Below are 56,938 nucleotides of genomic sequence, written 5' to 3'. Positions count from 1 at the left end.
CGCAGCACCTCGCGCAGCCGCGTCTCGAAGACGGCACCGGGGAGGGTCAGGGCGGCCACGCCAGTCATGGCGGCAGTATAGAAAACCGCGGTGGGCGAAACGCCCCTGCCCCCCCCAAGAGGGCCAAGGTCGTATACGTGAAGGCAGAGCTCAACAGAAGGTGAAGGCCCCGGGGAACTCCGGTCCGATCCGAGGAGCGTCCGCGCTGGGGAGAGTTCGCCCCGCTCCCTGCGGGTGGACAGTCCTCCCCGGCCACCAGGTGAGAGCAGGCTGTCGGAAAAGCCAACGGGAGCAGAGAGGAGCGGTGAAAGGCGCCACGCTTTGTCCCTCGCCTCCCAGGGGCCGGGCGTGGTAGAACCGGGAACGATGGAAAGTGTCGTTGCCCTTTTTCGTGAGCCGCAGCAGGCCCAGGGTGCCCTGCGTGCCCTCCAGGAGCGCGGCTTTGACCGTGATCGCCTCGGATTTGCCCTGGCCGACGTGGTGGCCGAGGATGACATCGCGCAGGCGACCGGTGTCAGCCCCGAGGCCGGTGCGCCGGGCGGGTCCTCCAACGTGATTCGCGGCATTCTGCTGGGTGCCCTGGCGGGTCTGGCCCTCACCGTCCCCATCTGGATTCTGCTGCTGATCATCCCCGACACGCGCATCTACGCCGAGGGCGGGCTGCTGGCCGTCGTGTACGGCATCATCGGCGGCGCGGGCCTGGGGGGACTGTTCGGCGCCCTGACCGGCGGCGACCACGGCGACTACGTCAAGCTGCTGCGCCGCATGGGCGTGCCCCCCGCCCAGGCCGAGCGCTTTTACAACGGCATCAAGGCCGGGAACGTCCTGGTGATCGCCCGCGACCCCGACGGGGCCAAGACCGACGACGCCCTGAACTTGATGCGGCGTTACGGCGCCCTGAGGCTCGACGAGGCCGCCGGGGGAGGCCGCCTCCAGAGCGAGCGTGTCGGCCAGGACGGCCACTGAGCGGTGTTCCATTCGTGCGGGCGGCGGGGGAGACCTCGCCGCCCCACTTCTTTCAGCCGTCCGGCTCCTGCGGCCAGACCAGGGCGGCGTGGCTCACCTCAGGCCAGACTGTGGGGAGGACGACCTGCCAGCCCTCGCCCGCGATCTCGCGCACCGGCACGATGCCCACCCCGCTGCCGCAGAGCCAGGCGCGGGTGACCCGGGGCAGTTCGGGGACCGCGACGGGCCGTTCCTCGAATTCCCGGCCCGCCAGAAAGGCCGCGCGGGTGAGGCCCGGCAGGCCGCCCGACGGGACGACCAGCCGCCCCGCCACCTCCAGCAGCGGTGAGGTGCGCGCCCCGTCCACCACGTTCCCCGCCGCGTCCGTGAGCCAGCCCTCGAAGGCCCCCGCCCGCGTCGCCTCCCGCCCGGCGAGAAGGTACGGCAGGTAATTCCCGGTCTTGTGCCGGGCGAACTGAGGGTGAACCTGCTGCCGGGTGACCTGGACGCACACGCCCTCGGCGGGACGTGGGCCGGGACTCAGGGGGCGGTGGGACCAGAAAAGGCCGTCCACCGTGGCCGTCAGGCGCAGCAGGCCCCAGGGAAAGGGGTCGAGGGGCGGAAATTCCTCCTCCGGTGTGGGCAGGCCCAGAAAGGCGCGGGTTTCTGCCAGCCGTGCCAGGTGCGCCTCCCACAGCAGCGGCGTACCCCAGTGGGTGCGGACGGTGGTGAAGGCCGTCGCGCCGTGAAGCCAGGCGCTCGCGTCCACGCCGGGAGGCAGCGGCCTCAAGCGGTTGCCTCCCGGCAAAGCCTCAGCCAGTTGCCCAGCAGCACGCGCCCGGCTGGGCTCAGCACGCTCTCCGGGTGAAACTGCACGCCCCAGGCAGGCCGCCCCGGGACCCCCAGCGCCATCACCTCGCCGTCCGCGCTGCGGCCCGTGACGTATTCCTCGGGAAGCCCGCGCACGACGAGCGAGTGATACCGGCCAAAAGGCGTGCCGTCCGCAATCCCGTCAAACAGCCCCTTCCCGCCGTGGCTCACTGCCTCCGGCTGCCCGTGGACCGGCCCGGCCCGCTCCACCCGGCCGCCCAGCACCTCGCCGAGCGCCTGGTGACCCAGGCACACCCCCAGCAGCGGTACGCCCCGCTCCAGGCACAGCCGCGTGAGGGCCAGCGTGCAGCCGCTCGTGCCTGGGGTGCCCGGCCCCGGCCCGATCAGCACGGCGTCCGGCTGCGAGGCGAGCAGGGCCTGCGCCGCCTCGTCCTGGGTCCGCAGGTCCACCACCGCCCCCAGGGCCAGCAGGTCGTGGGCGAGATTCAGGGTGAACGAATCCCGGTTGTCCAGCAGCAGCACCCGCAACCCTGTCCGCGTGAGGGCGGGCGGTGGGCTCCACGGACGGCCGGGCATCGGCGGAGCGGGCGGCTGGGCCGGGCGCCCCGGGTGTCCCGACAGGACTGCGAGGAGCGCCTGCGCCTTGTGGACGGTCTCCTGCGCCTCGCGCCCAGGGTCGGAGTCAATGACGGTGCCGCCTCCGGCCCGGACCTGCACGGTCCAACGGGAGATGTTCGGGCCAGCGTCCTCCGCCAATGGGTCCCGCTGGCGCCTGAAGGCCGCCGTCCGAATCAGGATATTCACGTCCACCCGCGCGCCGCTCACGATGCCCACGCCGCCCGTGTACCAGCCGCGCGGCCCCGGTTCCAGGGCGCGGATTGCCTCCATCACCCGTTCCTTGGGGGCGCCCGTGATCGTGCCGCCGGGAAAGGTGGCGGCGAGCAGGTCGCGCGCGGTCAGGCCGGGGCGCGCCGTGGCCGTCACCTCCGAGACGAGGTGCATCACGTGGCTGTAGCGTTCGACCAGGCCCAGGTCGGGCACCGTCACCGTGCCGGGCGCCGCCACCCGCCCCAGGTCGTGCCGCACGAGGTCCACCAACATGGTGTGTTCGCTGACCTCCTTGGGGCTTGCTCGCAGCTCACGCTCCAGGGTGGCGTCCTCCGCGGCAGTGTCCCCGCGCCGCCGCGTGCCCGCGATGGGCCGGGCGCTGACCCTGTCTCCCGTATGCAGCACCAGCCGCTCCGGGCTGCACGACACGACGACCTCGTTCCCCAGATCGAGAAAGGCCATGAAGGGGCTGGGATTCACCTCCCGCAGCCGCAGGTAGGCCGCCAAGGGGTCGCCCGTCGCCGCCGCCCGTACCCCCCGCGAGAGGTTGACCTGATACACCTCGCCCGCCCGGATCAGCTCCTGTACGGTCCGCACGCCCGCCGGGTAGTCCACGTCGTCCGCGCCGAACTCGCCCACGTGAAGGGTCGGGGTGGGGACCGGGCCGCGCGACAGCACCGCCTCCCAGTCCACGTGCCCGGCCTCGCCCACGATCTCCAGCCTGCCCGAGACGCGGTCCCAGACGAGCCCGCTGGGGTAGCGACCCCACCAGCCCGCTCTCCCCTCCGGCTCGTGCGTTCCAAGCCCGAACTCGCGCGCCGCCTCGTACTTCAGGCCGCCGAGCCAGGCGGGGAAGAGGGCGTGCCCCTCCGGCCTTTCCGGCAACTCCTCCTGGACCGCCACTGGCCAGGCGCTCAGGAAGCTGTAGTGCCCGTACTCGACGACCGGCCCCAGCGACTCCAGCAAGGCCACGCCCGGAGCGTCCACCGCCCGCAGCCGCAACAGCACGTCGGCGGGGGTCAGGGCCGCCAGCCGGGCAGGCAGGGGAGACGCCATGGGCGTGGGTGAACCTGTCACACGCCGAATTCTAGGAGAGAGACAGGTGGAATAGGCGGTCGGGGCACCGTCACTCCTGAACTCCAGCCCCTCCCAGCCTCAATCCAGTCTAAATCCCTACTCCTCGCCCGGAATTACAGGGTAAACTGTCCCCATGTGGGTCTCGACCAAAGCACAGTACGGCCTTCGCGCCCTGATCGAGATCGGGCGGCGTGGGGGGGACGCGGTGCCGCTCAAGGATGTGTCCGAGCGTCAGGGCATCAGCCAGCACTACCTGGAGCAGATCGCCAGCAACCTGCGCCGGGCGGGCTTTATCAAGAGCGTGCGGGGGGCACACGGCGGCTACCGGCTGGCCCGGCCCGCCGCCGCCATCAACGCCTACGAGGTCGTCACGGCGATGGAGGGGAGCATCGCCCCCGTGTCGTGCGTGGAGGAAGACCACGTGTGTGACAAGGGCAACGTCTGCGGCACCCTCGACCTGTGGCACCGGGTGGACGCGGCGCTGCGGGACGTGCTGGGCGGCACCACCCTCGCCGACCTGATTCAGGACAGTGAGCGCCAGGAGCACGCGCGGCTGGTGCAACTGGAGCCCAGCTTCCTGATGCCACGCGCCTGAGCGGACCATTGCCGCCCCCTCCGCCCCGTATCCTGGGGAGCGATGTATCGCCGCCTCCTGAAATCCGCCCTCTTTCGCCTGGACCCTGAGGACGCGCACCACCTCACCATGCGGGCCCTGGGCGCGGCGTCGCGTGTGCCCGTCTGGCCGGAGGCCGCTCGCCGTCTGAGCGCCCCCGCCGACCCCCGCCTGGCCCAGACGCTCTGGGACCGCCCCTTCACCTCCCCGGTCGGCCTCGCGGCGGGGCTCGACAAGAACGGGGAGGCCGTGCCCGCCTTTTCCGCGTTGGGCTTCGGCTTTCTGGAAGTTGGGACCGTCACGCCCCTCGCCCAGCCCGGCAACGAGCGGCCTCGCCTCTTCCGCCTGCCAGACGACTCGGCGCTCATCAATCGCATGGGCTTCAACAACGGGGGAGTGGAAGCTCTGGGTGCCCGTCTCGCCGCGCTGCCCTTCAGGTCCGCTCCCGTCTGGGTCAACATAGGCAAGAACAAGGCCACCCCCAATGAGGCGGCGGTGGAGGATTACCGGGCCTGTGTCCGCCTGCTCTCTGAGGTGGCCGACGGCTTCGTGGTGAACGTGAGCAGCCCGAACACGCCGGGACTGCGGGCCTTGCAGGCGGCGGACGACCTCGGAGCCCTCGTGCGGGCCGTGCTGATGGAAGTGGAGGCCGCCCGGGTCCGCATCGCCCGCCGCGCGCCCCCCGTCCTCGTCAAGCTCGCCCCCGACCTGCACCCCGCCGACTTTGAGGCGAGCGTGGGAGCGGTGCTCGACGCCGGAGCGAACGGACTCATCGTCAGCAACACCACCCTGAGTCGTGAGGGCCTCAACCACCCGCACCGCGTTCAGACGGGCGGGCTGAGCGGGCGCCCCCTGACGGCGCGGAGTACGGCCCTGGTGCGCGAGGCCCACCGTCTCGTCCGCGGTCAGGTGCCCATCGTGGGGGTGGGCGGCATCTTCACCGCCGAGGAGGCCTACGCCAAGATTCGCGCCGGGGCCAGCCTGGTCGAGGTGTACACGGCGCTGATCTACGAGGGACCGGGGCTGCCCGCGCGGCTGAACCGGGGGCTGGGGGCGCTGCTGGAGCGTGACGGGTTGAGGAACGTGGCGGAGGCGGTCGGGGTGGACGCCCAGAGCCTTTGACACAGGAACGTTGTCATGCCGTGCCCTCCATTCCGTTCAGGACAACGACTCTTCTTTCGTCCAATGCTCTACACCCTCGTCGTGCGGAGGTGAAGGCCAGGACAAGGCGACCTTTAAGGGGCCGGGTGTTCCGCTCCCGCGCACCGTGGCAGCATGCGGGGGCCGGGAACCCGGCATCCCATCCCCACACAGGAGGCGCCCCATGACTGACCCCGGAGACCTCGCCAACACCGACGCCGACGCCCGCGAAGACTTCGACCGCACCAAACGGGTCAACCCCGGCACCGGGGAGGACCGCCTGGAAGAAGCCCTGACGCGCAACGACCAGGACGAGGGCCGGATGGCGTCCGAGGACCCCGATCCCCTCGACCAGTAGGGCCAGGTCTGCCCCACCGGCTTCCCGCGAGGAGGCTGGGTTTTCGTGGTGTGGGGCTTGCAGGGCCCCCTCCTGCTGAGCGCGACGAAGCTGCCCATTCAAGGGGCCAGTCGCCGCACTCGGGGTGGCCGCCCTACTTGACGCCCTCCCCCTCGTGTCGGAAGACCACTTTCCCACCCACCACCGTCAGCAGCGGCCAGCCGCGCAGCCACTCCCCGGCCCAGGGGGAGAACTTCGCCTTGCTGCGAAACTCGGCCGGGTTGACCTCCCGCTCCGTCTCCAGGTCCAGCACCACGAGGTCGGCGGGGGCGCCCTCTTCCAGCGTCGGCTCGGGCCAGCCCATCACCCGGGCGGGGGCGGCGGTCATCAGGTCGAGGAGTTTCTCCAGCCCCAGACGCTCCCCAAAGCGCGTCCACATCAGCGGAAAGGCGAGTTCGATGTATGCGATGCCAAAAGGGGCGTCCAGCAGGTCGCGTTCCTTCTCCGCGCGGGTGTGCGGCGCATGGTCGGTGGCGAGGCAGTCCACCGTGCCGTCCAGCAGCCCTTCGAGGAGGTGGTCGGCATCCGCCTGGGTCCGCAGCGGCGGCGCCACCTTGTAGATCGCGTCGAAGGACCGCAGCGTCTCGTCCGTCAGGGTCAGGTGGTGGGGGCAGACTTCACAGGTGACGGGTAGGCCACGCCGTTTCGCCTCCCGCACGAGGTCGAGCGCGCGGGCGGTCGAGAGATGCTGGACGTGCAGCCGCGCCCCGGTTTGAGCCACGATCTCCAAGTCACGGGCGACCCGCGCCGCCTCCGCCGCCGCCGGATTACCGGGGAGGCCCAGTTCCTCGGACACCGGCCCCTCGTTCATCACCCCGTCCGCGCGCAGGGAGGCGTCCTCGGCGTGGACGCTGACGACCATGCCGAGCGAGTGGGCGTACTCCAGTCCCAGCCGCAGCACCCGCGCATTCTCGTTCGTGCGCCCGTCGTCGGTGAGCATGGCCGCGCCCGCCTCCTTCAGGAAGGTGAGTTCGGCGAGCAGCTCGCCCTTCTGCCCTCTGGTGAGAGCGGCGGCGGGCTTGAGGCGCGCGAAGCCCAGCCCCTCCGCCTTCTCGATCAGCGCGCGCACGATGGCCGGATCGTCCACGACCGGCGACGTGTTCGGCATGGACACGACCGTGCCGTACCCGCCCGCCGCCGCCGCTGCCAGCCCCGAGGCCAAGTCTTCCTTCTCTGTCTGCCCCGGCTCGCGCAGATGAGCGTGGAGTTCGATGAGGGCGGGTGCGACCGTGCCCCCCCGGCCATTGATGACTTCTCCCAGGTCGCCGAGGTTCCAACCCCGGATGACACCGTTCTCGACGGTAACGGATTCGAGCGTGTCGGAGCCGAGGCGTTTGATGTTGGTGATGGTCAACTTCATAGTATGATTTCCTGGCCCCTAATTCAATCCGGGCAGTTGCGTGGCATCGACTTGCCGCACCCCGTTCTGATCTGCGACGAAGGCCAAACCCTGGCTGAACTTGACTGCCGCCGTATAGGCGCTCTCGGATTTAAGCTTGATTTTGCAGCTTTCTATCTTTAACCGGTTTAATGGCAAGGCCACTAGGATTCGGGGATCGTTGCAAGAGGCCAAAGTCACAGCCTGGCTCTTGCCCTCGGTGGCAGCCACGACAAGGGAAACGCGCAAAGACTGCATGTAGGCGTTCGCCTCGGCCCAAAGAGCTTTGTCTCGTGCCTGCGATACGGCCACGGCACGTTCCCCCACGTGCGCCACTGGTTTACATCCCGTAAAAAGCAGAAGTCCAATCAAAGCCAAAGTTCCCCTCATCTACTCCCTCCCCACCAGCAGGTGGTACAGCACGCTCATCCTGACCGCCTGCCCGTTCTCGACCTGCGCCACGATGCGGCTGCGGGGGCCGTCGGCTACGTCCGAGCTGATCTCCAGGTCGCGGTTCATCGGGCCGGGGTGCAAGACGATGGCGCCACTCTCGGCCTCCCGCATCAGGGGCTCGTTGACCTGGTAGTGGTCGGCGTACTCCTGAAGGCTGGCGAGGTATCCGGCGCTCATGCGCTCCTGCTGAAGGCGCAGGGCCATGACGGCGTGGGCGCCCCGGACGGCCTCGTGGGGATCGGTGGTCAGCGTCGCCCCGGGCAGGGCGGCGAGATCGGCGGGAAGCAACGTCGCCGGGCCGCACAGGACGACCTTCGCCCCGAGTTTCGGCAGCAGTTCCGCGTTGCTGCGCGCCACCCGCGAGTGTCGCACGTCGCCGATGATGGCGACCGTTTTGCCCTCCAGCGAGCCGAATTCCTGCCGGACGGTGTAGGCATCCAGCAGCGCTTGGGTGGGGTGCGCCCGCCGCCCATCGCCCGCGTTAATCACGGGCTTGCCGGAGTAGCGGGCGGCGAGGTGCGCCGCGCCCGCCGCGGGGTGCCGCACGACGTAGGCGTCCACCTTGTAAGCGGTCAGCACCTCCATCGTGTCGCGCAGGCTCTCGCCCTTGCTGAGGCTGCTCGCACCTGCCGCGAAGCTCACCACGTCCGCGCTCATGCGCCGGGCCGCGAGTTCAAAACTCACGCGGGTGCGGGTGCTGTTCTCGAAAAAGGCCGTACAGACCGTCAGTCCTTGCAGAGCCGGGACCTTTTTCACCGGTCGGTCGAGGACCTGCGCCATCGTGTCCGCGTTGTCCAGCAGGGCGGTCAACCGCTCAGGCGTCCAGCCGTGGAAGTCGAGCAGGTGCCGGGGGCGGGTCGAGGAGGCGACGGTCACCTTCGCGTCTCCAGGTCGTGCAGTTCCACCACGTCCACGCCGTCCGTCTCGGCAAGCTTGACCTTCACGACCTCGCTGCGGGCGGTCGGCAGATTCTTGCCCACGTAGTCGGCGCGGATGGGCAGCTCGCGGTGTCCCCGGTCCACCAGGACGGCGAGCTGAATGCTCTCGGGCCTTCCGAGATCGATCAGGGCGTCGAGCGCCGCGCGAACGGTGCGCCCGGTGTACAGCACGTCGTCCACGAGAACGACCCGGCGCCGGGCGAGGTCGAAGGGCACCTGCGTCTCGCGGATGATGGGCTGGTGCGCGACTTCCGAGAGGTCGTCGCGGTAAAGGGTGATGTCGAGCCTGCCGGTGGGGACCTGAACCCCCTCCAGTTCGCTCAGCTTCTGCGCCAGCCGTTCGGCGAGCGGGATGCCGCGGGTGTGGATGCCGATCAGCGCCAGGTTCTGTGCGCCCTTGTTGCGCTCCACGATCTCGTGCGCGATGCGCGTGAGCGCCCGGCGCACCTCGTCGGCGGTGAGGATGGTGGCCTTGGGGGTCACAGCGCCCCCCTCCCGGCAAAAAAAACGCCGCCCAGCGTACGCAGTCGGCTCCTCAAAACATGTTGCATCAATGCTCCTTCTCCTGCCTCACAGGGCGGGTGCGGCCTCACGGGACCGCTGAGAAAAGGCGGGGCGGGAAGCCCCATACCTCGGGGAGTGTACACCGGGGCCGCCAGGGAGGAAAGGGAAATTCCCCTCCGCCTTTCCCACCTTTCTTAACGCGCACTAAACTTGACACAAAGACGCTCAAGTTTTAAACTTTCGACAGTTGAGCGCAGGGCACTCAAGTTCGGTGCGTGGCGCTTCCATTTTCAGGAGGTAACGACCTTGATGCGTTTTGATCCTTTTCGTGAAATCGAGGAACTGACCCAGCGCATGGACCGCGCCTTCGGCAGTGCGGTGAGTGGCCAGGGTGCCCGCCTCGCCCCGCCCGTGGATGTCCACGAGGACGAGCAGGGCCTGGAACTCATGCTCGATCTACCCGGCGTGCGGCCGGACGACATCCAGATTGAGGCCGAGAACCAGACACTGACCGTGCAGGCCAAGCGCAACTACTCCCGTGGCGAGGGCCGCACCGCCCACCGCGTCGAGCGGGCGTACGGGACCTTTACCCGCACCTTCAGCGTGCCCGCGAAGTACGATCTCACCAAGGTCGAGGCCAACTTCGACCACGGCACCCTGACCCTGCGCGTGCCCCGCAGCGAGGCCGCCCAGAAGCGCACCGTGCAGGTTCGCACGGGTGGGCAACTGAACGCCCCGAAGACGGTGGACGCCGGGCAAAGCAGCTCGGCCGACATGCAGAACGCCGAGAGTACCCAGGGCGCGTAAGCCTCTCCCAGCCACACCAGACGAAACTCCCGCCGGGGTAATCTCGGCGGGAGTCCTTGCTTGACCGGCCAGAGGGAGCAGGGCTAATGCGTGATGCGGGCGGCCTGCCTCTGCGCGTCCGCGAAAATCAGCGTATTGTTCAGCGTCGCGGCGGCAAACGCGCCCCCGGCGACCGCCTGGGCCACCTGCCGGAGTGGGCCGACCATATCGCTCGCCGCGTACACGCCGGACACGCTGGTCTGTCCGCCCGGCTCCGTTTTCACGTATATCCCGTCCTCGGTGAAGACGCACCCCAACTGCGCGGGGAGAGTGGACTGCTGCTCCTGCCCGGGGCCGACGAACAGGGCCGAGCGCGCCAGGCTGTCGCCCCCCCGAAACACCACCCGTTCGAGCTGCTCCCCCGGACCGTCCAGTCGCTCGACCGCCGACTCGATCACCTCGATCCCGAGCGACGTGAGCTGATGGCTCTGATCCGCCGTGAGTCCGGCGCGGCCGTCCGTGAGCAGGACCAGATCGGGGGACCAGTGGTGCAGCAGCACGGTCAGGTGAAAGGCCCTCTCGCCCCGGGCGTACACGGCGATGGGCTCGCCCCGCACCTCCCAACCGTGGCAGTACGGGCAGTGGTGGACGCTGCAGCCCCACCGTTCGCGCAGACCCGGCACGTCGGGGAGCAGATCGCGCACGCCCGACGCCAGCAGCAGACGCCGCGACCGCACCACCTCCCCGCCCTCCAGTTCGACCCCGAAGCCCTCGAGCGCCTGTTCCGGGAGGGCCTGTGCCCCCGTCGCCGGGGCGGGCCGCACCTCGACGCCGTAGGGAACGAGTTGCTCGCGGGCGATCCACAGGAGTTCGGCGGGTGGCGTCCCGTCCCGGGTCAGGAAGCCATGTGCGGCCGCCGCGGGGGCGTTGCGGGGCTGTCCGCGGTCCAGCACGAGCACCGAGCGGCGGGACCGCCCGAGGACGAGGGCGGCGCTGAGAGACTGTCTAGAAAGTAGAGGGTCAGGCAGAAACCGCGTGTTGCTGGGCAAAAGCGGCGAGTCGGCGAAGCACACGACGAACGAACGACAGGAGGATGAAAGCTTCGGTCGTCTCGGGTAGCAGGTCATACTTGCGGTTCAAACGTCGGTCGAATGACAGCCAGGCGAAGCTGCGTTCCACGATCCAACGCTTCTTAACCACGATGAATTCTCGATGACCCCGAAAGGTCTTGACCTGCGCCTCAGTCAGCTCTTGCCCCTCTAGAAGCCAATATCCACGCGTATTGGCGTCGGGGCGTTGCACGATCTCGACACTGTATCCAAGCGTGGACTTGACCCAGGCTTCCCACTTGCCCTTGTACCCGCCGTCGGCGAAGAGATGCAATTTCATCTGAGGTTGCTTGTGGCACAACTCCTTCAGGAGTTGCTGACTGCCATCTCGATCCGTGATGTTGGCAGGTAACACCTTCACGCCGAGCAGGAGACCCTGGGTGTCAACAATTCGGTGGTGTTTTCGTCCGTTGACCTTCTTACCACCGTCGTAGCCGCGTGGCCCCCTTTTTGCGAGGTCTTCACGCTCCTCGAATCCACAATGCCAGCGGTCGGCACCGCGTTTCGCCCCAGAGCCTGACGGGTCTGGGCCCGGAGCGCATCGCCTAAACGCTCCCACAGTCCACTCCGCTTCCACTGCCGGAAATAGTCGTACACCGTTTTCCAATGGGGAAAATTAGCGGGCAACAGGCGCCAGGACACCCCGCCGCGTTTGACGTAGAAGATGGCGTCGACAACGTCCCGGCGGGCGATGCGGGCTGGTCGCCCACCGGGTCGGGGCGCCGGGATCAGTGGGCCAAGGATGGCCCACTCGGCATCGCTGGTATCCGTGGAGTAAGTGCGCGGTCGGGCCACTCGAAAATGGTACCCTTTGAGCAACAGGATCCGTCCTATACGCTTTCCAGACAGTCTCTGAGACCGGCGTTGCTGGCGCCGACCACGATCGCATCGTAGGACGTCTTCATGTCTTGTTCTCGCTTTGCATGGAATGAGCCCAGTCACCATGGCGCCGAAGACGCCGAGGTTGGACCGGCCAATGGGAGCCGATCACCTGTCCAGGCTGCTTATGGATTCCCGGAAGTCAGCTCCCGGGGGCAGCTTGACCATCACTCCCGGCCCTAACTGGCGTCCCAGAGCTTCCCCACGCAACGGCACCGGCAGCGGTGGGGCTGTGCGCGCCCCATCGGCCTGATCGGTGCCGCTATTGAAAACACAATATCAATAAAGAGGAAGTGCTGTCCCGTGTCAAGGGGGGGTGGCACGGATGGGGATGCGCTTTTGGGGCCGACCCGGGCGAGAGCCTCATGGCGTCTGGGGTCCCCACGGCTCTTCGGGGATGGGAGCGGGGTCCAGCAGCTTGTGAAGATCGTCGAGGCCCGTGAAGATCAGGTCAGGGAGCCGGATTGGGCGCTGGTCAAGGCGACCGTGGACGCCCTGCGCTAGCCTGCCCCCGATGGGCACCCTCCTCTCCGCCGAAGCCGTAACCGTGACCTTCGGGGAGCGGGCCGTGCTGGCGGACGTGTCGCTCCTGGTCGGCGGGGGAGAACGGGTCGCCCTGCTGGGGCGCAACGGGGCGGGGAAGACCACGCTGCTGCGCGTGCTGACCGGCGACCTCGTGCCCGAGGAAGGGACGGTGTGGCGGGCGCCGGGGCTGCGGATGGCCGTCCTCGAACAGCATCACGCGCACCCGCCCGGCCTCACGGTGCAGGAACTGGTGGACGCGGCGCACCCCTACCGCGAACTGGAGATGGAACTCCTGGCGCTGGAGGCGAACCTGGGGGACCCGGAGACGCTGGCGGCGTGGACGGCGCTTCACGCCCGGCTGGAGGACGTGCAGGCGTACACCTGGCCCGCCCGCGCCGCGCGGGTGCTGGGGATGCTCGACCTGACCCGCTTCACCTTCCGCGAGGCCGCGACCCTCAGTGGCGGGGAACGCACTCGCCTCGCGCTCGCGCTGGCGCTCGCCCGCGAACCCGACCTGCTGCTCCTCGACGAGCCCACCAACCACCTCGACATCCGCATGCGCGAGTGGCTGGAGGGCTGGTTGCGCGACTTCCGGGGTGGCGTCATCCTGACCAGCCACGACCGCGATTTTCTGGACGCGGTGGCGGGGCGCAGCCTGTGGCTGGAACATGGCGAGGGGACCGAATATCCGGGCGGCTATTCCCGCGCCCGCGCCCAACGCGACCTCGAACGCCGCACCCAGGAGCGTGCCGCCCGTCTGGGCCAGCGGGAGACCCAGCGTCTCGTGGGGAGCGCCGAGCGGCTGGACGAGTGGGGCCGCCGCTCCCGCGCGGTGAGGACCCGCGCCGACCGGGTTCCCCTCCCCGAGGCGCCCCTGCCCGAGCGCCAGATTCGGATGCGGCTGCTGGCGGGGACGGCCCGGGCGCGGCTCGTCGCCTGGGGGGAACACCTCTCCAAAAGTTACGGCAGTCGGGCGGTCCTGCGGGACGTGGCTTTCAAGCTGCGGCAAGGCGACCGGGTGGCCATGATGGGAGCAAACGGCACGGGCAAGACCACCCTGATGCGCCTCCTTGCCGGGGAACTCCACCCCGATCCCGGCCCGTCCGAGCCCGTGCTGCGGGTGGCGAATGGGGTCACGGTCGCGAGTCTCGACCAGACCTGGCACGGCCTGACGCCCGGCGAGGGGCTGCGGGCACAGTTCGAGCGGAGGTTCGGGGAGAGGGCGAATGCCCTGCTGGGCCGCGCGGGCTTCCGGGCGGACGACTGGGCCAAGACCCCCGAAGTCCTCTCCGGCGGCGAGCGGGCGCGGGCGGGCCTCGCGCTGGTGAGTGCCCTGCGCGCCGACCTGCTGCTCCTCGACGAGCCGACGAACCACCTCGACGTGGAGGCGCTGCTCGCGCTGGAGGCCGCTGTCCACGCTTACAGCGGCGCGGTCGTGATCGTCACCCACGACCGCCGCTTCGCCCGCGAGGTCGCCAACCGCTTGTGGGTGATCGAGGATGGCGCCCTGCGCGAGCCCCACGGCTGGGGGTCCCGCGAGTACAGCGACCCGGCCCGCTCCGTCACGGGCGACCCGCCCCCACCCCCGCCGCCGCCCACACCGCGCCAGCGCCTTGTCCTCCTGGAGAGGCAACTTGCCGATGTGCGCCGTCAGCTCGACGCCCCACCCGGGACCCTGACCGGGCGTGAGGAGGCCCGGCTGCGGGCACAGGCTCATCAGCTTCAGCAGCACCTGTATGACCTGTACGCGGAAGTCTACGCCGCTCCCCAGTTCGACGCGGAGGTGCGGGAGCCGCCACTCACCGTGCGCGCACAAAAACTGGGCGAGTACGGTGGCATGTTCTGGACCGCCCGCAACGAGACGTGCCCTCACCTCGCCTGGGACGGGGAGACGCTGCGCTTCTCCGGGCCGCCGCCTGAGTGGTACGGCGCGGCGCTCCTCGGCGGGGCCCTCCGCATCCTATTCGAGCGCTGGAACGTGGGCCGGGCGAGGCTGGGGGAGGCTGGCCCGGTGCTGACGCGGCGGGCGTACTTCGAGCAGGTAGGAGTGGTGGCCCGCCGCCCGTAGAAGGGGAACGCCTCCGCCCCACTGCCCTCCACGGGTTCCCGGGCGCAACCCCGCTATACTCCCCGGCATGGAAGATCTGATCAGGGGCCGGGTTGGCGGCGCGGACGGATACGCCGTGCGCTGCGCCATCGACGGCGACCGCATCTCGGGCCGTGCGGGCGGCAGGCTGTACGGCAAGGACATCGAACTGGAGATCACCGAGCGCGGCGTGCAGGGCACCGTTGGCGAGGAAAGCGTCCGCATCGAGCTGGAGGAAGGCGAGCTGCGCGGCCAGGTGGGCAACCAGAAGCTCGTGCTGCGCGGGGTGGACCGGGTGACCGGCTTTTTCGGCGAGCCCATCGTGGGTTGGAACGTCGTCGCGCAGCAGCAGGGCGAGAAGCTCCAGGGTCAGCTCGGCAGCACGGTCCTGGGCCGCCCCTTCGAGCTCGACCTGGGCACCGCGCCGGGCTGGGTGGGCACCCTCGTCGCCGTGGTCGCCTTCTACGCCCTGGAGCCGCGGGCGGGCGCGACAGTGGGACGGTAAGGAGCCGTCAGCGGTCAGCCAACAGCAGAAGAAGAAAGGGACGCCCCGGCCTACGCTGGGGCGCCTCTCTTTCTGATCGCTGACCGCTACCTTGCAAACAGCCGGTACGTCACCCCGAACCGCAGCTTCGTGCTGTCCTCGTCGTTCTGCACGCCCAGGCTCACGCTCGTCTGGCGGTTGAAGTTGTAGGCGGCGCTGAAGCTGGGGCGCACCGACTCCAGGTTCAGGCCGTTCAGTGGCGTGCTGACCTTGAAGGTCACGCGGCCGTCCGGGGTGCTGTAGGTGGCGTCGAACAGGCCCCGCCCGTTCAGGTCCACCTGATATTGCAGGTAGAGGTCACGGGTGAGGTACGAGCCCAGCGTGAGCGTCGCCCCTAGCGAGCCGTCTGCCGTCAGCAGGTTGGGCGTGAAGCGGAAGACGTCCAGACCCAGGGCTCGGGCCACGTTGCGCTCGATCTCGCCCAGGACAAAGACGTTCAGGGCGGTTTGCAGGGCGCTGGTGCCCAGTGAGGCGAGGTTGGCGGGCAGCGCCTGCAGGTCGGGCACGCCCGTCGCCACGAGCGCGTAGAGCTGCGCCTCGGTGTAGGGGTTGCCGGTCGCCGGGTCGGTGCAGGCGTTGCCCGCCGCCGTGCAGCTCAGGGTGGTGCGGAGGTCCAGCGCGTTCTCGCCGTTGGGCAGCAGGCGGAAGCCGCCCCGCACGTCGAGTGTGACGGGCACCCGCTGCCCGCTGACGCTGTCGGGCACCGTGCCGCTGGCGAGGGCGGAGAAGGTGGGCAGGATGCCGTCGCCCCCGAACGTCACCTGTCCACTGCGGAGCGTGAACTCGTTCTCACGCAGGAAGAGCGTGCCGCGCTGGGCCACGACGTCGCCGCGTAGCAGGGGCCGCGCGCCTGTGCCCGACAGCACCAGGTTCCCGCTGAACTCGGCGCGGGCCAGTGCCTCATCGACCCGGATGCCGTTCGGTGCCCGGATGGGGATGTCCTCGAAGACCACCCGCTCCAGGAAGGGCGGAGTTGGGCGCTCCTCCGGCGTCTCCGCCGCGGGCTTGGGGAAGGTCGTGTACTCGGGGGGCAGCGGGCTGGGGAAGTCGTCCGTCGTGCGCCCATTCGTGCCGCCGCCCGTGCCCCCCGCCTGGCCCGGCGCGGGGAGGGTGGTCGGCGCATTCGCGCGGCCCAGCGTCAGCCGGGTGAAATTCGCCGCCCCGCTCACCCGCACGAAAGTGCCGTCATCCACTGCCCGCAAGTCGGCGCTCAGCAAGCTCTCGCGGGCGTAGATTGCGGCGAGCGGCAGGTTGTATCCCCGCGCCGTCAGGGTGAGGTCGGGCCGGGGCGCGAGCGTGCCGGTGACACGCAGGGTGCCCGCGGGCGTGGTCGCCGTGGCGGGGGTGCGGCTCCCCGCGTCCACCGTCCAGCGCGTCTCGCTCGCCTGAGAGATGGTCACCGTCGCGTTTGGCAGCGCGCCCAGCACCTGCGGGGCGAGCAGGCCGGTGAACGTCACCCGCGTCCCCGACAGCCGCCCCAGCGTGAGCTGCCCGCGCAGGTCCACGGTGCCGTCGCTGCCCACCGTGCCGCCGGTCAGGATTCGCCCGCCCGCCGTGAAGGCCCCCGAGTCCGGCAGGTCCCCCGCGAAGGAGGGAACCTGGAGACTCAGGCCCGCCACGCTGCCGACGAGATTCTGTGCCCGCAGCAGGCCGCGCGGCCGGTCGTACGTGCCCGCTGCCGTGAGGGTCACGCTCCCCTTGAGCGAGGGCGTGAGTTCGGCGAGGCCCGGCACCAGCCGCAGCACGGGGGTGAAGGTCGTGTTCGTGAACTGGGCGCTGAGGTCCACCTTCTGGCGGGTGTAGCCGCCGCGCACGTCCCAGGTGCCCGCCCCGGCAAGCTGGATGTTCACGTTCCGCAGTTCCCGCGCCGCGTAGTCGAGCGTGCCTGTGCCGGTCAGCGTCTCGGTCACCGCGCCCTCGCCCGTGCCGCTGGTGGCGGTCACGCGGATGCGCTCGGCGACCACGGTGGCGCTGCCCGCAGCGGGATCGGCGAGCGGGAGGGTGAAGCGGGTCACGCCTGTCACCACGCCCTCGCCCACCGGGGTGCCCGTGATGGCCCCGACCACCGCGCCCAGCGGCAGCGCCTGGAGGGTGGCCCGCCCGCTCAGGGTGCCGCCCGTCAGGCTGGCGAAGAAGTCCGTCTCGCCCAGGAAGCCGCGCAGGCGCCAGTCCCCGCCGATCAGGGTGCCCTCCACCCGCGCGCCGAGCTGCTTCTGCCCGATCCTCAGGGCCGGGCTGCTCACGACGACCGTGCCGCCGCCGTCCTGGAGGGTCGCCTCCCCGCTCACCCGGCCCCCCAGCCCCGGCGCGAGCCCCAGCCGCCCGAGGTCCACGTCGTCGAGCCCCGCCCGCACCCGGTAGCCCTCCCCGGTGGGGCGCAGGCTGCCCAGCGCGCTCAGGGCGGGAAGCGCGTCGGCCAGGCCACCGTCGCCCGTCAGCCGCGCCTCGCCCATCGCGTTCCCCGCCGTGACTTCCGCCCGGAAGGTCTGCCCGCCCAGGCTGACGCTCCCCTCCAGCCGCACGTCCTGCCCCAGCGCGCTGAGCGGGTAACGCGCCGCCGTAACCGAGCCCGTCAGCCCTGCCGGGCCGGAGAGGACGCTCGCCGTGAGGGTCCCGTCCTCCCGCTTCAGGGTGCCGCTCAGGTTGCCGGTCCAGCCCCCCTCGCCCTGGGTGGCGCTGATATTGACCACCCCGGCGGGCAGGGTCGCGCGTGCCTGCACCCGGGGCCGCCCGCCCGCCAGGGTCACGTCCGCCGACAGGTCTCCCGCGAGGGTGATCCCCAGGTACGGCACGGTGAGGTCGGACGCCCCGTCCTTGACCTGCACGTTCACTTGTCCGTTCCCCGTGGCGGGCTCCAGCGTCCCGCTCGCCGTGAGCCGCCCGCCCACCCGCGGCACGCCCAGGCGGGCGAGGTCGAGGCCGGGCAGGTTCGCCCGCACGGTGCCCGCGTTCCAGGTCACGCTCCCGGCGGCGAGGCCGTCGGTCACGGTGAGGTCGGCCGAGCGCAGGCCCGCCGTGCCCGCCGCCCGCCACTCGCCCCGCCGCACGCTCAGGGTGAGGTTGGGGTCGGCGAGCGGCCCCCGTGGCGTGACGCTCAGGCTGAGTTCGGGGCGGGTGAGGGCCGCCGTGCCCAGCCAGCGCCAGCTCCCCGAGGCGTCCGGGCGGACTTCCACCACGCCGTTCGCCGTCGCGCCGGGGCCATCCACCAGGCGGAGCTGCGCGCCGTCGGCGTTCGCCACCAGCCGCGCGCCCGCCCCCAGCAGCCCCGCCTCTCCCGTCACGAGAGGGTGCGCGAGGGAGCCTGTGACCTTCAGGGTCGCCGCGTCGGTGAGCACGCCGTTCGGCCCGCCGGTCACCCGGGCGGTGCCGTGCCAGCCCGTGAAGGGGTCCGCGTTCAGGTCCAGCGTTGTCCGCAGGCCCTGCGCCGTCACGTTGCCATTCAGCTCAAGCGCTCGTGCCCGGTACGTCGCCCGCACGTTGCCGTCCACCACGCCGCTGGCCGTCAGCGTGAGGTCGGCAGTGCCGTTCAGCCCGGCCGTTCCGGTCGCGCGCAGGGTGCTTCCCGCCGCGCTCGTGGTCAGACCGCTCAGGGTGAGGGTCTGCGCCTCCAACGTGGCGACGGTCGCCCCGGCCTGGGTGAGCGTGGCGCGCAGGTCGCTGGGGGTGCCCGTGACGGTCCCGGTCGTGTCGGCCAGAGTGACCCCCGCCACCGCCGCGTCCCGGGTGGTCAGTGTCGCGGCCAGTCGGGGCGCGGCCAGGGTGCCCGAGAGGGTCACGGCCGCGGTCGCCGTCCCCGTGCCGTTCACCAGCGCGAGCGGGGTGAGGCGAAGCTGCCCGGCGAGCGCCGGGAGGAAGCCCTGGCCGGGGGTGAGGGAGACCTGGCCGGAGCCGAGCGTTCCGGCGTTCAGCGTGTACCCCCCCTGTCCATTCCCGTTGAGGATGACGGGGGAGGGCAGGCCGGAGACGGTCGCGGTCGCCGTGCCCGCCAGCCGCGGCCACGCCCCGTTCAGGTCGAGTTGCACCTCGTTCCCGCCCTGCCGTGCTGTGCCATACACATGTGCCCGGACGGTGCCCACCCCGAGGTTGAGGTCACTCGCCTCGGCGTAGAGCGTTCCGGCCTGGCCCTTGCCCTTCAGGGTCACCCGTGCATTCGCCCGAGCGTCCCGCAACGGACCGGAGAGCGCCACCCGGGCGTCGAAGGCGTCGGCGAGGGCGGAGGCACTTCCCGCCACCAGCAGGTCCTCCAACGGCCCGCTGAGGGTGAGGTCGGCGTTCACCATGCCCGCCCCGAAAGCTTTCGCATTCACGTCCCGCGCCGTCACGCGCACGCCCGCCGGGAGGGTGCCGCTGGCCTTGAGCACCCCGCCGCGCAGGCTGCCGTCGAGCGCGGCCTCCAGCACGTCGGGCTGCCCGGACCGGCGGATCAGGGTGGCCTGGCCGTACAGGCTGAAAGGCCCCGCCGTCCCCTGCTCGCCCCTCAGCGCGAGGTTGCGGGCCTCGACCAGCGAGGGTCCACCTGCCAGCGTCCCCGAGGCGCGCACCGTTCCGGCGAAGGTCAGCCCGTCCACGTCCCAGCCGGGGGGCAGCAGCCGCGCCAGCCGCACGGGCTCGGCCCGCAGAGACGCCTCGTAGCGCCCACCGCTTAGCGCCGCATCCCCCGTCAGCCGCTCACCCGCGAAGCGCACGGTCACGTCCCCGGCGCGGTAGGTCGCGTCCACGTTGCCGCTCAGCTCGCCCGCGGAGTCGGCCAGGCGGCCCGCGAAGGTCGCCGCCAGCCGGTCCCAGCCCGGTCCATTTATCGTCGCGCGGCCAGTGGCGCGCAGTTGCCCCGCCCGGCCCCACAGGGCACCCACATCGAGCGCGGTGAGGTCGAGGGTGCCGCCCGGCCGCAGGGGGAGGCTCGCCGGGAAGCTTCCGGCCACCCGCGCCGGACCCACGTTGCCTACCAGGGCGAGGACGCCCGACCCATTCAGCGTCGCGTCGAGCGCCCCACCCGGCACGTTTCCCACTGCCCGCAGGCTGCCCAGCCATCCGCGCCGCGCGTTCCACCCGGTCACGCCGTCGAGCCGCACCCTCGTCTCCCCCGACAGGAAGGTCGTGTGGATGTTCAGGCGGCTGTCCTGCAAGCCTCCGAGCGCCCCGCTGCCAAGCTGGCCCCGCACGAATCCGGCCAGCGGTTCGCCCGTGACATTGAGCTTCCAGTCCCGGCCCAGCAGCCGCGCGGTAAGGCGCGAGCTGTCCGCCTGAAGGCCACTGGCCCCGCTGACCAGCGTGCCCTGCGCCGTCACGTCCGGCTTGCCCAGCGATCCGCGCGCCTGCACGGTATACGTACCCGGCAGCCCCTCGGTCAACGTCGCCTTCGCGCTCAGCGCCAGGGCGGGGAAGACCGGCCCGCTCGCCCGCAGGTTGCCGAAGGAGAGGCTGGCCGTCGCGCCGTTCAGCCGCAGCACGCCACCCGTGAAGGTGGCCGGGGCCTGGAAGGTGGCCCCCGCCACCTCGCCAGCCGCGTTCACCCGCAGGTTCCGCAGGGTTCCGCCGATGGTGCCGCTGATCTGCCCCGCCGTGCCCGCCAGTACCCGCAGGTCCGGCGCGGCGAAGGTGCCGCCCACGCGCCAGTCGTCCCTCGCCCGGTTCAGGTCCAGGTCCACATTGGCTCCGGCAACCGTGGCCCGCAGGGTCGCCGCCGCGTCCGGACCGGTCAGCGCCCGTCCCACGGCGGTCAGGTCGAGGGCACGGCCCTCATACGTTCCGGCGGCGCGCAGGGTGAGCACTTCCGCCGCATCCCCGCTCAGGGTGCCCCGCACATCGCCGACGTTCAGCCCGGCGTTCGCCCGGGGGTAGAGGGGGCCACGGACCCGCACGTCCAACCCGGCGAGGTTGCTGGTCAGGTCGGCAGACAGTTGCCCGCCCCTCAGCGTGACCCCGCCGACGGCACGCTGCCCCGCCGCCGTCAGGTCCACCTGCGCCTGCCCGTTCGCCCGCCCGAAGTCGAGCCCCGGCACCGTCAGGCTCGCCGTGACCTGCCCTGTCGCCTCCAGCACGGGGCGCAGGAAGCGCGCGTTCACCTCGGCGCCCGAAATGATGAGGTTCCGGCCGTCGTAGCGCAGCGGAATGCGGGTGCCGGGGTGGGTCAGTTCCGCCGAGGCTGTCATCCCCCCGCGCCAGCTCACCCGACCGGCCAGATTCAGGGGGTCACCCTGATAACGGCTGCCCCGGCTGCCCAGCGTCGCCCCGTCCGCCCGCACCTGCGCCGTGAGCTGCCCCGGCACGACCTCCGCCCGCACCTCGGCGGGGAGTGCCGTGAGGAAGGGGGCGAGGTCGGCGATCAGGGTGCCGCCCAGCCCGGGGAGGAGCGTCACCCGTCCACCCAGTGGGCCGGAGGGGACGGCGGCGAGCCCCGCGCCCTCCCCGACGAGGCCCAGCGTCCCCTCCCGGCCACCCAGGCTGTAGCGCAGCCCCGCGCGTCCACTCCAGCGCCCGCCCGCATACGTCAGGCCGCCCAGCCCCAGCCGCCCCCCCGTCACCGAGGCGGTCAGCGGCAGCGTCTGGGAGGGGAGACTCAGACTCGCCCCACCCGCCCCGAAGGTCTGCCCCTTCAAACCCAGCGAGCCGCGCAGTCGGGCGAGGTCCCCCGCCGCGTTCGCGGTGAGGTACGGCCCATGCACGGCGACCCGCAGACCACTCAGGGTCGTGAGCCCGCTGAGCTGGGCCTTCGCGTCGAGGCGGTGGCCCGCGAGTTCGCCGCTGGCGTTCACTTGCCCGTCCCGAACGGTCAGGCGCAGCGGCCCGGCCCGGAGGTCGGCTGTAGGTTGCCCGTTCGCCAGCGAGACGGTTCCGGTCACCGGCTGTCCCGCCGCCGTCACGTTCACCCGTGCCCGGCCGTCCGCTCTGCCAAAGTCGAGCCCCGGGACCGTCAGGTCAGCGGTCACCCTGCCGCTCGTCTCCACCAGGGGCCGCAGGAGTTGAGCATCCAGCCGCACCCCGCGCACAGTCAGGTCCCGTCCGTCGTAGCGCAAGGTGGCCCGCGCGTCGGGGTGCGTCAGGGTAGCCGTCGCCGTCACGCCGCGTGCCCAGCCTACCCGTCCGTTCAGGTTGAGCGGGTCGCTCAGGTAGCGGGTTCCCCGGGTACTCAGAGTTGCCCCACGTGGATTCAGGGAGGCCACGAGTTCCCCCGGCACGACCTGCGCCCGCACCGCCTCCGGCAGCAGCGGCAGGAAGGGGGCGAGGCGGGCGGTCAGCGTCCCCCCGACTTGCGGCAGCAACGTCACCCGTCCGCCGAGTGGTCCCGTGGGCGCGGCGCTCAGCCGTGCCCCATCTCCCAGGAGGCGCACGGTGCCCGCCTGCCCGGCGAGGGCGTAGCGGAGACCCGCGCTGCCCCCCCAGGTGCCCGCCCGGTACGTCAGCCCGCCCACCTCCGCCCGCGCGCCCGTGAGGGAGGCGGCCAGCGGGAACACCTGTGCGGGGAGGGTCACCCGGGCCGTCCCCTGCCCGAAGGTCTGCTCCCGAACTCGCACGGTGCCGCTTAGGTTCGCCACGCCGCCCGTCGCCTCGGCGGTGAGATAGGGCCCGGTCACGCGCACGCGCAGGTTCTCCAGCGTGGCCGGGAGGGTGAGTCGGCCCTGAGCAGTGACACGGTGGCCCGCGATCTCCCCGCCCGCCGTCACGTTCCCGCCGCTCGCCCTCACGCGCAGCGGCCCGGCGGTCAGGTCGCCGTTCAGCACCCCGTTCCGGGCCGTCAGGTCGCCCCTCAGCCGTTGCCCGGCCAGGGTCAGGCCGCGTGAGCGCACGTCGAAGTCGGAAAAGCCACGCAGGGTGACGCGGGCGCCCCCGCCCGAGCCGTCGAACACGTTCACGGTGCCGCGCGGTTCAGTGCCGGTGCCGGTGACGTGGCCGTCCACATACAGGCCCGCGACCGGCCCGCGCACGTCCAGGTCGTAGCGCCCGGCGGGGAGGGCGGCCGTGCCCGTCGCGCGCAGGCCCTCTCCGTCGGTGAGCAGCACGTTCAGGTTCTGCCAGGGGCCGCGCAGCGCAACGGTGTACTGGTCGAGCACGCCCCTAGCGTTCACGTTGCCCCGGAAGCCGGGTCCCCACGTCGCCTCGCCCCGGACGCGGCCCGCCTGCCCGAAGGCCGTCAACGCCTGCTGCCCGGAGACCGAGAGCAGCCCCGTCCGTGCGTTATAGCGGGCGCGCAGGTCGCCCCAGGTCCCGCTCGCCGTGAGCGCGGGCGTGAGGGTGCCGCTGAGGTTCACCGCCTGCCCCGGCAGCGTCACCCCTGCGAAGGAGAGTGCGCCCGTGCGGCCCGTGAGCCGCGCCCGCAGATTGCCGTATTCCCCACTCAGGGCCGCGTTCAGGGTCTGCCCCTGCCACGAGGCCGTGCCGCTCGCCTGCACATCGGGGTACACCCGCCCGGCGAGGTTGGCCGTCACCCCGGCGAGAGCGCCCCTCAGGTTCGCCGTCACCGCGCCGCCCACCCGGGTCAGGGTGCCGCGCACGGCCGCGCCCGCCACCGTCCCGTCCACCCGCGCCGTTCCCCCCCGCCCGGCCAACGCGAGGTCGAGGGTGCCCCCCAGGTCCTCTACCCCCAGCAGCGGGCGCAGCGCGGCGAGGTTGACCCGCCCCGTCGCGTCCCAGTTCTCGCCGTCGATCACGCCCCGGGCCGTCTGCCCCGCCGCCCTGAGGGTGAAGCGCACGCCCCGGTCCAGGCTCAGGGTGCCCTGGATGTCCGCGCCCTGCACCCGGGCGGTGGTGGGGAACCCGTTCGAGAGCCGCGTGTCGGCCAGCACCGTGACCCCGCGCGCCGTGCCGCGCAGCCGCGCCGTGTCACCCTGTCCGGTGGCGGTGAGGGCGTAGCCGTTCCCGGTCGCCGTGAGGGTACCGAACGCCCGCAGTTGGTTGGTCACCGTCGCCGTGCCGTTCACCCGCGCCCCGCCCAGGACGGGCAGGTTCCGCGCCTCCAGGGTGAAAGCGTCTCCCCGCCAGGTCAGGCGCTGATCTCCCGGGGTAAAGGTGCCGCGCTGCTCCAGGTAGTTCAGGTTCAGCGGCCCGCGCAGGGTGCCCGTCACGCCCGGGACGCTCGCCGCCAGCGTGCCCACCACATCCCCGCCCGTCAGGTCGAGGCGACCCCCGCCGCCCAGGGTAATTCCGGCCCCCCGCAGGTTCCGCGCGCTCCACTGCCCCCGGAAATTGCGGTCGAGGTCGAGTTGCACCGCGCCCAGGTCGGCCTTCAGCCCCTCGCGGTTGAACTGCGCGGTGCCCGCCAGCGCGAAGGGTCCAGCCTCGCCCCCCGTCACGACAGCTCGCAGATCGCTCGGCTGGCCGCTCAGGGCGACCCGTGCCCGCGCCGCGCCGTAGGTGGGGTTGAGCGTGGCGCTCAGTTCCTGGTTCTTCAGGGCCAGGGTCCCGGTCAGCGGTCCGCCCAGGCCCTGCCCCGTCAGCCTCAGCACATTCTGCGCGTCGATGTTCGCGGCCACGTCCAGCGGCTTCTGGGCGAAGACGCCCTCCCAGCGGGCCTGCCCCTCCTGCCCGAAGGCCCAGCGGCCCTGCAGGATCTGCTCCCCGGCGAGTGCCGTCCGCGCGCTGAAGGTGAGGTCGTTCGTCGGCTGCTCGCCACTCGCCTGGCCCTCGCGGCTCAGGAAGGTGTACTCCGCGTTCAGGTCCCGGAAGGGCACGCCCGCCAGACGGCCCGCCCCCTTCGCAGAGCCCTTCACCCGCACAGTGCTCCAGCCACCCGCCGTGACGCGCAGCCGCAGGTCCCCTGTGCCCGTCGTGCCCAGCGCCCGCGCGAGACCCTCGACGGTGGGCTCGGCGTCCGCCGTGACCGTCCAGTTCCGTGCCTTCAGGTCCACGCCGCCCCGCGCGGTGACCGGGCCGTTCCACCCCTGCCCGGCCAGGTTCAGGGTGATGTCGTCGCCCCGGTGGGTGGCCGTGCCGGAGACGTCCTGTACGGTCACGAATCGGGCTTCCGGCACCCGGACGCTGCCGTTCGAGAGCCGCAGGTCGCCGCGCACGGGCCCGTCCCCGATCTGGTAGCGCCCGGTGATGCGCCCGCCCGTCACCCCGGGCCAGTAGTGGTTCAGCACCCGCGCGTCCGCGCCCAGGTCGAGCAGGAAGACATTGCCCGCCTTCCCCTCCCGCACCGTCACGTCGGCGTTCAGGTCGCCGTCGGGAGTTTGCCCACGCATGGCGAGTGCCCCGTTCTTCCCCGGCGTGACCTGAAAGCGACCATCGGGGATGTTCACGCCCGAGCCGTCCACGTTCACCCGCGTCCCCTGAACGTCGAGGCCGCCCAGCACGACCTTCCACCCGCCCCCCGCCTGCCCCGCCCCGCCCTTCTCGCCGCTCAACAGGTCCTTCAGCCTGAGGTTCACGGCCCCATCCCTGACCTTCACGTTCAGGCGGACCGTCTTGTTCCGCAGGTCCACTCCGGCGACGCTCACGCCCGCCTGCGCCGCCGTGCCGTTCACGCCGGGCAACTGCACCCGTGCCCCCCGCAGCGTCGGTGACCAGAGCGGCCCGCTCACCCCGTCCGCCGTGATCTGCGTGCCTGCGCTGTTCACCTGCCGCAGCGCCCACTGGCCCAGCAGGGTGGGAGCCAGCCAGGCCAGCAGGCCCAGCAGCACGGCGAGGCCGGGCAGGACCCAGAGCCAGCGTCTGCGCCTGGGGCGGGTGGGGGTGGAACGCGTCGGGTCCGTCACGCGCGGACCGGCGGGAGGGCGGGCAGGACGCGGAACACGGGGCGGGCGGGCATCCCTCCCACTTTACTGTCCGGCGGGTGAGCGCCGCCCCCCAGAAGCTCACGCGGCGGTCAGAATATGGGGGTGGCCTTGACCGTCAGCCGCCGCACGCTCAGGCCCCGGCCCCACCCGTTACCATGCCCCCCATGCGCCTGACCGCTCTTGTCTCCGGCACCGTCCAGGGTGTCGGCTACCGCCGCTACGTGCAGCGCCACGCCCGCGACCTGAGTCTCAGCGGCAGCGCCGAGAACCTGCTTGACGGCCGGGTGGAGGTCGTGGCCGAGGGCTCCGAGGCCGACCTCGACCGCCTGCTCCACTGGTTGAGGCGCGGCCCGCCCCACGCCCGGGTCGAGGACGTGCAGACCCAGTACAGCGAGGCGACGGGGTTACGGGATTTTCACGTGTATTGACTGGGGAGTGGTTGTGGCGGCTGTGGCCCAGTCCGGGACCTTCCGGGCTGGGGGATGCACGCAGTTCACCCCCGGAGTAAAAGCTCGTTGGGGACGTGGTTTTACTCACCCTCTCCTTGCGACGCTTGAGGAGAAATGAGAAGTTGGGCAAAACAGTCTTTCGCAGGGGGAGGAGCAAAAGATTGGGGCTGAGACGGTGTTTTCCCCATTGCACGTCCAGCGTTTGCGGGAGAGGGGGGCAAGTGTCAGCGTGCCCTGCTCACGAGGCGGCAAGACCTTCCGACCTACCTCGGAGGCCCGGGCCGTTCACCCCCTCCCAGCCTCCCCCCTCTGCAAGCAGCTCTGCGGGTCAACCTGAGCGCGGCCAGAAGAGGCGGTGGGACCTCTTGGAGGCCACAATTCCAGCCCTCGGTCCCGGCGGTTCAGCGGTTCAGCTCGGCCCGTTCATCCTCGGGGGTACCCTGGGACGTTTCCTCGGGGTCGGGGGGCACGCGGTAGTAGCGTTTCAACGCCTGGCTCAGGCCGCTCAGCCCCGGGAAGAGGGTGCGCTCGGTGATGTTGGACTGGTCGAGCTTGTCCCTGATCTCCCATTTGAGCCCCGCGGGCACGGTGATCTTCTGGGCCATGCCGGGGCGCTCCTCCAGCCAGTCGTCCAGAGCCGTATCCGGGTTGGACAGCAGCGAGAAGAGAGCCGACTGCTGCACGATCCGCTCGTCGATGGAGGGTGGCTCCAGAAACAGCAGGAAGGGCTGCTCGGCCTCGCGCTCCAGGTCCTCCAGCCAGCCCAGGTCGAAGGTGGAGAGGGGATCAGCCCCGTTCGGATGACGGCTGCGCGAGTAGGCGGCGAGCATATCGATGGTGAAGACCCCCGCACCCTCCTGGGTGAGAATTCTCCTCAACGGCCCCGGCAGCGTCTCATTCGTCCGCACGAAGTTGGTCATCCAGATCACGCCGTCCTGGTCGTAGTGGCTCTCCTCGGCGGTGGCAAAATGCATTGCCACGAGCGGCGAGGAGGTCCAGTCGAGCAGCCGGGTGGGCAGGCCGTGATGCTGCCCCACCGCCAGCCAGTACCACGAGAGGTCGCGGTCCACTCCCGAGCGGTAGGCGTACTTGCGGAAGTTTCGCAGCAGGTGCCGCTCGACCTCCCGCGTCTCGCCGCCCAGCCGTTGCAGAGTCGTGGTCAGCTTGGTGTCCGCCCGCCCCTGCCCCCGGAACACGAAGGGGGAGCGGAAGCGGCGCAGCCCCGCATTCCACGCTCCCCCGTACAGCACCTCGTGCAACTCCAGCCACGAGGACACCCTGATCTCGTCCATGAGCCCACCATACGGGCGGGCCGGGCCAGCATCGGGGACGGTAAACGTTGCCTGATGCTCGCGCTTGGGTCATGGGGTTACGGTGCCGAAGCGTACTCGGCGGCCCGGCGCACCTGCTCGTCACTCGGACTCACTCCCGTATACAGTGCGAACTGTTCGGCGGCCTGAAGGGCGATCACCTCCGCCCCGGTGATGACGCGCTTGCCCTCCGCCCTTGCCCGCCGGATCAGCGGCGTCTCGGGCGGGAGCGCCACCACGTCGAATACGGTCTCCGCCCCCGCCACCACCTCGCGCGGGAAGGCGAGGTCGTCCGCCTCGGGGCCACCCGCCATCCCGATGGGGGTGACGTTGACCAGGAGGCTTGGCTGCAAGTCCCCCAACTCGCCCTGCCAGCCCAGACCGCAACTCCGGGCGAGCGCCTCCCCCTTCTCCTGGTTTCGCGCCAGAATGACGCCGTCCCGGAAGCCCGCGTCGCGCAGCGCGAACGCCACCGCCTTTGCCATCCCGCCGCTGCCCCGCAGGACGAAGGAGGAAGTGGGCGGCACCGCGTGGGACCGGAGAAGGCTTGCCACAGCGATGTAATCGGTGTTGTAGGCCCTGAGCCAGCCGTCCGTGTTGACGATGGTGTTGACCGACCCGATGACCGCCGCCGATGGGTCCAGTTCGTCCAGAAACTCGATGCACGCCTCCTTGAACGGCATGGAAACCGCGCAGCCTCGGATGCCGAGTGCCCGCACGCCGCCGATAGCTGCCCCCAGGTTCGTCGTCGTAAACGCCTTGTATATGTAATCCAGTCCCAGTTCTTCGTACAGGAAGTTGTGAAAGCGGGTGCCGAAGTTTCCGGGTCGCCCGGCGAGGGACATGCAGAGTCGGGTGTCCTTGCTGATGGGGCGCGGCATGGGTTCATTGTTTCAGGGAAGGGCGGCCGACGGGGCCGGACCACCCCAGCTGTCGCCCTGAACGAAGTGAAGGGTCTCGCCTTGGGACCGGCAGGACAAGTTCTGGAAAGAGGCAAAACAGGCGCGCCGCTCCTCTCGTGAAGGCTCCCCCAAGGCAGAGGTTCACAGGCGGGCTTAAGGTGACCCCATGAGCGTCAAGGACAACTTCACCCCGGACGAGTGGTTCAAGGTGATGACCGGTCCCGGCCGGGCGGGTGCGGCCATCGTGGCGGCCAGTCCCAGCGGGATCACCGGCATCGTCGCCGAGGCGCAGGCGATTGCGGGCGCCATCCGCGAGCGGGTGAGTGGCAGCGGGCGCACACCCCTGCTGGAGGCGATGGCCGCCGACCTGATGGGCACCCCGCCCGACCCCGCGACCCTGCCCCAAGGGGAGCGCGCCCGCAACATGGACGAGGCCCGCGCCCAGAGCCTGGAGGGCGTGCGCCAGGCGGTGTGGCTGGTGAGCAGCAAGGCCAGCCCCGAGGACGCCGCCGCTTACCGCCGCCTGCTGTGGTCGGTGGCCGAGCGCACCGCGCAGGCGGCCAAGGAGGGCGGGTTCCTGGGCATCGGTGGCGAGCAGGTCAGCGAGAAGGAACGCGCCGCCCTGGAGGAGTTGCGCGGCGTGCTGGGTATGGATGGGGGCACCGGAAGCATGACGATCACGCACGAAACCCCGCCGGTCAGCCCGGACGGCTCGGGGAACAGCCCCTGAACGGTCCCGTAGGCTGGACCCATGAGTGACACGCCGCCCCGGGTCCGCTTCGTTAACGTTTCTGCCCTGGGACAGGCACCCGGGTACTCACATCTGACTGAGGTGCGAGGTGGCCGCACGGCCTACATTTCTGGGCAGATCGCGGTAGACGAACAGGGCCGAACGGTGGGGGAGGGCGATTTCACGTCCCAGGCCCGGAAGGTTTTCCAGAACATCGGTCACGCCCTTTCGGAGGTCGGGCTGACCTTCGATTCGGTCGTGAAGCTGACCTTTTTCCTGACGGACATGGCCTACCTGACCCAGATGCGCGCCGTGCGGGACGAGTTCGTGAATGTGCAGAGCCCTCCGGCCAGCAGCGCCGTGCAGGTGGCCGCGCTGGTGCGCCCGGAACTGCTCATCGAGGTCGAGGCCATCGCCATCGCTCCTTAACCCTGTATCCTGTCCCCACGGCGGGTGGCGACTGGCGCTGAACGTGGGCGAACCACGGGGAAGCCACCCGGACCAAAGCTGATCGCGCGCCTGGGTCGGACGCACCGCTGCACTGGCGGGGGCGTCCGTGACTTTTTGGGGAGGCCAGCCTATGGCGAAGGGGGCGGCATGACGAGACGGGCTCTGATTTCGGTCAGCGACAAGACGGGCATCGAGGACTTCGCGCGGGCGTTGGTGGCGCGGGGCTGGGAGATTCTGAGCACGGGGGGCACCCTGGCGGCCCTGCGTGGGGCGGGCGTCCCCGCGACGGCGGTGAGCGACGTGACGGGCTTTCCCGAAATTCTGGACGGGCGCGTCAAAACCCTGCACCCCGCCATTCACGGCGGCATCCTCGCCCGGCGTGAGGAAGGGCACCTGACCCAGCTCTCGGCGCACGGCATCGGTCCCATCGACCTCGTGTGCGTGAACCTCTACCCCTTCCGGGAGACGGTGGCGCGCGGGGCGGACTTCGGGGAGGCGGTCGAGAACATCGACATCGGTGGCCCCGCCATGATCCGCGCCGCCGCGAAGAACCACCAGGGTGTGCTCGTGCTCGTGGACCCGGCAGATTACCCGCTGGCGCTCCAGGACGACGTTTCCCCCGCTGACCGCCGACGTCTCGCTGCCAAGGCTTTCCGCCACACCAGCGAGTACGACGCGGCGATCACCGCCTATCTGGAGGAAGGGGCGGGGGAGACGCTGCCCGAGCACCTCACCCTGAGCCTCTCCCGCGTGGCTGAGGTGCGGTACGGCGAGAATCCCCACCAGCCGGGCGCGGTGTACCGGTTGGGGCAGGAGCGCGGCCCGGTGCTCGACGCGCGGGTGGTGGCCGGAAAGCCCATGAGCTTCAACAACTACGCAGATGCGGATGCCGCCTGGGCGCTGGCGCGGGAGTTGAGCACGCAGGAGGATCAACCTGCCGGAACCCGTGCCGTCTGCGTGGCCGTCAAGCATGCCAACCCCTGCGGCGTGGCAGTGGCCGATACTGTGCAGGCCGCCTGGGAGCGGGCGCGGGACGCCGACACCCTCAGCGTGTTCGGCGGGGTAGTCGCGGTCAGCCGCCCGGTGGACCTGGCGGCGGCGCAGAGCATGCGCGGCACCTTCCTGGAAGTCCTGATCGCCCCCGACGTGACGCCGGGGGCGGTGGAGTGGTTCGCCGCGAAGAAGCCGGACCTGCGGGTGCTGATCGCCGCGCCGGACGCCAACCCCAGCACGCTGGACATTCGCCCGCTGGCCGGGGGCTTCGCCGTGCAGCGCCGCGACGCCCGCCCCTGGGACGACCTCTGCCCCGAGGTGGTGACCGGCCGTGAACCCACCGAGCAGGAATGGCTGGACCTGCGTTTCGCCTGGGCGGTCGTCAAGCACGCGCGCTCCAACGCGGTCGTCCTGGCGCGGGCTGGGGTGACGGTCGGCCTGGGTGCCGGGGCTGTGAGCCGCATCTGGGCCGCCGAGCGCGCGGTGGCGAACGCGGGAGAGCGGGCCCGCGGCTCCGTCCTCGCCTCCGAGGCCTTTTTCCCCTTCGATGACGTGGTACGCCTCGCGGCGGGGGCAGGCGTGACGGCGGTCCTCCAGCCGGGCGGAGCCAAACGCGACCCGGAGGTCATCGCGGCGGCGAACGAGCTGGGCCTGAGCATGGTGTTCACCGGCTCGCGGCACTTCCGGCATTGAGGGCGAAGATGGCAGAACCTCAACCTCTCCTGGGCAAGCCGCTCGCGGACGAAGTGACGCGGGGCGTGCGGCAGGCCCTGGCCGAGTGGGCCAACCTGGAGCCGAGCTTCCGGCCCCACCTCGTCTCCGTCCTCGCCTCCAGCGACCCCGCCTCGCGCGTGTATGTGGAGAGCAAGGCCCGGCGCGCCAGGAAGCTCGGCGTGGAGTTCACAGTGCGCGACCTGGGGACGCAACCGACGCAGGACGACCTTCACGGGGCGCTGCGCGAACTGTCCGCCGACCCCTCCGCCCACGGCATCGTGCTGGAACTCCCGCTCGCGCCCGGTCTGGACGCCGACGCCGCGCTACTGCACATCGAGCCCCGCAAGGACGTGGAGGGGCTGACCCCCGCCAACCTCGCCCTGATCGCGGCGGGCCGGGAGGGCGAGGCGCTGCTGCCACCCACCCCCCGCAGCGTGCGCTTTCTGCTTCGCGCAGTCCTGGGCGATGACCTGCGGGGCGTGCGTGTGGCTGTGATTGGCCCTGGGCGCACCGTGGGTCGGCCCCTCGCCTTCATGCTGAACAACCGTGGCGTGACGGTCACCCTGTGTAACGAGTACACCCGCCACCTCGCTGGGGTGCTGGCCCCCCAGGATGCCGTGGTGGTCGCCGTGGGCCGGGAGGGACTGCTCAAACCCGAACACGTTCAGCTCCATCACGTCGTCATTGATGCAGGGATCAACGTCACCCCGGAGGGTGTGGTGGGGGACGCCGTGCCGGACCTCCACGTGCGGGCGCAGACCCCCGTGCCGGGCGGCGTCGGCCCCCTGACCAGCGCCCTGATGTACCAGAACCTCGTCCGCGCCGTGAAGTTGCAGCGCGGCGAGCGGGTCGAGTAGGGCGTCAGTCGCTGGAACTGACCGGGACGACCTGGGGTTGCTCGATCTCCGGCGCCTCGGCGTGCCGGACGCTCTTGTCCCACACGTGGCGGCGGGTAAAGTAATTCCAGTACGCCCGCGGCAGGCTGGAGAAGATGGCGAAGCCGTAGACGAAGAGCCCGCCGAACGCGAAGCCCACCATGGCCGCGTTTAGCGGGTTCTGCCGCCGGTAGCGAGCCACCCAGTGGGCCTGTAGGGCGAGGTTCAGCCCGGTGAGGGTGGTCGCCACCGTGGGGTCGAGCACCAGCCCGCGCTCCCCGAACAGCAGCCGAACCGGCTGGGTCAGCAGCGAGAGGAGCACCAGCGCGATGGTCCAGGGGTTGGAGAGGAAGTAGCTGAGGTCCAGCCGGGCCAGCCCCGAAACGGGCGCCCGCCACAGCCGGGGGATGTAGGGCCCGCACTGCATCGTCCCCTGCACCCAGCGTGCCCGCTGGCGGGTGAAGCGGCCCAGGTCGGGCAATCCCTGCTGGGTGACGGCGCTCTCCAGAAAGGCCAGGCGGAACCGGGGGTCGGCGAGCCGCAACTCCAGCCCGCTGGCGAGGTCCTCGGAGAGGCAGTCGGGCCAGGGGTCGCGGCCCCGCTCGAACTGCCCCGCCAGGTAGCTCGCCCGCATGAACTGCCCGTTGCCGAAGAGCGCCACGCCATGCCAGCGTTCCCGGAGCTGCTGCACGTGGCGGATGATGAAATACTCGATGTCCTGCTCCAGTTCCAGCATCCGGCCGATCCAGCCCCGAAAGGTGCTCGGAATGCCCGACATCCGTACCTGTACATGCGCCTGCGCCCCCATCACAAGTGGGTCCGCGAAGGCCCGCCGCGCCTCGGGCAGCAAACCGGGCGCGAGCCTCCCGTCCGCATCGAGGATGACGAAGATGTCCTGGCGGGGGTCACGGCCCTCGGAGTGGAGGTCCTCGATCAGGCGCCGCACAGCCCAGTTCAGCGCCCTTCCCTTGCCCTGCCGCGCGTGTGGGGCGAAACGGCGCAGCAGCCGTACCGCCGGGTCGTCGTCCGCAAGCGACCCCACGAGGGCGGCGGTCCCGTCATCGCTGCCGTCGTCGATCACGGCCATCCGCGCCTCCGGGGCCAGGGTGCGGACGCTGCGGACTGTCGCCGCGATCACCTCCTCCTCGTTCAGGGCGGGGATCAGGACGGTGAAGCGCAGGCGCGGGTCGGGGGCCTGCTCGCGGCGGGGGCGCGGGAGGGTGGCGGCCAGCGTCATCTGAACCAGATACAGGCAGAGCAGGAGCAGACCCAGCGTGTCCAGCAGCGCGAAAACATACCTCAAGGTCCACCTCGGCGAGCCCCGATTCACGTTCCGTCCTCCAGGAGGGGCTTTGGGAACGTCCTCTCCCGCGCAGCTTGGCGGGTCCGCGTCCCGAACCCCGTATCTTTTCCTACTTGCCCAAAGCAGAGGGGACCACGGCGCGCAGACCCGGTCCCCTTTTCTCGTTGCGGCGGTTAGTCGCCGGAGGCCCCAACCTGGAGGCGTTCCCGGCCGTGAAGGTGCGGAACTGGCTCGTCCGCCAGCGGCTGGGGGGTCCCCTGCGAACCCGGCACCGATTCGTCGTGGCGCACGCTCTTGTACCACCCCTTGCGGCCGGTGAAGTGGTTGTAGTACGCCAGCGGCATGCTGCACAGCAGGGCCGCCGTGTACACCGGCAGGCTCAGCAGGGTGTACGGCACCGCCCACCACGAGAGCCCCCGGTCGGCGCGGTAGCGCGCGGCCCAGTTGAGCTGCAGGAGGAGCGGGAGCACCGTGAGGACGACCCCCAGCCACGCGGGCCAGGCCAGCCCCTGACCACCCAGCAGACGCCGGGCAGGCTGGCTGAGCAGCGACAGGATGAAAAACAGGTTCAACCAGGGCGCCAGGATGAAGTAGCTGAAGTCCAGCCGCGTGACGGGGTGGGCGGGGGAGCGCCACAGCCGCGGCAGATAGCCCAGGCACTGCATCGCCCCCTGCGTCCAGCGCGCCCGCTGCCGGATCAGGTGCCCCAGGTCCACCATGCCCTGCTGGTGAACCCGGGCGGTGAGCAGCGCCACCTTCCAGCGTGGGTCGTGCAATCGCACCTCGACAGCGCTGGCAAAATCCTCCAGCAGCACGTCGGGCCAGGGCTCGGCCCTCCGCGCGAGCTGCGCCGCCACGTAGCTCGCGCGCATGCACTGGCCGTTGCCCGTCAGCGCGACGGTGTGCCCCAGAGCGCGCACCCGCTGAATATGCCCCACGATGAAGGTCTCCAGGTCCTGCTGGAAGAGCAGCATGCGGGACCACACCCCCCGCAGCCCGCCCGGGGCGCCGGTGTGCCGGAAACGCATCCAGCCCTGCGCGGCCATCACCAGGGGGTCGGCAAAAGCGCCCCGGACCTGGGGCGCAAAGTCCGGGCCGATTCGCCCATCGGCGTCCAGGACCACGAAGACCTCGTTCTCCAGATCGCGCCCGGCCAGGGGGCTTTCCCGCAGCAACCGGGCCACCGCCCAGTTCATCGCCCGGCCCTTGTTCTGGCGGGCGTTCGGGAACTCGCGCCGCAGCAGGGTGACCGCCGGGTCGCGGGCGGCGAACTCGGCCACGATGCGGTCGGTGCCGTCGTCGCTGGCGTCGTCGATGACGACCAGGCGGGCACCCGGGACGGTGGCGCGCAGGTTTTCCAGTGTCGCGCCGATTACGGCGGCCTCGTTCAGGGCGGGGATCAGAAACGTCAGCCCCACCCCGGTCTCCCGAACGGGCGGGCGGGGGCGGCGCTTAAGAGCACTCAGGGTCTGCTGCGTGGCGAACAGCACGAACAACAGCAGGCCAATCACGTCCAGCACGGAGAAGATCGTGTTCACAGATGTCACCCCGGCAGGTCCCCGGCGGGACCTGGTCAACCCCACCACTATGCCTGCCCGGACGGCCGAAGACCAGCAGAAAGATGAAAAACCACTTGGCCGACCCACTTCCAGGCGCGGCGGGGGCAGGCGAAGAGTACCCCAGATGCCGGGCCGGGAACGGGGTTACGCCACGTTGTCGTCCCTCTGGGTGAGGCGAGGATTCCGCCTCCCAGTTGGGTCCGGGACGAATTTGGGGAAGGGGAGGAGTGGCCCTCTGTCTCCTGTGTTCGATTTGGTTGGACGCACTTCAGGCCACGTGAATAGGTTCGCTGGGGAACGCGCGAGGTGAAGGCCTCAGCCCCGCAGAAAGTCCGTCACCCAGTTCGGCAACGCCTGGGGGTCCATCAGGAAAGCGTCGTGCCCGTGAACACTCTCCAATTCCAGGTAACGGCCGCGCGGCAGCAGGCCCACCCCGGTACGGACCTCGGCGGGGGGATACAGCACGTCGCTGGAGATGCCGACCGCCAGCACCGGCACCCCGATACTCCGCAACTCCGCGTCGGTGGGCTGGAAGCGGTCCATCGCCCCCGTGAGCGCGAGGTAGGTGCGCTCGCAGAAGCGGGCAGCCAGCTTCTCCCCCTGGTGTTCCAGGTAGGTCGTGATGTCTGGCGCGCCGGGGCGGCACCGGCCCCAGCCCGCCTGGGTGCGGTCGAAACTCTCGGGGCTGCGGTAACTCAGCATGGCGATCTGCCGCGCGACCTTCAGCCCCTCGCCTCCGGGGGCGGCGCGGATGGCGCTGCGGGCGGCCGTGTTCAGCCCGATGGCCCAGGGCGAGTGGCGGGTGGGGGCGCCAATGACCACCGCCCGGTCCACGAGGTCGGGGCACTCCAGCAGCCAGGCATAGGCCAGCATCCCGCCCATGCTCGCGCCGATCACCGAGACGCGACGGACCCCCAGGTGTTCCAGCAGCGCCCGACCCACCCTCGCCATGTCCCGCAGGGTGAGGGGCACGTCCTCACCGTTCAACCGCGGGAGGTCCGCCGGGCCGGTCGTGCCCGCGCAGCCGCCCAGCACGTTCGCGCAGACGATGTAGTCGCGGCCAGGGTCGAGCGGGCGGTCCTCTCCCAGGAAGTCGGGCCACCACTCATGCACGGCGCTCGTGCCCGTCAGCGCGTGCAGCACCAGGACGGCATGGTCCGAGGGCGTGCCGTAGGTGTGGTACGCCACCCGCACGTCCGACACCGCCTGCCCGCAGTCGAGGAGCAGCGGCGCGTCCTGAAAGAGCTGGGCCGTCCGCAGCCCCGAACATCGCTCGGGGAGGGGGGGCGGGGCGAGCGGCCTCGACACGGTCACGGCCGTCATACGCCTTCCGCACCCACCAGGGCCGTCGCCAGCGCCTGCGCGAAGTCCTCCTGAATGTCGCCGATATGCTCGATACCCACCGACACGCGGATCAATCCCGGGGTGACCCCGGCGGCCTCCTGCGTCACCTCGTCAAGCTGCGAGTGGGTGGTGCTTGCAGGGTGGATGACGAGTGTGCGGGTGTCGCCCACGTTGGCGACGTGCTGGGCGAGCTGCACCGAGCGGATGAAGGCCTCGCCCGCCGCCCGGCCCCCGCGCAGCTCGAAGGTCAGCACCGCGCCCGCCCCGCGCGGCAGGTACGTCTGTGCCCGGTCGTAGTGCGGGTGGTTGCTCAGGCCGGGATAGGTCACGCGGGACACGTCTGGGTGCGCGCTCAGCCACGACGCTAGCGCCAGGGCATTCTGCGCGTGCCGCTCCCCGCGCAGCGAGAGCGTCTCCACCCCTTGCAGGAACTGCCACGCCTGCTGCGGCGCGAGCGTGGCGCCGATGTCGCGCAGCCCCTCAGTGCGGGCGCGGGTGATGAAGGCGACGTTGGGCAGCCCCAGCTCGTTCCCCGTCCCGAACGCCTCCCAGAAGCTCAGGCCGTGGTAGCTCGGGCTGGGATCAGTGAGCAGCGGATACCGCCCGTTCCCCCAGTCGAACGAGCCCCCGTCCACGATGATCCCACCGATCCCGTTGCCGTGCCCGCCGATCCACTTGCTCGCCGAGTGCAGCACCACGTCCGCCCCGTGCTTCAAGGGCTGGCAGTAGTACCCCCCCGCCCCGAAGGTGTTGTCCACGAAGACCGCCACGCCCCGCTCATGGGCGACTGCGGCAATGGCCTCGAAGTCGGGGATGTTCAGCGCCGGGTTGCCGATGGTCTCCAGGTACACCGCGCGGGTTCGGTCGTCGATCAGGGCCGCGAACTCCTCCGGGCGCTCCTCCTTGCTCGTGAAGCGCACCTCGATGCCCAGCCGCCGCAGCGTGACCCGGAACTGGTTCACCGTGCCGCCGTACAGGTTCGGCGTGCTCACGATGTTGTCGCCAGCCTGGGCCACGTTCGTGATCGCCACGAACTGCGCCGCGTGGCCGCTCGCCACCGCCAGCGCGCCCACGCCGCCCTCCAGCGCCGCCACACGCTCCTCCAGCACGGCGTTCGTGGGGTTCATGATGCGGCTGTAGATGTTGCCGAAGGCCCGCAGGCCGAAGAGGTTCGCCGCGTGCTCGGGCGACTCGAACACGTAGGAGTTGGTCGCGTAGATGGGCACCGCCTGGGCGCCCGTCGCGGGGTCAGGGTGCTGCCCGGCGTGAACCTGAAGCGTGTCGAAGTGCAGGGTCTTATTGTCGGCCATGTTGGGGCCCTCCTCACAGGAAAAAGAGTTTGTCTGTCTGTGGGGGAGCCGCACCAAGGCGGGCCGCCCCCTCTCGGGCGTCGAGAAGGGGCGGGGCTAAATCGTCCGCGTGACCTTCCCTGATCGGTCCCGCAGGCGGCCATCGTCGGCCGTCAGGCGGGCTGGCCTTGGCACCGTGACGTGATGAGGTCCGGTTGCCGCGCCGTCAACGAGCCAGGTCTCTCGGGCGCTCTGGATAGGGTCGCTCCACGCGGGAGCTAGGGAGAAGGGTAGCAGGGACGGTGCGGAAGGGTCAACCGGAGGCCGGGGCCGCCGCACACGCCGGGCACTGCCCGTAGAGCGTCACCTCGTGTGCCTCCACGATGAAGCCCCCGGGATACACCGTGCCGCGCGGCAGGGCGACCGGGCAGGTGTGCAGGGTGAAGACCCGCCCGCAGCGGGTGCAGGAGAAGTGGTGGTGGTGGCCCCGCCCGGTGGCCTCGTACCGCGTCTCGCCGTCGAGCGTAACGGGGTGGATGCGGCCCTGCTCGGTGAGCAGCTTGAGGGTGCGGTACACGGTCGCCACACCCAGCCCCGGCAGATCGGCCTGCGCGCGGGCCAGCACGTCCCCCACGGCGAGAGGCCCCTCCGCACCGTCGAGAACGCGGGCGATCACGTCGCGCTGGCGGGTGCTGCGGGTCGCCGTCATGGGGCCAGGCTAGCAGACCTGATCGCGCGTTATCAGAAAGGGGCACACAAAACCCGGCCTTCCTACATGGGGAGGCCGGGCAAGGGGGACGGGGCTCAGCGGATGTTGGGATTGGCCTTTTCCTGCGGATCGATGGGGCTGCCCTGCGCCTTGGCGACCACCGTGCTCGTCGGGGTGGCGACGCTGCTGCCGGTGCCCGGCGTGCTCTGTCCCCCTGGGACCCCGGTGCGCGCCGCGTCGTCGGCCTCGCCCCCCTGGTCGCGTTTCAGGAAGCTGGCCGTCCCGCCCGCGCTGGGGGAAGCCGCCGGGCTCCGGCTGGGGAGGCGGGGGGCGCTGGTCACGCTCGCTGCCCCCCCGGGCTTCTGGGCACCCTTTTGCCCCGACTCCTGCCCCGCGCGCTCCAGCAGGTTGTTCGCCATCTCCTCCAGACGTGGCGTGATCACCCGGTCGTTGAGGACCTTGAAGGCCAGGGTGGTCGCCGTGGCGATCAGGGCACCCCCCACCCCGCCCTTGCCCTGCTGCTTCTGCTGGGCCTTGATCAGGGCCTTCTGGTGCTTGATGGGGCTGTCCACATCCACGTAGACCTTCTTCGTGCGCTTGAACTGCCGCCCGATCACCACACCGAGTAGCGCCCCCACCGCCGAGGCCCCGCCCAGCATCTTGAGGGGCTCTTTCTGCATCTGCACCTGAAGGTTGGTGCGCTCGGCCAGGGCATCCACGCTGGCCTTCAGGCGGGCGCGGGCCTCCTCGCGCTCGTTGCGGTACCCCGTCATCAGTACCCCTCCTTTTTCATGTCTTCCTGGAAGGTAGGCGCCGTGCTGACCTCGATGCCGGGCTCGTCTTTCAGCACGACCGGGCGCTGGATGTTGGGGTCGGGCTTGTTGTGGCCACTGTGCCCCCCGGCCCCCGCGTCGTGCGTCTCCGAGCCGTCGAGCTTCTTGTTCAGGCCGCTGCCGTACACCTGCGGCTCGCCGTCCTCGGTCGCCTCGTACACGGGCAGGCGCACCTCGCCCGCGTCGGTGCCACGCAGTGCGGTGCCCTGCGACTCCCCGAAGCGCTCGGTGAGCGGTGTCTTGACCCCCGCCCCCCGGTCGCTGGCATTCACGCCCGGGTCGCCTGAGGTGAAGCCGGAGGTGTCGAACCCCGGACGCACAACCCCGCGCTGCCGGTCCTGCTCCATCTGGGCGGCGGTGGCATTGGCGGCGGTGCCAGTGTGTTGCAGGCCGTCACTCCTCACGTTCTGGCGCTGGTCGGGGGTGTCGGTCGCGACGCCGCCGCCCTGCCCCATGCTGCCCTGCACGCCTCCCGGCTCGCTGCTGGGGTGCCGGGTATCCCCACCCACGGACCCCGTGCTGGAGGTCAGTGAGCCGGAGGAGCGGGCGCCGGAGGAAAGAGGCCGGGTCTCCCCGGTGCTCAGGTTGACGGCGGTCCGGGCCTGGGTGCCCGACTGGTAGGTGCTGGACTGGGTGGACACGGAACCGCCGGAGCCCGAGGAAGCCCCCTGCCGCTTCGCCGCCTGCTCGGCCTGGTACTGGGCCTCAAGCTGCTCGTCTTCGGTCAGGGGGCGGTTGGGGCGCTGTTCCTCGTCGTCGCGCGGAACCTCCGTGCCCAGGCGCCGCAGGCCGATCATGATCAGAGCGCCGGTCAGTGCGAAGGCCACCAGGGCGATCAGCAGGGCAGCGGCCCAGGCCCCCAGCCCCAGCCGGATCAGGCCGTAGAACACCGCCAGGATCAGGAAGATCAGGCCCAGCACCAGCGGGCCGACCGACGCGAGCAGCAGCACCACGCCGATGCCCTTGGCCTTGGCGACGTTTCCCACCTGCCGCAGCAGCGCGCGGACCTCAGTCTTGACGAGCGTGAGCGCCGCGTCGAACACGTCGACCAGCGCCCCCCCCATGCTCTTGTGTTCTTCTTGCATACATCCTCCGGCAAATCCCACCGAGGCGGGACAGTCCTGCCCAGCATAATGAACCCCGTGAGCAGCCCGCGCCAGAGCCAAGAAAACCTGAACCCCGAGCTGGGGCTCACCCCGGCCCAGCGCAGCAACCTCTGGCCGATGACGGCTCTGGGCTACGCGGCGTGGCGGGCACGGTCTATAACGTGGCTCTCGGGGCAGCCTTTCCCGCTGGAACGTGAGGCGAAGCTGTTCCTCGGTCTGTGTCGTCCCCGACCCGGTGAGTTCTGGCTGGACGCGGGCACCAGCACCGGGTTTTACGCAGGCGTACTTGCCCGAGCGGGCTGCCGGGTCCTCGCCGCCGATCTCAGTGCCCCCATGCTGGCCGGGGCGCGGCGGCGGGAGGGGGAGGGGAACATCGACTGGTACCTCACCAACCTGGAGGCGAGCGGGTTGCCGGAGGCGAGCTTTGACGGGGTGACGGTCGGCGCGACCCTGAACGAGACGCACGATCCGGCCCGCTTTCTGGCGGAAATGTCCCGGCTGACGCGCCCCGGCGGCCAACTCTGGCTGATGTACCTGGGGCGGACGGGCGGCCCCCTCCAGCGCCTCCTCTCGCTCCCGGCCCTGGGTGGCCTGACCTTCCCCGACCCCGCCTGGGTGGCACGGCAACTCCCGGGCTGGACACGGACGGACTGGCTGCGGGCCGGGGCGGTCGTGTTCGAGCGGTACGTGAAAGTTGCGACCTGAGGCTCCCAGCAGGCCGCGTGGCCGTAAGGTGTCTGTAAGAAAGCGTGACTTTTCCCCCTCGCCGCCCCCGTACACTCGCAGACAGAGGTTTCCAACTGTGCCCCATGCTGCCTTCCCGTCCTCCGCGCCACCGCCCCCTCCGGCCGAGGCGGTCGCCCACTGCCGGGACGTGACACGGCAGCACAGTCAGACCTTCTACCTGGGGTCGCGCTTCTTTCCGGCCCGGCAGCGCGCGGCCGTATGGGCCGTCTACGCCGCCTGCCGGGCCGGGGACGACATCGTGGACGAGGGGGAGGGCACGAGCGCCGAACGCGAACTCGTCGAGTGGTGGACGCGGGTGCGAGCGGCCTTCGCGGGCGAACCGGGTCCCCACCCCGTGGACACGGCGCTCGCCTGGGCCGCTGCCCACTGGCCCATTCCCCTCGCCGCCTTCGAGGAGTTGCACGAGGGGCTGAAGATGGATTTGCACGGCCACCCTTACCGCACCCGGGACGACCTCGACCTGTACTGCCGCCGGGTGGCGGGCGTGGTGGGCTTCATGATCGCGCCCATCTGCGGCTACTCGGGCGGTGAGCGCACCCTGCACCACGCCCTGCGGCTTGGCCAGGCAATGCAGCTCACCAACATCCTGCGTGACGTGGGTGAGGACCTGGAGCGCGGCCGGGTGTACCTCCCCCACGCGCTGCTCGGCGAGTACGGCGTGACGCGCGCCATGCTGGAGGGCGGCACGGTCACGCCCGAATACCGCGCGCTGATGCGCCACCTCTCCGACCTCGCCCGCGAGTGGTACGCCGAGGGCCGGCAGGGCATTCCCTGCCTGCATGGCAGCGCCCGCCTCGCGGTGCAGGCCGCCGCCCGCTCGTACGAGGGGATTCTGGACGACCTCGCTCGCGGCGACTTCGACAACTTCCGCCGCCGCGCCCACGTCAGCGGCACCCGCAAGCTGCTCATGCTTCCGCAGGCGTGGTGGGAACTGCGCGGGGCCGTGGTCCGGGCGTGAGGGGGGAAGATGGTTGCCCCATCGGCCCTAAAACCCCTCCCTTGAGGGGGGAGGCTGGGAGGGGGTGAGCGGGCACGGTGTCCGAAGGCCAGTCAGAGTGCCCAGGCATTCCTCTCTCAATCAGACAGCAGGGCAAGCTGGCGCTTGCCACCCCCCTCCCCCACAAGGAGGGAGAAAAGATAAATACGCCGTCCTCGTGCGGCGCAAGGAACTCCAATGCCCCAGACCAAACGCAAAACCGCCCTCATCATCGGCTCGGGCTTCGGCGGCCTGAGCCTCGGCATTCGGCTGCAAAGCCTGGGCTTCGACACGACCATCCTGGAAAAGCTGGACGGACCGGGCGGGCGGGCCTACCAGAAGCGGACGCCAGACGGCTACGTGTTCGACATGGGGCCGACCGTGATCACCGTGCCGCACTTCATTGAGGAACTGTTCGCGCTGGAGCGGGACAAGGGAATGCTGGCCGAGCCCGACTACCCCGCCCACGTCCTGACGGGCGAGCGCGTCCGGGAAGGGGAGAGCGGCGGCCCCAGGACCCGCGAGTACGTGCAGCTGGTGCCCATCCTGCCCTTCTACCGCATCTATTTCGACGACGGCACGTATTTCGATTACGACGGCGATCCCGATTCGACGCGGCGGCAGATTGGGGCCCTCGCGCCTGGCGACCTCGCGGGCTACGAACGCTTCCACGCGGACGCGAGGGCCATCTTCGAGCGCGGCTTCCTCGAACTGGGGTACACGCACTTCGGCGACCCGGCGACCATGCTGCGCGTCGTGCCGGACCTGTTGAAACTCGACGCCGTCCGCACCCTCTTCTCCTTCACCAGCAAGTATTTCCAGTCGCCCAAGATGCGGCAGGTCTTCTCCTTCGAGACGCTGCTCGTGGGCGGCAATCCCCTCTCCGTGCCCGCCATCTACGCGATGATCCACTTCGTCGAGAAGACCTGGGGCATCCACTACGCGGTGGGCGGCACCGGGGCACTCGTGCGCGCCTTTGTCCAGAAGTTCGAGGAACTCGGCGGGCGCATCGAGTACGGGGCGGAGGTGGAGGAAATCCTGGTGACGGACGACCGGGGGCGGCCTGTGCGGGCGCCACTCGGGAAGCGGGTTGCCCGTGGCGTACGCCTGAAGAACGGCCAGGAGCGCCATGCCGACATCGTGGTCAGCAATGGCGACTGGGCGAACACGTACCTCAACCTCGTGCCCTCCCACGCCCGCCTCGTCAACACCGACCTGCGGGTGAAGGCAGCCCGCCAGAGCATGAGCCTGCTCGTGATCTACTTCGGCTTCCGCGACGATGGCAGGCCTCTCGACCTGCGCCACCACAACATCATCCTGGGGCCGCGCTACGAGGAGTTACTGCGGGAAATCTTCGGGCAGAAGGTGCTGAGCGCGGACTTTAGCCAGTACCTCCACGTGCCCACCCTGACCGATCCTGACCTTGCCCCCCCCGCCCACCACGCCGCCTACACCCTGATTCCCGTCCCCCACAACGGGAGCGGCCTCGACTGGGAGGCGGAGGGGCCGAAGCTGGTGGACAAGGTTCTCGCCTTCCTGGAGGAGCGCGCGTACATCCCCAACCTGCGCGAACGCCTGACTCACCTGGAGTACATCACGCCGGACTACTTCGAGGGCACGCTGGATTCCTACCTCGGCAACGCCTTCGGTCCCGAGCCTCTTTTGGCACAGAGCGCCTACTTCCGCCCCCACAACCGCTCGGAGGACATCCGCAACCTCTACCTCGTCGGCGCAGGGGCCCAGCCCGGTGCGGGCACCCCCAGCGTGATGATGAGCGCCAAGATGACGGCCCGGCTGATCGCGCGCGACTTCGGGATTCACCCCAGCGTGCGCGACGGCGTGCCACAGGGAAAGGCGGAATTGCCGGACCGGGCCTCCGAGGACAGGGAACCAGCGGTGGTCAGCCCGTAGGCCCCAGACCTCAGACCCGCGTCCCCGCCCCCGTCCGCCCCCGCAGCCAGCCCAGAATCCAGCCGAGCGCCTCCTCGCGCCCCTCGTCGTTCAGGAGTTCGTGGTAGCCGCCTTCCACCAGGTGCAGCGTCTTGTCACTGACGGGAATGGCCTCCACGAAACGCCGCGAGCCGTTGGGATCGGTGATGCGGTCGGCAGTCCCGTGGATGACCAGTGTGGGCAGCGTCCAGCGTCCATAGTGTGCCCACAACTCGCGGCTCAGGCGCAGCATGGAGGCGGCGGTCAGGACGGCCACCTTGCCCTGGTGAATATTCGTGTCGGCCCGGTACGCGCTGACCTCGTCCGCCAGCCGGGAGAGATGGTCCGTTCCCAGGTCCGTGACCCTGGCCGTGGGCGCGACCTTCGCCAGTACAGGAGCAATCATCTTTATCCAGGCGGGCTGGTCCTCCCCGATCAGCAGGGCGGGGCTGGAGAGGATCACCCCACCCAGCCCGCGCGGATCATGCGACGCGCTCGCCGCCGTGATCAGGCCCCCCAGCGAGTGCCCGAAGGCGAAGACGGGGAGACCCTGACCCCGCAGCGTCTCCCGGGCGAGCAGATGGTCCTCCACAAGCTGGGACACGTCCACGACGGCTCGCCGCCCCTCCGACTGGCCGTGACCGCGCAGGTCGCAGGCGTACACCTCAAAGCCCGCCCCCACCAGTTCCGGGATCAGGCGGCTGTAACGGTCCACGTACCGGCCCGCGTACTCTCCCAGGCCGTGCGTGAGCAGGACGGCGGCGCGGGGCTGGGCTGCTTTCCAGACGTAGCCCCGGACGGGCGCACCCGTCTCCCAGCCGGACGGCTCCCAGCTTGTCGCGGTCATGGGGCCAGTCTAGCTTTGCCTCGACGTTAAGCGAGCCTCAACGCGGCGGGGGTGGCGCCGGGCGCAGACTGCCTGACATGGCAGACATTGCACGCAAGGCCAGCGCCCACTGGACGGGCGACCTCCGCAGTGGCCAGGGCACCGTCAGCACGGGGAGCGGCGTTCTCCGGGACGCGCAGTATTCCTTCAAGACCCGCTTTGAGAACGGCGCAGGCACCAACCCCGAGGAACTGCTCGCCGCTGCCCACGCGGGTTGCTTCACCATGCAGCTTTCCGCGCTCCTGGCGGGCCACGGCCACGACCCACAGGACCTGCGGACCGAGGCGACCTGCGAGATGGTACGCGAGGGCCAGGGCTTCAAGATCAGCACCATGCGCCTCAACATTCGCGGCAGGGTCGGCAACATCGACCAGGCCGAGTTCGAGCGGCACGTGGAACAGGCCGCCCAGATGTGCCCCCTCAGCCGCGTGATGCAGGGCAACGTGGAGATCATTCACGAGGCGGTGCTGGAGCAGCCGGTAGGCTCGTAAGAGACGAATTCGCCCCGGCGGACGCCGCGCTGCTCATCGCGTCTCACACCGGGGCATTGTTCTGACATGGTCAGTCGAGGTTGAAGCGGACCGGCTCGGTTTCTTCTGGGATGCTTCGCTCGTCCGGAGAGAGGCCGTGCCCGCCGAACATCCCCCCGGCGGCCAGGCTGGCCCCCAGCACGTCCCCGGCTTGCGGGTCGCGCTTGGCTGGGCGGATATAGAGGGACAGCACGATCAACGCGACCGGCAGCACGATAAAGATCAGGAAGGCGGTCATGCCAGGCGGGCGACTTCGATCTGCTCCTCGCCCAGGTGTTCGCGCGCCCAGGTGTCGATGGCGTTGATGACGCCCTGGAGTTCGCGCCCAGCGGGCGTGAGGCTATAGACACTACGGGCCAGCTTGCCCTGGGTGTCCTCGGTGCGCTTGGCGATCAGCGAGAGGCTCTCCAAATGTTCCAGGCGTTGCGTGAGGGTGGCGCTGTTGCAGCCGCCCACGGCCCGGGCGAGTTCGTTGAAGCCCTTCTCGCCGTCCAGCAGCGCGCGGACGATGTGCAGCACCCATTTCTCCTGCAACACCCCAATGGCCCGGTAGACCGGGCAAAAGGCAGGGGGTGCGGATGTCATGGCCCCATCGTACACCTTCGGCCGGGATAAACTGGGAGGCAAATCACATCACTTGACTTTTCAAAGTAGAAGAGATAACCTTCTGCCATGACCGCGACCACCACCCGCACCCTCCCCGTCAGCGAAGCCATCGAGACCCGCCGCAGCATCCGCAAGTTCGTGCAGGAGCCCATGAACCAGGACGACCTGCGCGAGATTCTGCGCCTGGCGAGCCTCGCGCCCAGCGCGAACAACGTGCAGACCTGGCGCTTCGCCGTGGTGCAGAACAAGGAGCTTCAGGCCAGGCTTCAGGAGGCTGCCTTCGGACAGGCCCAGGTGTCGAACGCCCCGGCCGTGATCGTGGTGTACAGCGACATGGAGGACACGCTGGCGAATGCCGAGGAGACCATCCACCCCGGCATGGGCGAGGAGCAGATCAAGGTTCGCGCCGCCCGCTTCCGTCAGCAGTTCGAGGCCCAGGACAGCGTGCAGCGCGGCCAGTGGGCGCTGACCCAGGCGAACCTCGCCTTCGCCTTCCTGATGCTCGCCGCCCGCGGCCTGGGCTACGACACCGTGCCCATGCTGGGCTTCGACCCCCAGAAGGTCAAGGAACTCCTGGGCCTGCCCGAGCACGTGCAGTTCGCCGGGCTCCTCCCCATCGGCAAGCGCGCCGAGGAAGGCTTCCCGCACCACCGTCACAGCATCGACCGCATCACCAAGTTCTACTGATCCTGATCAGGTGACACGCCGCCCCTTTCCCGGGGCGGTTTTTTCGTGCTGCCCGTATCTCCGGAACGGGTGTGGTCGAGCCGCAAGGGGGCCCCGGAGTTCTGGTCTGGGGCAAGCAGAACCCCGAGAACGTGCAGCCTCCCCGTGCCCGTCACAACCCGGGAAAGAGGGCACGGGTCGGCTGAGCCGGGGGTATCTGCCCCTCCGTCACCCCACCCCCTGCGACGTGCCACACCCGCGTCGCCACCCGGTCCACCAGCGCGCGGTCGTGGCTGGCGAGGAGCACCGTGCCGGGGAAGGCGAGCAAAAGTCCTTCCAGCGCCTCAATCGCCCGGATGTCGAGATGGTTGGTGGGTTCATCCAGCACGAGCACCTGCGCCCGCGTGGCGCCCAGCCGGGCCAGGCTGAGCCGGGTACGCTGCCCCCCCGAGAGGCCTGAGAGCGGGAAGTCAGGCCCGCCGGGCAGGCCGACCTGCGCCCCGATCTCGTAGAGCTGGTGGGGCGTCAGAGCCGGGTTGGCGTCCAGCAATGCTTCTCCTACAGTCCCCAGGCCCGCCAGTTCCTCGCCGTGCTGGCCCGCCGCGTATAAGGTCAGGCCGGGTCCCCAGCGGACCTCGCCCGTGTGCGGAAGCCCCCCGAGCAGGGCCGAGAGCAGCGTGCTTTTCCCGCCGCCGTTCGGCCCGGTCAGAGCGATGCGGTCGCCCCGGCGCACGTCCAGCCGGACGTCAGACAGCACCAGTCGCCCACTGCGCTCCACCCCCAAGTCGCGGACGGTCAGCACCTCGGCGGGACCGGGAGGGGCGGGGGGCAGGTCCAGGCGCAGGATGCGGCGGTCCTGAAAGGGCTTCTCGGCCGCCCCCTCGTCCAGCCGGTCGATCTGCTTTTGCATGGCTTTCGCCCGGGCCGAGTGGATCTGCTGCGCCCGCCCCGCCTTGTGGCTGGACAGGAACTTGTCGTTGTCCCGTGCCCGGCGGCGGTTTTCCTCCACCCCGCCGATGCTGGCCTGCCGCCGCCGCTCCTCGTCCAGCGCCGCGCGCTTGCGGCGGTACGCCTCGTAGTCCCGCGCCTGCGCCTCCCGCAGGGTGGCCTTGAGCCTCATCGCCTCCGAGTAGCCGCCGGGATAGACGGTCAGCCGTCCCCGTTCCAGCTCCGCCGTGTCCTGCGCCACCGCGTCCAGAAACGCGCGGTCATGGCTGGCGAGGACGAAGGCGGCGTTCGAGGCGCCAATCCACTCCTCCAGCCAGGCCGCCCCCTCCGCGTCGAGGTGGTTCGTCGGTTCGTCGAGCAGGTACACGTCGGCGGGGGAGAGCAGCAGCCGGGCCAGCAGCACGCGCCGCATCTGCCCGCCCGAGAGCCGCGCCGCACCCATGCCCCCCTCCAGCCCCAGGCCGCTCAGCACCGCCGCCGCCCGCACCTCGAAGTCGTAGCCTCCCGCGTTCCGGTAGGCTTCCTCCGCGTCAGCGAAGGCCAGCAGGGCGTCCTCGCTGCCCTCATTCAGCCGGGTTGAAGCGGCCTCCAGCTCCGCCTGTGTCCGGCGCAAGTCCTCCGGCATCACGGCCTCCAGCACCGTTCCCGCCCCCATCTCGGCATGCTGCGCGAGGAGGGCCACCCGGCCCCGCCGCGTCACTGCTCCCGCGTCCGGCGCGTCCAGGCCCGCCATGACCCGCAGCAGGGTCGTCTTCCCGCTGCCGTTTTCGCCGATCAGCGCCAGCCGTTCGCCCGCGCCGATCTCCAGGTCCACCCCGGAGAATACCGTCCGGTCGCCAAATCCCCGCGCGACCCCACTGAGTTGCAACAACACACATTCCCCCTGCGGGCGAGCCGTCCCGGCCAGAAGAGGCGGGACGAGACTTCAGATCGCTGTTACAGGGGGAGGGGACGCAAGGGGCAACTCCGTCGAGTGGGGGAAAGCCGAACGCCGGGGAACCCGGGCCGTTCCGGCCAGCCTACCGGGTGAGGTCCACGGGCCGAATACGCCGAATGGCGCATCACTCCCGCCGCCTGAAGATCAGCGTGAGCAGAAAAATCGCGGTGTTCACCAGCACGATGGTCGCGCCCGGCGCCGTGTCCAGGTAATAGCTGAGGTACAGCCCGACCACGCCGCCCACGGTGCCCAGCCCGGCCGCGAGCAGGATCATCTTCTGGAGACTGCGGGCCAGCAACCGGGCGGCGGCGCTGGAGGTGATCAGCAGGCTCACGCTCAGGGTCGTGCCGACGAGCTGTACCGTCAGGACCACCACCAGCCCGATCAAAATCAGGAGCAGGCTCTCCAGCCGCCGCACCGGCAACCCGATGGCCCGCGCCTCAGTGGGGTCGAAGGACGCGAGCAGGAGTTCCTTCTGCACGGCGGTCAGCAGCGCCCCGACGACGAGCGTGACGGCCAGTGCCCCCCACAGGTCGCCCGGCGAAACCCCGAGAGGATTGCCGATCAGGAAGTTGCTCAGGTCGGTCGTGAAGGTCGGCGCCCTGGAGAGCATCACCACGCCGAGCGCGAACATCCCCACGAAGACGATCCCGATGGCGCTGTCCTGCTTCAGCCCGCTGCGCCGCCCCACCGCGCCGATGCCCAGGGCGGTGAGCACGGCGGCGACAAGGGCCCCGAACAGCAGATTGCTGCCCGCCAGAAACGCCCCCACAATGCCGGGAAAGACGGCGTGGCTCATCGCGTCCCCGATGTAGCTCAGGCCGCGCAGCACCACCCACGCGCCGACCAGGGCGCACAGCACGCTGACCAGCACGACGGCGGCCAGCGCCCGCACGAAGAAGCCGAACTGGAGGGGGTCGGTGAGCCAGTCCATCAGGGGCGGCCTGCAGGGGGAAGGTGGGCCGCCATGCTGTCACGCTCCGTCTTGCGTTCAATCCAGGTCATCAGGCCTCCGCGTGCATGTGGCCGAGGTGGCTCGCGCTGAAGGTCGCCTCGATATTGCGCGGTGTGTACACCTCGCCCGGCGTGCCGTCGGCGATGATGCGCCGGTTCACCAGAATGAGGTGGTCGCACCAGCGCCGCGCCTGTTCAAGATCGTGGGTGACCATCACCACGGCGCGGCCCTTGTCGGCCTGGGCGCGCAGCAGGGCCATGAGTTGCTCCTGGGTGGCGGCGTCCACGCCGGTCAGCGGTTCGTCCAGCAGCAGCAGGTGGCCGTCGCGGGCCAGCATCCGCGCGAGCAAGACCCGTTGCCGCTGCCCCCCGCTGAGCGCCCCGATGTGCCGGTGCCGCAGCTCGTACACGCCGGTTTCCCTCAGCGCCGCCACCACCCGCTCCCGGTCCTCGCGGCCCGGCCGGCGCAGCCAGCCCAGGCGCCCCGTTCGGCCCATCATCGCCACGTCCCAGACCGTGACCGGAAAGGCCCAGTCCAGCGTCTGCTGCTGCGGCACGTACGACACGCAGTTCTGGGCCGTGTGCCCGGCGTCGAAGCGCACGCGGCCCTCGGAGTCGGGCAGCAGCCCCACCAGTGTCTTGAGCAGCGTGCTCTTGCCCGCCCCGTTCGGCCCGATGACCGCGCTGAAAGTGCCCGCCTCGAAGCGGACCGTCGCGTCCTCCAGCGCCACTTGGGTGCCGTACCGCACCGTCAGGTTCTCCACACCCAGCATCCGCCGAGGATAGCGCCCTTGCGGGTGATATTGCGAGTGCGAAATCAACAGCAGTGGCAGGGAAGACGGCTTCCCGTTCGGCCTGACGAAATCCCAGCCTGGCTGGGCCTGCCCTGAGCCCCGTCCTCCCCGGGCCCCCGTCCAGGCGAAGGTCCTTCTCGCCTACCTCAATGCCCGCACAATCGTGTCCACGTTGGAGCGGAAGGCCTTCAGATAGGTCTCGCCCGCACTTCCCTTCGGTCCCAGCGCGTCGGTGTAGAGGGGCGGGGCAACCTTTGCGCCGGTCTCGCGGGCCAGGGTCTGAGCCAGACGCGCGTTGACGGTGTTCTCGGTAAAGATCACGCGGACGCCGCTTTTCCTCACGGCCTCGATCAGCCCGGCGAGTTCCCGCGGGCTGGGCTCACGCTCGGTGCTGAGTCCAGGAATAACGGCCCCGATCACGGTCAATCCGTAATGGTTCGCCAGGTAATGCAGGCTGTCGTGGTTGGTGACAAGCTTGCGCCGGGCGGCGGGAACACTGGCAAACTGCCCTTTCGCGTAGGCATCCAGGGCGCGCAGCTTCCCGAGGTACGCCGCCGCATTCCCCGCGTAGGTGGCACGGCCCGGCGGATCGAGCCGGGTCAGCGCCGCCTGCACGTTGCGAACATACCCGGCCGCCAGGGTGGGGTCCCACCAGGCGTGGGGATCGAAGGCGCCGTGGTCGTCGTGCCCGGCTGCCTCGTGGCCTTGTTCGGCGGGGTCGGCGGCGCGCAACTTCAACCCGGCCGTGAGTTCGGTCACCGGCACCCCGGGGGCGGACGCCTTCAGCTTCGGCAGCCAGGGCTCCAGGCCCGCCCCGTTGGCGAAGAGGGCCCGGCTCCCGCTCAGCCCGCGGATCACCGTGGTGGTGGGCTGAAAGGTGTGCGCGTCGCCCCCCGCGGGCACGATCACGTTCACGCTGACCCGGCTCCCGCCAACCGCCCTCACAAAGTCCCCGACGATGGTGGTCGTGGCGCTGACCGGCAGCGGGGCGGCAGAGGCCACGCCCAGGCTCAGGCCCAAGAGGAGCAGTGCGCGGCTCATGCCAGCACCCTCCCGGTCGTCGAGGCGTTGATGTGACAGGTCCGTCCGTGCAGTAGACGCATAATGATTTGTCTTTATCAATAAAGAGGCTGAAGTGGATGAGGGCCTGAGCGTGGTGGTGTGAGAGGGCCTCTGCTCCCAACCCCCTGGCACCCCTTCCGGTCATCGCTTTAAACTGCGCCGCATGACGCTGGCCGCCCCCCCCTCCGAGTGGTACAAGAGCGCCGTCTTCTACGAACTCTCCGTCCGCACCTTCGCCGATGGCAACGGTGACGGCAAGGGTGACTTTCCCGGCCTGACCGGCAGGCTCGACTACCTGAAGAACCTGGGCGTGGACTGCCTCTGGCTGCTCCCCTGGTATCCCAGCCCCCTGCGCGACGACGGCTACGACGTGGCCGACTACGTGGGCATCCACCCGGACCTGGGGACGCTGGACGACTTCAAGGTCTTTCTGCGTGAGGCCCACGCCCGCGGCCTGCGCGTGATTGGTGACCTCGTAACCAACCACACGTCCTCCGACCATCCCTGGTTCCAGGCGGCGCGGCGCGGTCCAGTTCTTCCCGACGGCAGCCCCAACGAGTATTTCGACTACTACGTCTGGAGCGACACCGGCACCGAGTACGCGGGCGCGCGCATCATCTTCACCGACACTGAGGTCAGCAACTGGACCCTCGACGAGCAGTGCGGCAAGTACTACTGGCACCGCTTCTTCTCCTCGCAGCCCGACCTGAATTACGACAACCCGCGGGTGCAGGAGGAATTTTTCAGCGCCATGCGCTTCTGGCTCGACCTGGGGCTGGACGGCTTCCGGGTAGACGCGGTGCCGTACCTGATCGAGCGCGAGGGGACGAACTGCGAGAACCTGCCCGAGACGCACGGCATCCTCAAGGCGATGCGGAAGATGGTGGACGCCGAGTACCCCGGCCGCCTGCTCCTCGCCGAGGCGAACCAGTGGCCGGAGGACGTGGTGGAGTATTTCGGCAGCGAGCAGGATCCCGAGTTCCACATGTGCTTTAACTTCCCGGTCATGCCACGGCTGTACATGAGCCTCAAGCGCGAGGACACGACCTCCATCCGCGAGATCATGGGCCGATTGCCCCAGATCCCTACCTTCGGCCAGTGGGCCACCTTCCTGCGGAACCACGACGAGCTGACCCTGGAGATGGTGACGGACGACGAGCGGGCCTTCATGTACATGGCCTACGCGCCCGACGCCCGCATGAAGATCAACGTGGGCATCCGCCGCCGCCTCGCCCCACTGCTCGACAACGACCGCCGCCGCATCGAGCTGCTGACCACCGTGCTGTTCGCCCTGCCCGGCAGCCCCATCCTGTACTACGGCGACGAGATTGGCATGGGGGACAACCTGACGCTCGCCGACCGCAACGGCGTCCGCACGCCGATGCAGTGGAACACGGGCACCAGCGGCGGTTTCTCCTCGGCGCCCCCCGAGCAGTGCTTCTACCCGCCCATCCAGGATCCGGTGTACGGCTTCCTGCGCGTCAACGTGAACTCGCAGGAACAGGACCCCTCCAGCCTGCTGAAGTGGGTTTCGCGCCAACTCGACCTGCGCCGCGCCCACCCCGCCTTCGCGCACGGCGACCTCAACTTCGTCGAGACGGGCAACCCCGCCGTCCTCGCCTTTACCCGCCAGTATGGGGATGACACCCTCCTGATCGTGAGCAACTTCGCGGGAACCACCCAGGCCGCCCAGCTTGACCTCGCCGGGCACGTGGGGCGGGTCCCCATCAGCCTCGCGGGGGGCAGCCACCTTCCGCCCGTGGGGGAGGGGGGTCAGTACCCCATGATCTTGGGCAAGTACGACTATTACTGGCTGAAGCTGAGCGGGGTGAGGTAGGAGCGTCAGATAATCAGCCGTCAGAAAAAGAGATGCCCCAGCTGTGGCTGGGGCATCTCTTTTTCTGACGGCTGAACGCTGATCGCTCCTCAGTCCCGGCTGCTTCCCGCGAAGCCGAAGAGGCGCAGGATAAACAGGAACATATTGATGAAATCGAGGTACAGGGCCAGCGCGCCGTTGATCGCCGCACGCTCGGCCATCTCACCGCTGACGCCGCTTAGCGCGAGGTTGCGGAGCATCTGGGTGTCGTAGGTGGTCAGGCCCGCGAAGAGCAGCACGCCGACGATGCTGATGCCCAGCGTCAGGGCGCTGCTCGCCACGAACAGGTTCACGATCATCGCAATCAGCAGGCCGAGAACCGCGAACAGGAAGAAGCGGCCCATCGCGCTCAGGTCCCTCTTGATCACGAAGCCCGCCACGCTCATGGCCCCGAAGGTACCCGCCGTGGTCAGGAAGGCGGCGGTCACGGCGGCGGGGCTATAGACGAAGAGCAGCGAGCTGAAGGTTAGGCCGGTCAGCGCGGCGTAGGCGATGAACAGGATTCCGGCGACCGCGCTGCTCAGCCGCTGGGCGAAGAGGCTCAGCACGAACACCAGCGCGAGCTGCGCCAGGATGAGCGGCAGCCGCAGCGCCATCACCTGCTGCGCCAGCCCCTCGTTCTGCGCCGTCAGGTAGGCGACCCCGGCCGTGAGCGCCAGCCCCGCCGCCATCCACGAGTACGTCCGCGCCATGAAGGTGCGGACCAGATTTTCCGTCCGGGTAGCAGTCAGTTGCATACGGCTCAGGATACGGGGGGAGGTGGTGAAAAGTTCCCGGGGGAGAAAGCCGTCAGCCGTCGGCGTTCAGAAAGGGAAAAAGAGAAGAGCCCCAGCCTACGCCGGAGCCCTCCCATCGCTTTCTGACGGCTGACCGCTGAAAGCTGATCCCTACCTTCTCACCAGCAGCGCCAGCGGAAAGTCCTCCAGCACCTTGGCGACGGGAACCTTCTCGCCGCGCACCCGGAAGCGCTCACCGGTCAGCATGTTCTCGTACGTGCCGGGGCGGGGGAGGGTGAGTTGCCGGTTGCCCCAGACCTCGCCCAGCGCCCAGGGCTTTTGCTCCCGAGTCAGGGTATATGTGAAGCGCGGCGCGACGGTCACCGCGACCTCGCCCTCGCACTCCCGGGCGAAGGCGAGGAGGTACTTCCCCGCCTCGATGGGGCGGTAGGTGCCGTGACGGAACAACTCGGGGTGGGCGGCCCGGGCTTGTAGGTTAGCCCAGCTCACGAGCAGCTTCACGCCGCCGTCCTCGTAGCGCGAGAGGAGTTCTCCCGCCAGCCGCGGCCCCCCCTCCGGCCAGCGTTTCTCGATGCGCGCGAGCGTGCGGGTGCGCCAGGCATAGTCCACCGGGCGGCGGTTGTCGGGGTCCACCAGGCTCTGGTTCCAGCCCTCCGAGCCCTGGTACGTGTCGGGCACGCCGGGGGCAGTCAGGCGGGCGAGGGTGGCGCTGAGGCCGTTCTGCGCCCCGTAGGGGCTGATCCGGGTGTGGAGTTCGCGCAAGCCTTCTGTAAACCGCTCGTTGGCGAGCAGGCCGCGCACCATGCCGTCCAGCGCCTCCTCGTAGTCCCCGTCGGGCGAGGTCCAGCTTGTGCGGAGCTTGGCCTCGCGCGCCGCCTTGAGCATGTAGTCGCTCAGGCGGTCCGCGAAGCCGTCCAGCCGCCCGTCCAGTGGGTAAATGCCGAGGGTGGTCTGAAGCAGGATGTAGGTGTCCAGCGCGGTCGGCGCGGGTCCCAGGTCGAGCTGGCGTTCCAACCCCCGGATGATCGGCGACCAGGCGCTGAGGTACGCCATCCAGGTCTGGGGCATCTCCGACAGCACGCTGATGCGGGCGCGGGTGTCCTCGCCGCGCTTGGTGTCATGGGTGCTGGAGGCCAGCATGGCGTGGGGCCAGCGCTCCGCCCGCCCCCGCGTCTCGGTGTGGAAGGCCCGGCGGGACGTGCCGAACAGCCCCGGGTCCCCGCCCACCTCGTTCAGCGAGAGCAGCCGCGCGTAGCGGTAGAAGGCAGTGTCCTCCGCCCCCTTGGCCGTCACCGGGCCGGTGAGCTGCTGGAACTTCAGGGCGAAGTCGGCATAGGCTGCCCGGGTCGCCTCGTCCGGCGCGTCGAGCTTGAGCACCGCCTCCAGGAAGTCGAAAAGGCTGGGGTCCAGGCTGCGGCCCTCGCGCCGGGTATGCTCGCGCGCCTCCCGAATAGCCTGCTCAATGCGCGCGTTGTCCCCCGGCTCGCGCGAGCCGTCTGCCCGCACGTAGGTGCGGTACACCGGGAAGGCAGCGATCACCTCGCGGATGCCGTCCCGCAGCGCCGTCAGGGTGAAGTCGCGCGAGCGCAGGTCCGACTCGGCGATGCGCTCCAGGTGCTCGGCGAGCACGTTCACCTCACCGGGCAGCGCAACCCGCTGGATGAGGTATTTGCCCCGGTACAGCTGCTCGTGGTAGCTGTCGCGGTCCCCCGTCTGTCGGCGGTAGATCGCGGTAATCTCCTCCTCGTTGCTGGTGTCCACGAAGGTGCCGTTCAGTTGGGCGAGGAAGTCGTACCCGGTCGTGCCGTGGACCGCCCAGTCCTCGGGCAGGCGCTCGCCGGGCTCCAGGATCTTTTCCGCAACCACGTAGAGGGGAAGGGGGTCTCCCTCGGTCCACTCCTGGCCCAGTGCCCGCGCCGCCCCGCGTTGCAGGTCCCGGAAGTACCCGGCGGGGTCGTACAGCCCGTCGGTGTGATCAAGGCGCACGCCCTTCACCACGCCGTCGCGGATCAGCTCGAACAGCTTAGCGTGTGCCCAGGCGAAGACCCGCGCGTCCTCCATTCGCAGCGCCGCGAGGTCGTTGATGTCGAAGAATCTCCGATAGTTGATCTGCTCGGCCGCCACCCGCCACGAGGCGAGGCGGTAGTTCTGCTCCTGAATCAGGGCGTCCAGGCGGGCCGGGTCGGCGTTCACGGCCTCCACCATCCGGTCGAGGGCCCCGCGCACCTGGGACGACGATTCCAGCAACGCTCCCAATCGGCGCGTGATGACCTCCGACTCCTGCGCCCGCGAGAGCCGGTCTTCGTCGGTGAGGTCGGCGCTCGTGCTGCGGGGCAGGTTAGCGGCGGCCCGCGCGATGCTGGCGAGTTCGGCGTGATCGTCGGCAGGCACGGCCCCACTCAACTCCTCGGCCAGCGCCGTCAGCAGGCCCGCCAGGCTGCGCGGCGAGATCGGCAGGCGCCTTTCCCAGTACGTCAGGAGGAAGTGCCCGCCCTCGCGGGTCAGGTGCAGCTCGCCGCGTTCCAGAATCCGGCCGTACTGGTCGCCCAGCGTGGGCAGCAGCACCTTGTTCTCCAACGCCCGTTTCAGCGGCTGCCAGGAGATGTCGAAGAAGTGCGCGTAGCGGCTCGCCTGCCCGTGGGTCAGCACGTCCTCCCAGTACGGGTTGTGCCCACCCTGGATCCCCATGTGGTTGGGCACGAAGTCCACGATCAGGCCGAGCCCCAGCTCCTGTGCCCGCGCCGAGAGCCGCCGCAATCCCGCCTCGCCGCCCAGTTTGGGGTCCACCTGGGCGTGGTCGGTCACGTCATAGCCGTGGGTCGAACCCGGCGTACTCGTCCATATGGGCGAGAGGTACACGTCGGTGATGCCCAGCCGCTTCAGGTACGGCAGCACCCGCCGCGCGGCCGCGAAGTCGAAGTCGGCGTGCAGTTGCAGCCGGTAGGTCGAGGAGGGGAGGTGGGTCGTGGGGGGGGA

The 56,938-nt window shown here is 70.1% G+C and carries 46 protein-coding genes, 1 pseudogene and 2 riboswitches (2 of these 49 only partly in view); of the genes and pseudogenes, 18 read left to right on the top strand and 29 right to left on the bottom strand.

The window, feature by feature from the left end:
• On the bottom strand, positions 1 to 68 hold the 5' end (the start) of the coding sequence (locus tag F784_RS0101930) for a polyprenyl synthetase family protein (RefSeq protein ID WP_019585005.1). 907 nt of this gene lie to the left of the window's left edge; the window shows 68 of its 975 coding nt (coding positions 1-68); it begins with the start codon at positions 66 to 68; its stop codon lies beyond the left edge, outside the window.
• A 280-nt stretch (positions 69 to 348) separates the two neighbouring features.
• Between F784_RS0101930 and F784_RS0101925 the strand changes: the two genes are divergently transcribed.
• A complete protein-coding gene (locus F784_RS0101925; RefSeq protein ID WP_245557739.1) occupies positions 349 to 966 on the top strand; it encodes a hypothetical protein in 618 nt (205 codons plus the stop codon).
• Positions 967 to 1,018: 52 nt separating this feature from the next.
• On the opposite strand, the gene F784_RS0101920 is transcribed toward F784_RS0101925, so the two are convergent.
• Positions 1,019 to 1,735 (bottom strand): aminotransferase class IV, encoded by a 717-nt coding sequence (locus F784_RS0101920; protein WP_026332191.1) that lies wholly within the window; start codon positions 1,733 to 1,735, stop codon positions 1,019 to 1,021.
• Positions 1,732 to 3,660 (bottom strand): aminodeoxychorismate components I/II, encoded by a 1,929-nt coding sequence (locus F784_RS0101915; protein ID WP_019585002.1) that lies wholly within the window; start codon positions 3,658 to 3,660, stop codon positions 1,732 to 1,734. Before F784_RS0101915 ends, F784_RS0101920 begins: the two co-directional genes overlap by 4 nt.
• Positions 3,661 to 3,814: 154 nt before the next feature.
• On the opposite strand from F784_RS0101915, the gene F784_RS0101910 reads away from it, so the two are divergent.
• The 3 genes from F784_RS0101910 (at position 3,815) to F784_RS26540 (ending at position 5,792) form a co-directional block, all read left to right on the top strand.
• The gene (locus tag F784_RS0101910) at positions 3,815 to 4,276 is read left to right on the top strand and encodes an RrF2 family transcriptional regulator (protein ID WP_019585001.1); all 462 of its coding nucleotides are present in this window, start codon (positions 3,815 to 3,817) and stop codon (positions 4,274 to 4,276) included.
• Between the two features lie 42 nt (positions 4,277 to 4,318).
• Entirely contained in the window at positions 4,319 to 5,416 is a 1,098-nt protein-coding gene (locus F784_RS0101905) for a quinone-dependent dihydroorotate dehydrogenase (protein ID WP_019585000.1), read from the top strand.
• Between the two features lie 202 nt (positions 5,417 to 5,618).
• Complete coding sequence (locus F784_RS26540) at positions 5,619 to 5,792, top strand: hypothetical protein (protein WP_019584999.1); 174 nt, start codon at positions 5,619 to 5,621, stop codon at positions 5,790 to 5,792.
• Positions 5,793 to 5,925: 133 nt separating this feature from the next.
• On the opposite strand, the gene F784_RS0101895 is transcribed toward F784_RS26540, so the two are convergent.
• The 4 genes from F784_RS0101895 to pyrR are packed head-to-tail and all read right to left on the bottom strand — an operon-like array spanning position 5,926 to position 9,083.
• Positions 5,926 to 7,191 carry a dihydroorotase gene (locus F784_RS0101895; RefSeq protein WP_019584998.1) on the bottom strand — a complete coding sequence of 422 codons (1,266 nt, stop codon included), beginning with the start codon at positions 7,189 to 7,191 and terminating at the stop codon, positions 5,926 to 5,928.
• Positions 7,192 to 7,209: 18 nt separating this feature from the next.
• Positions 7,210 to 7,599 (bottom strand): hypothetical protein, encoded by a 390-nt coding sequence (locus tag F784_RS25850; protein ID WP_157464934.1) that lies wholly within the window; start codon positions 7,597 to 7,599, stop codon positions 7,210 to 7,212.
• On the bottom strand, positions 7,600 to 8,538 hold the full coding sequence (locus F784_RS0101890; RefSeq protein ID WP_019584997.1) for an aspartate carbamoyltransferase catalytic subunit: 939 nt from the start codon (positions 8,536 to 8,538) through the stop codon (positions 7,600 to 7,602). It lies immediately after the preceding gene.
• The gene (pyrR, locus tag F784_RS0101885; protein WP_019584996.1) at positions 8,535 to 9,083 is read right to left on the bottom strand and encodes a bifunctional pyr operon transcriptional regulator/uracil phosphoribosyltransferase PyrR; all 549 of its coding nucleotides are present in this window, start codon (positions 9,081 to 9,083) and stop codon (positions 8,535 to 8,537) included. The genes F784_RS0101890 and pyrR overlap by 4 nt, the downstream gene beginning before the upstream one ends.
• 327 nt (positions 9,084 to 9,410) lie before the next feature.
• On the opposite strand from pyrR, the gene F784_RS0101880 reads away from it, so the two are divergent.
• Positions 9,411 to 9,911, top strand: a complete 501-nt coding sequence (locus F784_RS0101880) for an Hsp20/alpha crystallin family protein (RefSeq protein WP_040382235.1) — start codon at positions 9,411 to 9,413, stop codon at positions 9,909 to 9,911.
• A gap of 83 nt (positions 9,912 to 9,994) precedes the next feature.
• On the opposite strand, the gene F784_RS0101875 is transcribed toward F784_RS0101880, so the two are convergent.
• The 3 genes and pseudogenes from F784_RS0101875 to F784_RS27745 form a co-directional block, all read right to left on the bottom strand.
• Positions 9,995 to 10,849 carry an NAD(P)/FAD-dependent oxidoreductase gene (locus F784_RS0101875; RefSeq protein WP_019584994.1) on the bottom strand — a complete coding sequence of 285 codons (855 nt, stop codon included), beginning with the start codon at positions 10,847 to 10,849 and terminating at the stop codon, positions 9,995 to 9,997.
• Positions 10,850 to 10,910: 61 nt separating this feature from the next.
• Complete coding sequence (locus F784_RS26535; RefSeq protein WP_245557738.1) at positions 10,911 to 11,558, bottom strand: transposase; 648 nt, start codon at positions 11,556 to 11,558, stop codon at positions 10,911 to 10,913.
• Positions 11,558 to 11,944 (bottom strand): annotated as a pseudogene (locus F784_RS27745) (transposase); the annotation flags it as partial. The pseudogene F784_RS27745 and the gene F784_RS26535, both read right to left, overlap by 1 nt.
• A 448-nt stretch (positions 11,945 to 12,392) precedes the next feature.
• On the opposite strand from F784_RS27745, the gene F784_RS0101865 reads away from it, so the two are divergent.
• Together F784_RS0101865 and F784_RS0101860 are read left to right on the top strand one after the other, a co-directional pair.
• The gene (locus tag F784_RS0101865; RefSeq protein WP_019584991.1) at positions 12,393 to 14,471 is read left to right on the top strand and encodes an ABC-F family ATP-binding cassette domain-containing protein; all 2,079 of its coding nucleotides are present in this window, start codon (positions 12,393 to 12,395) and stop codon (positions 14,469 to 14,471) included.
• Between the two features lie 67 nt (positions 14,472 to 14,538).
• Positions 14,539 to 14,994, top strand: coding sequence for a hypothetical protein (locus F784_RS0101860; RefSeq protein WP_019584990.1), 456 nt, complete (start codon positions 14,539 to 14,541; stop codon positions 14,992 to 14,994).
• Between the two features lie 86 nt (positions 14,995 to 15,080).
• On the opposite strand, the gene F784_RS0101855 is transcribed toward F784_RS0101860, so the two are convergent.
• Positions 15,081 to 25,652 carry a translocation/assembly module TamB domain-containing protein gene (locus F784_RS0101855; RefSeq protein ID WP_019584989.1) on the bottom strand — a complete coding sequence of 3,524 codons (10,572 nt, stop codon included), beginning with the start codon at positions 25,650 to 25,652 and terminating at the stop codon, positions 15,081 to 15,083.
• Positions 25,653 to 25,912: 260 nt separating this feature from the next.
• On the opposite strand from F784_RS0101855, the gene F784_RS0101850 reads away from it, so the two are divergent.
• Positions 25,913 to 26,176: an acylphosphatase gene (locus F784_RS0101850; protein WP_026332186.1), complete on the top strand. Its 264-nt coding sequence runs from the start codon at positions 25,913 to 25,915 to the stop codon at positions 26,174 to 26,176.
• A gap of 422 nt (positions 26,177 to 26,598) precedes the next feature.
• Here F784_RS0101850 and F784_RS0101845 read toward each other — a convergent pair whose 3' ends face one another.
• Positions 26,599 to 27,489, bottom strand: a complete 891-nt coding sequence (locus F784_RS0101845; RefSeq protein ID WP_019584987.1) for an FRG domain-containing protein — start codon at positions 27,487 to 27,489, stop codon at positions 26,599 to 26,601.
• A gap of 77 nt (positions 27,490 to 27,566) precedes the next feature.
• The gene (locus F784_RS0101840) at positions 27,567 to 28,388 is read right to left on the bottom strand and encodes a shikimate 5-dehydrogenase (protein WP_019584986.1); all 822 of its coding nucleotides are present in this window, start codon (positions 28,386 to 28,388) and stop codon (positions 27,567 to 27,569) included.
• Between the two features lie 187 nt (positions 28,389 to 28,575).
• Here F784_RS0101840 and F784_RS0101835 point away from each other — a divergent pair, with 187 nt between their 5' ends.
• The 4 genes from F784_RS0101835 (at position 28,576) to F784_RS0101820 (ending at position 32,153) form a co-directional block, all read left to right on the top strand.
• A complete protein-coding gene (locus F784_RS0101835; RefSeq protein ID WP_019584985.1) occupies positions 28,576 to 29,139 on the top strand; it encodes a hypothetical protein in 564 nt (187 codons plus the stop codon).
• Between the two features lie 21 nt (positions 29,140 to 29,160).
• Positions 29,161 to 29,568, top strand: coding sequence for a RidA family protein (locus tag F784_RS0101830; RefSeq protein ID WP_019584984.1), 408 nt, complete (start codon positions 29,161 to 29,163; stop codon positions 29,566 to 29,568).
• 17 nt (positions 29,569 to 29,585) lie between these two features.
• Positions 29,586 to 29,671: riboswitch (ZMP/ZTP riboswitch) on the top strand.
• A 65-nt stretch (positions 29,672 to 29,736) separates the two neighbouring features.
• Positions 29,737 to 31,275 carry a bifunctional phosphoribosylaminoimidazolecarboxamide formyltransferase/IMP cyclohydrolase gene (gene purH, locus F784_RS0101825; RefSeq protein ID WP_019584983.1) on the top strand — a complete coding sequence of 513 codons (1,539 nt, stop codon included), beginning with the start codon at positions 29,737 to 29,739 and terminating at the stop codon, positions 31,273 to 31,275.
• 8 nt (positions 31,276 to 31,283) lie between these two features.
• Positions 31,284 to 32,153 carry a bifunctional 5,10-methylenetetrahydrofolate dehydrogenase/5,10-methenyltetrahydrofolate cyclohydrolase gene (locus F784_RS0101820; RefSeq protein ID WP_019584982.1) on the top strand — a complete coding sequence of 290 codons (870 nt, stop codon included), beginning with the start codon at positions 31,284 to 31,286 and terminating at the stop codon, positions 32,151 to 32,153.
• 4 nt (positions 32,154 to 32,157) lie between these two features.
• Here F784_RS0101820 and F784_RS0101815 read toward each other — a convergent pair whose 3' ends face one another.
• The 7 genes from F784_RS0101815 to F784_RS26960 form a co-directional block, all read right to left on the bottom strand.
• On the bottom strand, positions 32,158 to 33,474 hold the full coding sequence (locus tag F784_RS0101815; protein ID WP_019584981.1) for a glycosyltransferase: 1,317 nt from the start codon (positions 33,472 to 33,474) through the stop codon (positions 32,158 to 32,160).
• A 173-nt stretch (positions 33,475 to 33,647) separates the two neighbouring features.
• Positions 33,648 to 35,012, bottom strand: coding sequence for a glycosyltransferase (locus tag F784_RS0101810; protein WP_019584980.1), 1,365 nt, complete (start codon positions 35,010 to 35,012; stop codon positions 33,648 to 33,650).
• A 336-nt stretch (positions 35,013 to 35,348) separates the two neighbouring features.
• The gene (locus F784_RS0101805) at positions 35,349 to 36,356 is read right to left on the bottom strand and encodes a homoserine O-acetyltransferase family protein (protein ID WP_019584979.1); all 1,008 of its coding nucleotides are present in this window, start codon (positions 36,354 to 36,356) and stop codon (positions 35,349 to 35,351) included.
• Positions 36,353 to 37,687, bottom strand: coding sequence for an O-acetylhomoserine aminocarboxypropyltransferase/cysteine synthase family protein (locus F784_RS0101800; RefSeq protein ID WP_019584978.1), 1,335 nt, complete (start codon positions 37,685 to 37,687; stop codon positions 36,353 to 36,355). The genes F784_RS0101805 and F784_RS0101800 overlap by 4 nt, the downstream gene beginning before the upstream one ends.
• A 117-nt stretch (positions 37,688 to 37,804) precedes the next feature.
• Positions 37,805 to 37,928: riboswitch (SAM riboswitch) on the bottom strand.
• A gap of 51 nt (positions 37,929 to 37,979) precedes the next feature.
• On the bottom strand, positions 37,980 to 38,375 hold the full coding sequence (locus F784_RS0101795) for a Fur family transcriptional regulator (protein ID WP_019584977.1): 396 nt from the start codon (positions 38,373 to 38,375) through the stop codon (positions 37,980 to 37,982).
• Positions 38,376 to 38,470: 95 nt separating this feature from the next.
• Complete coding sequence (locus F784_RS0101790) at positions 38,471 to 39,148, bottom strand: hypothetical protein (RefSeq protein ID WP_019584976.1); 678 nt, start codon at positions 39,146 to 39,148, stop codon at positions 38,471 to 38,473.
• Positions 39,148 to 40,293, bottom strand: coding sequence for a phage holin family protein (locus F784_RS26960; protein ID WP_019584975.1), 1,146 nt, complete (start codon positions 40,291 to 40,293; stop codon positions 39,148 to 39,150). Before F784_RS26960 ends, F784_RS0101790 begins: the two co-directional genes overlap by 1 nt.
• 48 nt (positions 40,294 to 40,341) lie before the next feature.
• Between F784_RS26960 and F784_RS0101780 the strand changes: the two genes are divergently transcribed.
• The 3 genes from F784_RS0101780 to crtI all read left to right on the top strand — a co-directional run bounded on the left by F784_RS0101780 (position 40,342) and on the right by crtI (position 43,948).
• Positions 40,342 to 41,019 carry a class I SAM-dependent methyltransferase gene (locus tag F784_RS0101780; protein WP_019584974.1) on the top strand — a complete coding sequence of 226 codons (678 nt, stop codon included), beginning with the start codon at positions 40,342 to 40,344 and terminating at the stop codon, positions 41,017 to 41,019.
• 169 nt (positions 41,020 to 41,188) lie between these two features.
• Entirely contained in the window at positions 41,189 to 42,019 is an 831-nt protein-coding gene (locus F784_RS0101775; protein WP_019584973.1) for a phytoene/squalene synthase family protein, read from the top strand.
• 216 nt (positions 42,020 to 42,235) lie between these two features.
• On the top strand, positions 42,236 to 43,948 hold the full coding sequence (gene crtI, locus F784_RS0101770; protein ID WP_019584972.1) for a phytoene desaturase family protein: 1,713 nt from the start codon (positions 42,236 to 42,238) through the stop codon (positions 43,946 to 43,948).
• A gap of 10 nt (positions 43,949 to 43,958) precedes the next feature.
• On the opposite strand, the gene F784_RS0101765 is transcribed toward crtI, so the two are convergent.
• On the bottom strand, positions 43,959 to 44,813 hold the full coding sequence (locus F784_RS0101765; protein ID WP_019584971.1) for an alpha/beta hydrolase: 855 nt from the start codon (positions 44,811 to 44,813) through the stop codon (positions 43,959 to 43,961).
• Positions 44,814 to 44,890: 77 nt separating this feature from the next.
• Here F784_RS0101765 and F784_RS0101760 point away from each other — a divergent pair, with 77 nt between their 5' ends.
• Positions 44,891 to 45,343 carry an OsmC family protein gene (locus F784_RS0101760; protein ID WP_019584970.1) on the top strand — a complete coding sequence of 151 codons (453 nt, stop codon included), beginning with the start codon at positions 44,891 to 44,893 and terminating at the stop codon, positions 45,341 to 45,343.
• Between the two features lie 70 nt (positions 45,344 to 45,413).
• On the opposite strand, the gene F784_RS0101755 is transcribed toward F784_RS0101760, so the two are convergent.
• Positions 45,414 to 45,620, bottom strand: a complete 207-nt coding sequence (locus F784_RS0101755; protein ID WP_019584969.1) for a hypothetical protein — start codon at positions 45,618 to 45,620, stop codon at positions 45,414 to 45,416.
• The gene (locus tag F784_RS0101750; RefSeq protein WP_026332183.1) at positions 45,617 to 45,967 is read right to left on the bottom strand and encodes a winged helix-turn-helix transcriptional regulator; all 351 of its coding nucleotides are present in this window, start codon (positions 45,965 to 45,967) and stop codon (positions 45,617 to 45,619) included. The genes F784_RS0101755 and F784_RS0101750 overlap by 4 nt, the downstream gene beginning before the upstream one ends.
• 87 nt (positions 45,968 to 46,054) lie before the next feature.
• On the opposite strand from F784_RS0101750, the gene F784_RS0101745 reads away from it, so the two are divergent.
• Complete coding sequence (locus tag F784_RS0101745) at positions 46,055 to 46,675, top strand: nitroreductase family protein (protein WP_019584967.1); 621 nt, start codon at positions 46,055 to 46,057, stop codon at positions 46,673 to 46,675.
• A 151-nt stretch (positions 46,676 to 46,826) separates the two neighbouring features.
• On the opposite strand, the gene F784_RS22145 is transcribed toward F784_RS0101745, so the two are convergent.
• The 4 genes from F784_RS22145 to mntC form a co-directional block, all read right to left on the bottom strand.
• The gene (locus F784_RS22145) at positions 46,827 to 48,476 is read right to left on the bottom strand and encodes an ABC-F family ATP-binding cassette domain-containing protein (protein WP_245557736.1); all 1,650 of its coding nucleotides are present in this window, start codon (positions 48,474 to 48,476) and stop codon (positions 46,827 to 46,829) included.
• A 187-nt stretch (positions 48,477 to 48,663) separates the two neighbouring features.
• The gene (mntB, locus tag F784_RS0101735; RefSeq protein ID WP_019584965.1) at positions 48,664 to 49,473 is read right to left on the bottom strand and encodes a manganese ABC transporter permease MntB; all 810 of its coding nucleotides are present in this window, start codon (positions 49,471 to 49,473) and stop codon (positions 48,664 to 48,666) included.
• Between the two features lie 70 nt (positions 49,474 to 49,543).
• Positions 49,544 to 50,266, bottom strand: coding sequence for a manganese ABC transporter ATP-binding protein MntA (mntA, locus tag F784_RS0101730; RefSeq protein ID WP_019584964.1), 723 nt, complete (start codon positions 50,264 to 50,266; stop codon positions 49,544 to 49,546).
• 162 nt (positions 50,267 to 50,428) lie between these two features.
• Positions 50,429 to 51,328, bottom strand: a complete 900-nt coding sequence (gene mntC, locus F784_RS0101725; protein ID WP_019584963.1) for a manganese ABC transporter substrate-binding protein MntC — start codon at positions 51,326 to 51,328, stop codon at positions 50,429 to 50,431.
• A gap of 184 nt (positions 51,329 to 51,512) precedes the next feature.
• Here mntC and treS point away from each other — a divergent pair, with 184 nt between their 5' ends.
• Positions 51,513 to 53,186 (top strand): maltose alpha-D-glucosyltransferase, encoded by a 1,674-nt coding sequence (gene treS / locus F784_RS0101720; protein ID WP_019584962.1) that lies wholly within the window; start codon positions 51,513 to 51,515, stop codon positions 53,184 to 53,186.
• An 89-nt stretch (positions 53,187 to 53,275) separates the two neighbouring features.
• Here the strand turns inward: treS and F784_RS0101715 are convergent, their stop codons facing one another.
• The gene (locus F784_RS0101715) at positions 53,276 to 53,962 is read right to left on the bottom strand and encodes a Bax inhibitor-1/YccA family protein (RefSeq protein ID WP_019584961.1); all 687 of its coding nucleotides are present in this window, start codon (positions 53,960 to 53,962) and stop codon (positions 53,276 to 53,278) included.
• Between the two features lie 150 nt (positions 53,963 to 54,112).
• Positions 54,113 to 56,938 carry the 3' portion of a malto-oligosyltrehalose synthase gene (gene treY, locus F784_RS0101710; protein WP_019584960.1) on the bottom strand. It continues 24 nt past the right edge of the window, so only the last 2,826 of its 2,850 coding nucleotides appear in the window; its start codon lies beyond the right edge, outside the window — the gene reads right to left on this strand; its stop codon occupies positions 54,113 to 54,115.

The organism is Deinococcus apachensis DSM 19763 (assembly GCF_000381345.1).
Taxonomy (GTDB): domain Bacteria; phylum Deinococcota; class Deinococci; order Deinococcales; family Deinococcaceae; genus Deinococcus; species Deinococcus apachensis.
This window is presented reverse-complemented; position numbering and strand designations above follow the sequence as displayed.

Coding starts and splice junctions, on each gene's coding strand:
- F784_RS0101915 (WP_019585002.1), bottom strand. CDS start 3,660: ATGGCGTCTCCCCTGCCTGCCCGGCTGGCGGCCCTGACCCCCGCCGAC.
- F784_RS0101910 (WP_019585001.1), top strand. CDS start 3,815: ATGTGGGTCTCGACCAAAGCACAGTACGGCCTTCGCGCCCTGATCGAG.
- F784_RS0101905 (WP_019585000.1), top strand. CDS start 4,319: ATGTATCGCCGCCTCCTGAAATCCGCCCTCTTTCGCCTGGACCCTGAG.
- F784_RS26540 (WP_019584999.1), top strand. CDS start 5,619: ATGACTGACCCCGGAGACCTCGCCAACACCGACGCCGACGCCCGCGAA.
- F784_RS0101895 (WP_019584998.1), bottom strand. CDS start 7,191: ATGAAGTTGACCATCACCAACATCAAACGCCTCGGCTCCGACACGCTC.
- F784_RS25850 (WP_157464934.1), bottom strand. CDS start 7,599: ATGAGGGGAACTTTGGCTTTGATTGGACTTCTGCTTTTTACGGGATGT.
- F784_RS0101865 (WP_019584991.1), top strand. CDS start 12,393: ATGGGCACCCTCCTCTCCGCCGAAGCCGTAACCGTGACCTTCGGGGAG.
- F784_RS0101860 (WP_019584990.1), top strand. CDS start 14,539: ATGGAAGATCTGATCAGGGGCCGGGTTGGCGGCGCGGACGGATACGCC.
- F784_RS0101850 (WP_026332186.1), top strand. CDS start 25,913: ATGCGCCTGACCGCTCTTGTCTCCGGCACCGTCCAGGGTGTCGGCTAC.
- F784_RS0101845 (WP_019584987.1), bottom strand. CDS start 27,489: ATGGACGAGATCAGGGTGTCCTCGTGGCTGGAGTTGCACGAGGTGCTG.
- F784_RS0101840 (WP_019584986.1), bottom strand. CDS start 28,388: ATGCCGCGCCCCATCAGCAAGGACACCCGACTCTGCATGTCCCTCGCC.
- F784_RS0101835 (WP_019584985.1), top strand. CDS start 28,576: ATGAGCGTCAAGGACAACTTCACCCCGGACGAGTGGTTCAAGGTGATG.
- F784_RS0101830 (WP_019584984.1), top strand. CDS start 29,161: ATGAGTGACACGCCGCCCCGGGTCCGCTTCGTTAACGTTTCTGCCCTG.
- purH (WP_019584983.1), top strand. CDS start 29,737: ATGACGAGACGGGCTCTGATTTCGGTCAGCGACAAGACGGGCATCGAG.
- F784_RS0101820 (WP_019584982.1), top strand. CDS start 31,284: ATGGCAGAACCTCAACCTCTCCTGGGCAAGCCGCTCGCGGACGAAGTG.
- F784_RS0101805 (WP_019584979.1), bottom strand. CDS start 36,356: ATGACGGCCGTGACCGTGTCGAGGCCGCTCGCCCCGCCCCCCCTCCCC.
- F784_RS0101800 (WP_019584978.1), bottom strand. CDS start 37,687: ATGGCCGACAATAAGACCCTGCACTTCGACACGCTTCAGGTTCACGCC.
- F784_RS0101795 (WP_019584977.1), bottom strand. CDS start 38,375: ATGACGGCGACCCGCAGCACCCGCCAGCGCGACGTGATCGCCCGCGTT.
- F784_RS0101790 (WP_019584976.1), bottom strand. CDS start 39,148: ATGACGGGGTACCGCAACGAGCGCGAGGAGGCCCGCGCCCGCCTGAAG.
- F784_RS26960 (WP_019584975.1), bottom strand. CDS start 40,293: ATGCAAGAAGAACACAAGAGCATGGGGGGGGCGCTGGTCGACGTGTTC.
- F784_RS0101780 (WP_019584974.1), top strand. CDS start 40,342: ATGAACCCCGTGAGCAGCCCGCGCCAGAGCCAAGAAAACCTGAACCCC.
- crtI (WP_019584972.1), top strand. CDS start 42,236: ATGCCCCAGACCAAACGCAAAACCGCCCTCATCATCGGCTCGGGCTTC.
- F784_RS0101765 (WP_019584971.1), bottom strand. CDS start 44,813: ATGACCGCGACAAGCTGGGAGCCGTCCGGCTGGGAGACGGGTGCGCCC.
- F784_RS0101760 (WP_019584970.1), top strand. CDS start 44,891: ATGGCAGACATTGCACGCAAGGCCAGCGCCCACTGGACGGGCGACCTC.
- F784_RS0101755 (WP_019584969.1), bottom strand. CDS start 45,620: ATGACCGCCTTCCTGATCTTTATCGTGCTGCCGGTCGCGTTGATCGTG.
- F784_RS0101750 (WP_026332183.1), bottom strand. CDS start 45,967: ATGACATCCGCACCCCCTGCCTTTTGCCCGGTCTACCGGGCCATTGGG.
- F784_RS0101745 (WP_019584967.1), top strand. CDS start 46,055: ATGACCGCGACCACCACCCGCACCCTCCCCGTCAGCGAAGCCATCGAG.
- mntB (WP_019584965.1), bottom strand. CDS start 49,473: ATGGACTGGCTCACCGACCCCCTCCAGTTCGGCTTCTTCGTGCGGGCG.
- mntA (WP_019584964.1), bottom strand. CDS start 50,266: ATGCTGGGTGTGGAGAACCTGACGGTGCGGTACGGCACCCAAGTGGCG.
- mntC (WP_019584963.1), bottom strand. CDS start 51,328: ATGAGCCGCGCACTGCTCCTCTTGGGCCTGAGCCTGGGCGTGGCCTCT.
- treS (WP_019584962.1), top strand. CDS start 51,513: ATGACGCTGGCCGCCCCCCCCTCCGAGTGGTACAAGAGCGCCGTCTTC.
- F784_RS0101715 (WP_019584961.1), bottom strand. CDS start 53,962: ATGCAACTGACTGCTACCCGGACGGAAAATCTGGTCCGCACCTTCATG.